This window comes from Streptomyces sp. NPDC006326, assembly GCF_040612915.1.
Classification (GTDB): Bacteria; Actinomycetota; Actinomycetes; order Streptomycetales; family Streptomycetaceae; genus Streptomyces.
On sequence record NZ_JBEXRC010000044.1, the window covers coordinates 1 to 54,208 of the forward strand.

Here is a 54,208-nt window from a genome sequence, read left to right on the forward strand (position 1 = left end):
CGGTTTTGGGTGACGTAGGGGGTGGGCGTGTGTCACCGCTCTGCGTCACCTGTGTCATCGGGTGACGCAGCCGTGGGCCGTCTACGTCACCCGTCCAGCGCGTAGGAGAAGGTGTACGCGACCGGGGTGTCCCCGTGCCGGTACGTGAAGGAGCCGGAGCCCGACAGCCCGGTCAGCTCACCCGTCCCCGAGCCGGGCACCACCTCGAAGGTGCACTGTGTGCCGGTGGCGTCGAAGGTGCCGCGCTCCTCCAGTACGAACGCCCCCTTGAGGCCGTCGACCGAGCCCGACAGCAGCTCCAGCCCCGTGAAGACGCCGACGCTTTCCCCGGTGTACGTGAACGTGTAGCCGCAGGTCGTCGCCTCGGCCTCGATCCCGCCGGTGAAGGCGTTGGTGACCGTGGAGCGGGCCAGCCGCGGCGTGGAGCCGGCCGGGCCGACCGGCTGCTCCTCCCAGTCGGCGAAGGTGAAACGGCCGGTGGTCGTGGTGCGGGCGGCGCGGGGGGTGCCGGCGGTGCTCGTGGACATGGGGATTCTCCTGGTTCCGGGCCGGGCGGCTCAAGGTGCCCGGCGCGATGACCAGCCTGTCCGGGATACCTGACACCCTCTGTCAGGTATCCCGGACAATGGCTCCATGCGCGCCGACCGGCTCCTCTCCCTGCTCCTGCTGCTGCAGAACCGCGGCCGCCTGACCGCGTCCGAACTCGCCGCCGAACTGGAGGTGTCGGTCCGCACCGTCCACCGCGACATCGAGGCCCTCGGCGCCGCCGGCGTCCCCGTCCGGGCCGACCGCGGACGCGCCGGCGGCTACCGCCTGATGGACGGCTACCGCACCCGGCTCACCGGCCTCACCGACGCCCAGGCCGGCTCGCTGTTCCTCGCGGGCGCGCCCGGCCCGGCCCGGGAGCTCGGGCTCGGCGCCGATCTGGCCGCCGCGCAGCTCAAGCTCCAGGCCGCACTGCCCGCCGAACTCGCCGCCCGGGGCCGCCGGCTCCAGGAACGCTTCCACCTGGACGCCCCGGCCTGGTTCCGCGACGCCGACCCCGTACCCCACCTCGCGCAGATCGCCCAGGCGGTCTGGGACCAGCGGGTCCTGCACGCCCGCTACCGGCGCTGGAGCGGCGAAGAACGCCCGGGCCGCGCGCTGCATCCGCTCGGCCTCGTCCTCAAGGGCGGCATCTGGTACCTCGTCGCCGGGGCCGGCGGCGAGCGGGTGCGCAGTTACCGCGTGGCCCGCTTCCTCGCCGTGGACACCGGGACGGAGTCCTTCGAACGCCCCTCCGGTTTCGACCTCGCCGCGTACTGGCAGGAGTCCACCCGGCGCCTGGAGGACGCCTTCCACCAGGAGACGGCCCGGCTCCTGCTGTCCCCGCGCGGCCGGCGGCTCCTGCCGATGCAGTTCGGCGCGGCAGGCGTACGCGCCCTCGCCGACGCGGAGCCGGCCGACCCCGCCGACCCGGACGGCTGGGTCGTGGTCCACCTCCCGGTGGAATCCCGCTCCGTCGCCGTCGGTGACCTGCTCCGCCTGGGCACCGAGGCCGAGGTGCTCGGCCCGCCCGGCCTGCGCCGGGCCCTCGCCGACACCGTCGCGGCCCTGGCCGACCGCTACGGGTGACCCCCGGCCGCACGCTCCCACCGGATCTCCCCGTCCACGCGCTCCGGGGTCGGGGCGAAGCCGCAGGCGGCCGCGACGGCCGCCGAGGCGTGGTGCTCGGGGTGGATGTGCGCGACCAGCCGGCCGACCGGGAGACCGGACAGCCAGCCGGTGAGCGCCCGGGCCGCCTCGACGGCCAGGCCCCGGCCCTGCCAGGGCGTACCGACCACCCAGGCCACCTCGGCGGTGTCCCGGGCGGGCGTGACCGTCGCCTGGACGGTGCCCACGAGACGGCCGTCCTCGCGCAGCCGCAGCACCCAGTTGCCCCACACGACCGAGGGGTCGGGCGAGCCCGCCGCCAGCCGGGCGCAGCGGGCCCGGAGGGCCTCGGGCGGCAGCGGGGCGCCGCCGGTGAAGACGTGCAGGGCCGGATCGGCCAGTGCGACGGCCAGCTCGTCGGCGTGTTCGGGGCGCAGCGGAAGCAGGTCGAGCCGGGCGGTGGCCGGCGGTACGGGAGGGGCCGCGGTCGGGCGGCCGCTGCGGACCTTCGCGGCGGCGCCCGGGCGGGGCACGCCCTCCACGGCCAGGCAGATGCCGAACACCCGCTCATGGCCGGTCCAGCCGTTGACACGGCCCCGGTTGTTGCTGATCTGCACCCGGCGGCGCGGCCCGTCCACCGCGGAGACCAGGTGCAGGTACACGGTGCCCGCGACGCGGGCCAGGACGATGTCACCGGCCTCGACCAGCGCCGGGTCGGCCGGTGCGACGCGGACCCGCTGCCTGCTGTGGATGAGCGGGACCATCGATGCGCCGGTCGGCCGGAACTCCACGGTCTCGCCCCCGCGGACGCGGTCCGCCAGTACGTCGAGCATGCCCATCGGGCCAGTCTGGCGGGTGGTTGCGCTCGCGCGGTACCGGTTTTCCGCGCCGGCGGTCAGCGCGGCGGCTCCACCTCCAGGAACCGGCGCCCGCGCGGGCCGCGGTACAGCAGGCACACCCAGCCGAGCGGTTCGAGCACCGCCGCGCAGGCCGCCAGCCGGTCCTGTTCCTCCCCGGCCGCACCGCTGCCCGGCGGACCGAGCCAGCTCACCACCGCCCGCTGCTCCCCGGCCGGTCCGGGAACGACCCGGTAGCCGGTCCGCGTACGCCGTCCCTCCGCGTCGACCGCCGACGGCACCAGGTCCGCCGCCTCCAGGGCCAACGCCACCGCCCGGGGCAGCTGCCGCAGCTCCCACGGGGCGGGAACGGCCACGCCCGCCCGGCCGTTCAGCATGCGGCGGATCTGCAGCAGCCCCTCGTACGCCGTGCGGACCTCCGCCGCCCGCGCCGCCGTGGCGGGCCGCTGCGGCCCGTCCCCGGTCGCCGGCTCGAAGCCCTGCCCGGATCCGGTCATCCCCCACCGCCCTCCCGGTCATCCCTGGTACGTCACGTGAGTACGCGGCTGAGTACCTCACGCCCGAGGACCTGAGTATCCGCCCGGATCCGCCGCCGGGCCGCAGCGGGTCGAATGGGAGCATGACTTCCGACGTCCCGCACCGCGCGCCCCGCCCGCGCATCCAGCACGTGACAACGGCCGGCGCAGCCCTGGCCGTGGCCCTGCTCCCGCTCGTCGTCGGCGTCCTGGTGGCCAAGGGAATGGCCGCGGACGCGCACGCTCCGGTCAACGCCCTGATCACCGGCGGCGGTCAGCGGGCCGGCCTGCCCCGGGCCGAGTGGCGCCGCCGCGGTCACAACACCCTGCACCGGCTGCGCCGGGCCCGCCGCACCTGCGCCTCCGCCTGCGGCCGCAGCCGCCCCACGGGCTCCCGGCTCTCCTGACCCGCCCATCCCTCCAGGCCCTCCGAAGGCCTGATCAGCGGCCGTACTGGCGCACGCACAGGTCCACGATCGACGGCGGAACCGTGCCTTCCGCCGCCGCGCACAGCTCGTCCGTGCCCGGGGCCGCTCCCGGGACGGGGGTCGAGTGGCGCCCGGTGCGGTGGGGGTCCGGCTTCGGCGTGCGGCCGTGCCGGGGTGCCGACGGCGGCTTGGCGCCCCGGGCGGCCGGCGGCCGGAGCGCCCTGGCCGGGGCCCGGTCCGGACCCGGTTCCCCGTCAAGGCCCTTCGCCCCGTCCGGATCCGGCTCCGGATCCGGCAGTGATCCCAGGGGGAGAGCACGGGACTGCGCCCCAGGTGCGAGGGGCGCCTCGCGGGCCCCCACCGGCGGCACGGGACCGCGCGCGGGAACCGCGGGCACGCCCGGGCCGACCGAGACGCAGCCCGCGCCGGCGAGCAGGGCGACGAAGGACAGGGGGACGGCCCGGCGCAACTGCATGGGACCACCATGCCGCACCCGAGCCCCGGCCCGGCCCGTGTGCTCACGCGGACGGGTGACGGGGGAGCCGATACCGCGACGATTGCCCCGGCCGGGATTTTCCGTACGCTGCCGGGGACGGGAACGACCGTGCGAGCGGCGGCGGGGGAGGCGCGACCCCCGGCGTCGGCGCCGGCCGGCCCCGGCCGCCGCCCGCCCCCGACGGACCGTACGGAGTACCGCTTCATGAGCACCGCTGACGCGCCCGGCGACCCTGCGCCGCACCCCGAGCCGACACCGCCGCCCTGGAAGGGCCGGGCTGCCGTCTTCGCCGTCGCCCTCGGGATCTTCTGCCTGATCACCTCCGAACTGCTCCCGGTCGGCCTGCTCACGCCCGTGGGCAGCGCGTTCGGCGTCTCCGACGGGACCGCCGGTCTCATGGTCACCGTCCCCGGGCTCGTCGCCGGTTTCTGCGCGCCGCTGGTCACCGTCGGCTCCGGCCGGCTCGACCGGCGGCCCGTGCTGTGCGGGCTGATCGCCCTGATGGCCGCCGCCAACCTCGCGGCCGCCCTCGCCCCGGACTTCGCCGTCGTCCTGGCGGCCCGGCTCCTGGTCGGGATCAGCGTCGGCGGCTTCTGGGCCGTCGCGGGCGGGATCACCGTCCGGCTCGTCCCCGACCGGCACGTCCCCCGGGCCACCGCGCTCGTCTTCGCCGGTGTCCCCACCGCCTCCGTGCTCGGCGTGCCCGCCGGTACCCTCCTCGGCGAACTCGGCGGCTGGCGCGCCGCCTTCGCTGCCGTCGGCGCGCTCGGCGTCCTCGCGCTGACCGCCCTTCTCCTGCTGCTGCCCCCGCTGCCGCCGGCCCGGGCCATCGCCTTCCGCGAACTGCCCGCCCTCCTGCGGGAGAACCCGGCCGTCCGGGCCGGGGTGATCGTCACCTCCCTCGTGGTCACCGGGCAGTTCGCCGCCTACACCTTCGTACGGCCCGTCCTCCAAGGCGTCTCCGGCATCGCCGCCGGCCAGGTCAGCGCCCTGCTCCTCGGCTACGGGGTGGCCGGGGTCGCCGGCAACTTCCTGGTCGGAGCGCGCGATGCGTACCGCACGCTGCTCGCGGTCAGCGCGGCTCTCGCCGTGGTCCTCACCCTGATCGCCCTCCTGCCGGGAGCGGCCGCCGGAACCGCACTGCTGCTGGCCTGGGGGCTGGCGTACGGCGGGGTGTCGGTCAGCCTCCAGCGCTGGATGCTGCACGCCGCCCCCGCCGCGGCGGAAGCCGCCACCTCGCTCATGGTGGCCGTGTTCAACCTGGCCATCGCCGCCGGTGCGCTGGTCGGCGGCCTCGCCGTCGACGGGCTCGGGGCGCCCGCCGCGCCGCTGACCGGGGCGGCCCTGATGTTCCTGTCCGCCGTCACGGTCGCCGTGACCGTCACCGCCCGGACCACGGCGGCCCCCGCGACCGACCGGTAGCCCGGATGGATGGGGCAGATCGGGCAGCGGGCTTGACCGGGGCCGTCCCGGGAGGAAAGAGTGCGCCGGTCAAGCACCAGGAACCACGCACGAGCCGTACTTCGGAGTCGCCCCCATGCCCAGACCGGTCTGCTCCCCGCTCGCCGCCGCCATGGCTCCGGCCGCCCGGCGGCGCAGGGCCTGACCGGCCGGGTGGGGGCCGGCACCGCACCGCCGCGCCGGCCCCCGCCCCTGCCGGTGACCACCGTGTCCCACGCCTCCGATGAGAGCGGGTCCGTCCCCGAGGGCCCCGACGCCCCCGACGACCGCCTGTCCGTCCGCCCGTACGCGGCCGCCCCTTCGGCGGGGCCGTCCCGCTCGACGGTGCCCGACTGGCCGCGGTCGGGGCCCGCAGCCGTCCCCGGCCGCGCCTGCGCTGCGACGCAGACCGCTGTGCCGGTCGCGGGCGCCCGGGCACGGCGCGGGCGGAGCCGCCGCCCGCTGCTCGTCCTCGGCGCCCTCGCCCTCGCCGCCGCCTGCGGCCTGGCGTGGCTGCTGAACACCCCCGATCCCGAGCCCGGGCGGACCGCGGCAGCGCCCGCGCTGCCGGTCCCCATGCTGCACCAGCGCAACCCCGGCGCGGGTGAGCCCGAAGCCGCCCCGGAGGCCGGCGCCTCCACGGGAGCCGCCGCGTCGGCGGGTGCGCCGTCGGCCTCACGTCCGGTGAGCGGGGCCCCGGGCTCGCCGCCCCCGCCGAGCCCCTCCACGACCCGTACGCCGAAGGCACGGACGTCCGGCACCCTGCGCCGGGGTGACACCGGGCCGGAGGTCCGCGCCCTGCAGGAGCGGCTCTACGGGCAGGGGTTCACGTACGTCTCCGTCACCGGCGTCTACGACGACCAGACCTGGCGAGGCGTCACCCAGCTCCAGCGTGACCGCGGCATCAAGGGCGACCCGCAGGGCGTCTACGGCCCGGCCACCCGAGCGGCCTTCGAGGGCTGACGCCCCGCTCCGGCCGGCCGCCCGCGCACGTACCGGGCGCCGCCGGCCACAAAGCCGGTCAGGCTAGCACCGCAATATCGGCTGGACCAGCGTGAATGGCAGGGCGGAGAGTGGGCCGCGTCCCCACGGAACCGCACCGTCACAGGAGTTGTGCGATGTCGACCCTGCGCGTCACCGCCGAAGAGCTGACCGTCCACGAGCACCCGAACGCCGACGCGCTGGAGCTGGCCCAGGTGGGCCTCTACCGCGCCGTCGTCGCCAAGGGCGCCTACCGGACGGGTGAGTTCGCCGTCTACATACCCGAGCAGTCCGTTCTGCCCGCCGGGCTGATCGAGGAGCTGGGCCTCACCGGCCGCCTCGCCGGAGGGTCCGCCGACCGCGTCAAGGCGGTCCGGCTGCGCGGCGAACTGTCACAGGGCCTGGTGTGCCGGCCCCGGGCCCTGGACGGTGTGGACCTGGCGCAGGCCGCCGAGGCGGGTACCGACTTCGCCGAGGTGCTCGGCATCACCAAGTGGGCGCCGCCCGTGCCCACGACGATGAACGGCGAGGTGGAGGCCGCTCCCGAGCTGCTGCCCTGGGTGGACATCGAGAACCTCCAGCGCTACCCGCACGTCTTCGAGCCCGGCGAGAGCGTCGTCCTCACCGAGAAACTGCACGGCACGGCCTGCCTGGTGACCTACCTCGCGCAGGAGGACCGCGTGCTGGTCTCCTCCAAGGGCTTCGGGTCCAGGGGACTGGCGCTGAAGGAGGACGACCGCAATCTGTACTGGCGCGCCGTGCGGGGCCACCAGGTCCCCGAGGCCGCCGCGAAACTCGCCGCCCGGCTGGGGGCGAGCCGGGTCGGCCTCTTCGGCGAGGTGTACGGGGCGGGTGTCCAGGACCTGGCGTACGGGACCGACGTCCGCTCGGGCGGCGGCGCCCCCGGCTACGCCGTCTTCGACGTGTCCGCGGAGATCGACGGCCAGGTGCGCTGGCTGGACCCGGCGGAGCTCTTCACCGACGGTGAACTGCCGCTCGTACCCAGGCTGTTCGAGGGGCCGTACGACCTCGATGTGGTGCTGGAGCTGGCGAGCGGCCGGGAAACCGTGTCCGGCCGTGCCCTGCACCTGCGCGAGGGAGTGGTCATCCGCCCGGCGACGGAACGCCACAGCCCGGTGCTCGGCGGCCGCGCCATCGCCAAGGCGGTCAGCCCCGCCTACCTCACCCGCAAGGGCGGCACCGAGTACGAGTGACCACCACCGCCGTGCCGGCTGCGGCCTCCGGGCGCGCCCCGTCCCGCGGCGCGCCCGGGCCGCCTCGCTTCCCGTGGTGGGCCCGGGCTCTCGTGGTGGGATGGTCGGGCTGACGGTTTCAGGTTCACTGCTCACGGTTCACGGAGAGGTCGGTAGATGTCCGAGGACACCATGCGGGCGATGGCGTACGAGAGGTACGGCGGGACGGAGGTGCTCTCCGAGACCCGGCTGCCGATGCCGAAGGTCGCCCCCGGCGAGGTGCTCGTCCGCGTCAAGTGCGCCGGCGTCAACCCCGTCGACTGGAAGATCATGGGAGGCGGCCTCGACGGCTTGATGGACGTCATGTACCCGGTGGTCCCCGGCTGGGACGTGGCCGGCACGGTCGAGCGGATCGGAATCGACGTCCCCGAGTTCGCCGTCGGCGACGAGGTGATCGCGTACGCCCGCAAGGACCATGTCCACGGCGGCACCTTCGCCGAATACGTGAGCGTGCCCGTACGCGCCCTCGCGCCCAAGCCGGTGTCGCTCAGCTGGCAGGAGGCGGCCGGGCTGCCGCTGGCCGGGCTCACCGCCTACCAGCTGCTCACCCGGCTCGCCACCGGCAAGGACGACATCGTCCTCGTCCACGGCGCCGCGGGCGGCGTGGGCTCCTTCGGGGTGCAGATCGCCCGGGCGCTGGGCGCCCGCGTCATCGGCACCGCCTCCTCCCGCAACCACGACCGGCTGCGCGCCTTCGGTGCCGAGCCGGTGGAGTACGGGGACGGGCTGGTCGACCGGATCCGCGCGATCGCCCCCGACGGGGTCACCGTCGCCGCGGACTTCGTCGGCGGGGTCCTCGACGTGACCCAGGCCGTCCTCTCCGAGGGCGGCCGGCACGCGTCGATCGCGGACCACTCCGTCCTGGGCGCGGGCGGCCAGTGGATGTGGGTCCGCCCCGTCGGCAGCGACCTGGCCGAGCTCGGCCGACTCGTCGACAGCGGACAGCTCACCGTCACCGTCGCCAAGACGTTCCCGCTGTCGGAACTGGCGGCCGCCTTCGCCCTCAACCAGGAGGGACACACGGCGGGCAAGATCGTCATCGAGGTCTGACGCCACCGGCTCCCGGCGGGGCCGCGGCGTGCCCCGTCCTGTGCGGCGGTCAGCGCAAGGTGGGGACCGCCCCGCATTCCGACCAGGTGACCTCGACCCCCGGGAGCTCCGCCGACCAGCGGCTCGCGAGGGCGGCCAGCCGGGCCGGGTCCGGCGGGGTGGCGCCCAGGCCGACCGCGTAGCGGGCCGAGACGGCGGAGCGGGCGAAGGGGCGCGGCCACGCGTGGGCGTCCTCGACGCCGGACTCCGCCAGCGCCGCCAGGAGCGCACGCATCCGGCCGCGCATCCGGCCGAGGCACTCCTCGAACCCACCCGGGTCGCCGGCCCGTACGCCGACCACCGCCCAGGCGGCGTGCCGACGGTGCAGCGGTGGGGCGGCTGGAAGTGCGGCAGATCCCGCGGGCGCGGCCTCCAGGTGCTCCCAGGCCGCGTACAGCTCCCGTACGAGCAGATCACGCAGGCCCGCGCCCACCTGGGCGGTGCAGCTGCGGACCGGGGCGGAGGGGGTCAGCACGGTGACGGGGCCGAGAGCGGGCGAAGGGTCCCCGGACGCCGGCTCCAGGGCGACCGGGTTCCGCCAGTCCCAGGCGGCCCAGGTCCCGAAGAACTCCCGGAGCAGGGCAGCGGGGGACAGGTCCGCGGCTTCGCGGACCGTCCGCGCCGCCAGTACCGCCCAGGCCAGGCCCGGCAGTCCGCCGAACGGGGCCGAGTCCAGGCCGCGGGCCCGGGCCCACGCCTTGACCTCCCGTGCCAGGCGGGCGAAGGCGGCGGTCCGCTCCGGCCCCGCCGAGCCCGTGAACGCGCGCACCGCATCGGCATCGCTCACCGCGCTCAGTGCGATCGCGGCGGCCTCGCCGAGCTCCGCCCGCCGCGCCACCGCCCGGGCCGGGTCCACCGCGCCGGTGGCGACCACGACCAGGTCCACGTCCAGCCCGCAGACGCTCAGGCGCAGCCCCGGCACCCGGGCACCCGTCACCTGCCGCAGCCGTCCGGCCCCGGGAAGCGCGGCCGCGATCCGTGTCCGTACCTCCTCGACGCAGGCCCCGCCGGGCAGCGCAGCGACCAGGTCCAGGTCCGCTCCCGGCAGGGCGCAGCCCATCCGCCGCGAGCCGACCAGGTGCACCACCCCCTCGCCGAGCGCCTCCGCGATCCGCGCGGCAACCGAGTCCGCGGGCAGCGCCGCCCCGGCCGCGGGCGCCGCCTCGGTCAGGTGCTCCTCCCCGGCAAGATGGTCCGACCCGGCAGCGGCCGCGGGCGCGGGCTCCGGCAGCCACCGCACCTCGCCCGTCCCCAGTTCCACCGTCGCCCGCACCTGCATCGGCTCGTCCCCGCGCCGCGACAGCACGGCCAGCTCCCCGACCCGTGCCGAGGTCCCGCCGCCGAGCCGCGCGGTGAACTCCGCCACCGCCCGCTGCGGATCGCGGCTGCGCCCCAGCGTCAGGTGCGGGGTGTAGCCGTCATCGCGTCCCCGGCAGCCGGGGAAACGCTCCACCAGTGCCCGCCGCAGCCGCTGCCAGGGCGCGTCACCGGCCGCCGCCGGGTCCAGCCAGACCGTGGCGTCCTCCCGCTGCCCGAAGCTGTGCACCCCCGCCAGGCGGGCCGGGAACGGCGGTGTCGCCGCGGCCACTTCGGCCACGAGCGGCAGCGCCTCCTCGAAGGAGGACTCCGGTACGAAGCCGAACAGCAGGTTCACGTGCGCGGGCCAGCGGCCGCTCCCCGGGTCGTGCTCGCGGCGCAGCGCCGCGACCCCCGGATCGTGCGGCGGCAGCCACGCCACCGCCGTCCGCGGGGTCGCCGGTACGCCGAGCGCCCCGGTCCCCTCGCTCCGCACCCCGAAGTCCAGCGCCGCCTCGACCCCGTAGTGGTCGGAGGCGAACAGCCCGTCCGGGGCGGGCGCGGTCCCGCGCAGGGCGCTCCCGAGCACCCGGGCGCCCGCCGACCGCAGCAGGATCCGGTCCAGGCGGGCCGCCCGGCCCGTCAGCGAGCCCACCGCGGCCAGCGGGTTGGCTCCCGGATCGAAGGTCGGAGTCCCGTCCTGCGCGCCGTGCACCTCGCTCCACGCGTCCCGCATGCCCAGCACCGCGGCCGGTCCCTCGGCCCCGGCCCGGCCGTCGTTGAAGTCGCCGAGCAGGACCACATCGGCCTCGATGCCGCTCAACCCCTCGGCCAGCCGGGCCAGTTCCGCCCGGCGGCGCTCGGCCCCGTTCTCGCTGTGGTCGCTGGACAGGTGCACCGCGGCGACGACGAGCGGGCCGGATCCGGTGTCCACCGTCACGGCGGCCACCGCCTTGTGCGGCCCCAGCAGGTGCTGCCCCGCCTCCCGCACCGGAAGCCTGCTCAGCACCAGCAGCCCGCTCGCGGCGACGTCCTTGCCGCGCGGGTCGGCGGCGACCGTGTACCCGGCCCGCACCCACGGCTCGGCCAGCAGCATGCCGAGCAGCTCGGGCTCGACCTCCTGGAGCGCGATGACGTCGGCATCGGCCGCCGCCAGGTCGGCCAGCAGCATCGGCCTGCGCCGTGCCGTGTCGATGTGCGCGGCGTCGTACCGGTCCCACAGCGTGTTCCAGGTCAGCAGCCGCACGGTCCGGGGGCCCGCACCGGCTGCGGCGGAGCCGGCCTCGGCGGGCCGCCAGACGCCGCCGCCCTCGCCGTCCGCCCACGCGTACGGGGTCCGGGCGGTGAAGAACGGGGCCCGCAGCAGCCGCGGGTCGCGGATGCGGCCCGCCTGCGTGGAGTCGAGCCGGTCCACACCGGTGGCCCGGTCCCACACGAGCTCGCCGTCCGCCTCGACGAACAGCACCCGGTGCCAGGGGATCTCGCCCCCGGGGACGAAGGAGGGCAGCGGGATCCGCTTCGGCGCCGCTCCGCGCTGGAGCAGTCCGAGGACGAACCGCGCCGGATCGAACCGGGGGTCCCAGCGGACCTGGTGGTAGAGCTGCTCGCTGGTACGCATCAGCCGGCCTCCCTGCCGCTGCCGGCGTCCGGGCCGGTGTCCGTGTCCTCGACGGTTCCGCTCGCGCCGATGTACCAGGTGCGGTGGGCGCCTTCCTGCCCGGGGTACGGCGGGCTGAACCGGTGCAGCTGGGTCGTGAGCACCTGCGGCGGTACCGGATCGGTGCGCACGGCGTTGCGCCGCAGCAGCTCCGCCTCCTCGACCAGCACCACGGCGTGGGTGAGCAGCGCATCCCGCCGCCGGGCGACCGCGCCGGCCAGCCCGCGCTGCTGTGGCGTGAGGGAGGTCGCGTCCCACACCACCGTCCCGCCGGTCCGCGCGGCCGAGGCCAGGGCGGCGTCCAGCCGGGCCAAGCCCTCCCGCAGCACCTCCCCGTTGGCCCGCTGGTCGGCTCGGGAGCCGCGGGCGGTGCGCAGGTCGTCGAGGCTGACGTACGCCTCCGCTCCCGGCAGGCTCCGGGCGAACGTGCTCTTGCCGCTGCCCGAGGGTCCGCACAGCTGCACCAGCCGTGGGAAGGCGCCGCCGCGCAGCCGCCAGGTCGCGGCCACCGCCTCCTCGGCCGTCGAGATCCCGCCCCGGGCGAACGCCTCGCGGGCCTCGGCCCAGCACCGGTCGGCGACCTCGGCGGGCAGCCCGCCCAGTGCTCCGCGCAGCCCGGCGCACAGGGGCCCCAGCGGGTCCGGGCCGAGCAGCCCCGCCTCTTCGGCGTACAGCGCGGACCACTCGGCGTACTCCCGCTCCCCGGGATCGCGCGTCGCCCCGGCCAGCGCGTGCAGGACGCCGAGGTCGGCCGCGGCGGCCATCCGGACCAGGCCGGCCCGGCGCTCGGCGTCCGGGTACGGCAGCCGCAGCAGCGGGTGGAGCCCTACCAGGTCGGCGACCCGCCGGGCGAGCGGCATCCCGAGGGGCCCCGCCGCGAGCCGCGCCGCGGTCCGGGCCCGTGGCGCCCGGTGCAGCAGCGCGGCCAGGACGCCGGACAGCCGGGCCTCGCCGGTCCGGCCGAGCGCGTCGAGCCGGCCCGTCACCTCCGCGAGCACCGGCTCGGCCGCGGCGGCGCCGGGGACGGGGTCCAGGCCGAGGGCGAGCGACAGCGCGGCCGGATCGGGCTCGGAGCCCGAGCGGACGGCCCACAGGGCGGCGGCCGGGCCGAGCCCGTTCGCCACCACCGGTGCGTACATCCAGTGCGTGTCGGTCTGCACGTGGCCGCCGCGCACCCACTTGGCCACGCACCGCCCGAAGTCCTCCCGCGCGAAGCCCGCGGCGGTCCGGACGACGTACCCCTCCTGCCGCGCGGTGTCGAGCCGCAGTCTGCGCAGGGCGCGCTCGTCGAAGGTGCCGCGCCACAGGACGCGCGGGGTGGGTATGCCGAGCCCGTGCAGGAACCGTACGGTCCGGTCCCAGTCCAGGCACTGGTCGCCGTCCCACACGGAGAACCCGTAGAACCAGCTGTCGAGGTCCTCGTACGGGAGCGAGTGACGGGCGTACAGGTTCTCGCCGCAGATCCTCCGGCCGGCGGGTATGCCGGCTCCGATCCGGCCCTGGAGGCCCTTGACCCAGGCCCGCGAGGGGTGGTGCGCAGAGTCGAGCGAACGGGCGTGCAGGCCGTCCGCGTAGAGGGTGGTGTTCTCCCCGTCGAGCTTCTCGGTCACCACCACTTCACGCCCGGCCAGCCCCGCCACTCCACCGGCCCGCACGTCGTCCGCAGCGGCCCCCGGCGACCAGGGCAGATGCGGGGTCCGCGGATAGTGCGTGCGCATGGGGACTCCTGCTGGGCGGGGCGGTACCCGATCACTCTAGGTATCGGAGGTCCGCGGCCTCCACCCAATAAACGTCCGCCCGGCAACCGCAGCTTCCCGGCGGCGGCCTGCGGCTCAGGCGCCGACGGTGAAACGGCGGCCTGCGTGGGCGTCCCGGTCGATCTCGTCGAGCAGCGCGACCGCGTAGTCCTCCGCCGAGATGCGGCTGCGGCCCGCTCCGTCCACCACCAGGTCGTCCAGGGCCAGCCGGTACGTGCCCGTGCGCTCGCCCGGTTCGATCTGCGCAGGCGGGCTCAGGCAGGTCCAGCGGACCTCCTCCAGGGGAACGGTCAGCAGGAAGTCCAGGGCGTCGGCGTGGGCGTGCATCACCGTCCTCATGGCCTCCGGGACGCCCGGGGCCTGCCAGAGCGGCGAACCGTCGGGCGCGCGCAGCGACCCCGACCCGCCCACCGTGATCAGCCGGGGACGGGAGGCGGCGGGGGCCAGCGTGCAGATCCCGCCGATCAGGGACTTCACGGCGGTCACGAGGACGGCCGGGTCGCCGGTCCCGGGGCCGATCGCGCTGACCACCACGTCCTGGCCGGCGGCCGCCCCGGCCACGGACACCGGATCGAGGACGTCGCCGCGCACCACCGCGGCACCCGGCCGGTCCGGGCACCGCGCGGGGTCGCGGACGACCGCCGTGACCCGGTGGCCGCGCCCGAGTGCTTCGCGCAGCACCCGGGCGCCGATGGTGCCGGTCGCGCCGTACAGGGCGATCTTCGCCATGGCGACTCCCTGGGGGTGGTGGGGGCCCGAGACCGGGCGTGCGGAGCCGGTCGGACTCCGCACCGCCCATCCAAGCGAACCCGCCGGCCGCCGCCCGGCAGCCTGGCCGGGCCACTCGGATGACGGCGCAGACGTCTGCGGATCAGTAGGGGCACAGGGCGACGATCGACGGGGCCACCGTGCCCTTGGCCGCCTCGCACAGCGCGCCCATGTCGTACGTACGCGGCGGTGCGGGCCGCGGTTTCTTCGCCGCGGGCGGCCGCTTGCGGGCCTTCGGCGCCGGGGCGGGGCCGGGGCGCGCCACGCGGACGGGCCGGCGCGGTGGGCCGTCGTGGCGGGACCGGGCGGCGGCGGGCGCGCGCTCCTCGGGTTCGGGCTCGGGCTCGGGCACCGGCTCCGCGGCGGCCTCCGGCGCCGACGGCGAGGCCGCCACCGGCAGGGGGGCCAGGGGCCAGGCCTCGGCCGCCGTGCCCGCAGCCGCCGCCGGGACCCGGGGCGGATCCGCGGGCCCGGCCGGCCGCACGGTCACGCACCCGGCGGTCAGCACCACCGCGGCAAGGGTCAGGGGCAGGGGCAGGGCTGCCCGGCGCAACTGCATCCGCCCAGCGTGCCGTACGGGAGGCGGCAGGAGCTACGTGCCGTCACGCGTACGAGTGAGCCCTCGGTCGGCCAATCCGGCCTGCCGGGGCTCCGGCCCGCAGCATGGGATCATGAGCGACAGCGCGATCACCTACACCCTCTACGTCCAGGCCGACCCCGCCCGCGTCTGGCAGGCCCTGACCGAGCCCGCCTTCACCCGCCGGTACTGGGGGCCGGTCTTCGAGACCGACTGGGCCGTCGGCTCGACGATGGACTGGGTGGAGCGCGGGGTCCGCACCAGTGACCCCGAGCAGGTCGTCCTGGACTGCGTCCCGCACCGCCTGCTCTCCTACACCTGGCACACCTTCACCCCGCAATGGGCCGCCTCGGTCGGAATCGGCGAGGAGCTGCGGGCCGAGCTGGCCGGGGAGCGGCGTACGAAGGTGACGTACGAGATCGAGCCGGTCGGTGACGCGCTCGCCCGGCTGACCATCCTCCACGAGGGTTTCGAACCCGGCGGCAGCCTCATCGGCATGTGCAGCCGCGCCTGGCCGATGATCGCGTCCAGCCTCAAGACGCTGCTGGAGACCGGCGCGCCGCTTCCCGAGCCGGAAGGCGAGAGCCCGGGGCACGGCGGGGGCTGAGCCGGGTCCCCTGACCGCCCGAACTGCCTTACGGCGGCCCTGAGATCATGTGCGGGAACCACGAATCAGGAGCGCCGCCATGACACTCGACCACCACCGCGTCGTCATCACCGGGACGGCGAACGGGTCCCGGACGCCGTCCGCCCTGGGCGCGATACTGGACGCGGCGGCGGCCGGCCGGTTCCCGCCGCCCGACGGCGGCACGACCGTCGTGCCGCAGCCGAGCCCGCGCGACGCGGGCGTCATCGCCTTCACCGCGCACTCCGTGGTGTTCACCGACGAGGACCCCGACTGGGTACGGTCCACGCTCGCGGCCGTCGACTGCGATGCACTCGCCGCCACCATGCACCCGCGCTTCCTCGGTGCCCTGCTCGACCGCACCGGCCGCACCACCGACACCGTCGACCTGCTCACCGTCGCCGGCCCGCTCCCCGGCGAACCCGCGCTGGAACTGCGCGAGATCGCCGACCCGGACCACCCCCGGGTGCGCCGGGCCCGGCGCCGCCGGTCCGAGGTCCGGGTCTGGGCGGCCGACGGGGGAGTGCTCGTCCTCGGCCGCGGCGTCGCGGACCGCTGGGAGGTGGCGGTCGAGGTGGACGAGGCCGTCCGGCACCGCGGCCTCGGCCGGGACCTGGCCCGCGCCGCCCGCCACCTGGTCCCCGGCGGGGAACCGGTCTGGTCCCAGCAGGCCGCCGGCAACGCGCGCAGCATCCGTGCCTTCCAGGCCGCCGGCTTCCGGCCGGTCGGCTCCGAGGCCCTGCTGTCGGCGCCGCACGGCGAGCCCGCGAAGGCCTGACGGCCCCCCTGGGCACCGGGCGCGCACGGGGGTCGTGTGGAATGGTGCGCATGGGGAGCAGTGAGAACCGGATACGTGAGGGGGGCATCCCGGCGCCCCGGACCGAGGACACGGCGGAGCCGGAGCGATGGCGGTACGCGCGCCACCTCGACGCCCTCGCGGCGGCGGCCGCGGCCGGAGCGGCGGCAGGGGCCGTCGCGGGGGCCGGGAGGCTGGAGCAGGCCGGGGCCGCTTACGCAGCGGGGGACACCGCGTACGCAGCGGCCGACACCGCCTACGCGGCCGAGGCAGCCGCGGTCTGCGCGGTCCTCGGGGACCCGGATCCGGTCATGGCCGAGAGCGCCGTGGTCACCCACCTCGACCGCCGCGCCGCACACCTGCCCGCCGGCGCGCGCTTCGCCGCCTGGGCCCGGGCCATGGCCGCGGTCCTCGACGGCCGTGCCTTCCCGGCCCGGCGGCTGCGCGAGTGGACCCTGCTCAAGGCGATCACCCAGGGCGATCCGTGGTCGGCGGCCGAACTCACCGCCGCCTCCGACTGGTGCCAGCGGACCGCCGCCCATGCGCTGACCTCGTACGAGGCCCTCAGCCTGCTCGCCACCGCGGCCCGCACCCACCGGGTGCGCAACACGGCGGCCCGGCGTCTGCGGCGGGCCGCGGCAGCCTGAAGAAACCCGTGTGACTGGTCACACACCCGTTCGGGGGTTTATGGTCTGCCTACCTGGCCGGGTATCAGCGTTGATCCGATGCCGCTCCACTGGAGGCTGCTCTCCGTGTCGCACGTTTCGCAAGCTCCCGTCACCACCCCCGACGGCGAGCCGGCCACGCCCGTCCCCACCGAATTCGGTCAGGTCGACGGCTGGTTCTCGGGCTATGACCAGGCGCTCTTCGACTGGTTCCTGACCCGCCAGAACGCAGAGGAAGGGCCGGGAGGCGACCTCCTCGAACTCGGCGCCTTCATGGGGAAGAGCGCCATCTTCCTCGGCGGATACCTCCGCGAGGGCGAGGAGTTCACGGTCTGCGACCTCTTCGACTCACCGGCGCCCGACGCGTCCAACCTCGCGGAGACGCAGGACTCGTACCCCACCCTGACCCGTCGCGGGTTCGAGACGAACTACCTGGCCTTCCACGAGGCGCTGCCGACGGTCATCCAGGCGCCCACCTCCGTGGTCGCCGACCGCGTGCGCCCGGCGAGCTGCCGGTTCGTCCACATCGACGCCTCGCACCTCTACGAGCACGTCGTCCAGGACATCGCCTCCTCGCGGGTCGTGGCGGCCCCGGGAGCGGTGGTCGTCTTCGACGACTACCGCTCCGAGCACTGCCCCGGCGTCGCCGCCGCCGTCTGGGCCGCCGTGGCCACCGGCGAGCTGCACCTGATCTGCGTCTCGGCGTCGAAGCTCTACGCGACCTGGGACGACGCGGCGCCGCACCAGGCCGCGCTCCTCTCCTGGCTGGAGGGACGTACGGACCTGTGGCACGGCGTGGACCTGGTCGCAGGCCAGTCGCTGGTCCGCATCGGGGACCAGGGGGTGGTCCCGCCCGAGCCGCCGCGGCCGCTGCGGCCCGCCCCCGAGCCGGCCCCCGCCCCGGCCGCACCGGCGGGCCGGGCCGGCCACCAGCCCGGTCCACGGCCCGGGGCCCGCTGGCGGAAGCTGGCCAAGGACCTGCTCCCGCCGGTCATCACCCGCGCCATCGTGGCCCGGCGCCGCCGACGCCGCTGAGCCCGCCCGCCTGCTCCGCACACACGGTGCCGGCCCCCGCAGCGGCGGGGGCCGGCACCGGCACGACGCATGACGGCGCCCGGCTCACGACCGCCTGGTCCGGAACACGGGCCCGTCTCTAGCCGCCCCGGCGCACCCGGGCGGCGCGGCGCGCCTCGGCGATCTGCCGGGCCTCGGCCGTCTTGCGGGACTCCTTGCCCTTGCCCGGCCGTCCCGGGCGGGTGCCGATCCCGCGGAAACCGAGGTCCGGGCCCGAGGGCCGGCCCTTCGCGTCGGTCGGTGCGGCGCCCGCCAGCGGCACGCCGGAGGGAGCCTGGGCGCCGGTGATCCGGCTCAGTGCGGCCTCGCCGGAGCGCACCTGGGTGGTGGTCGGCCGGATCCGCGCCTCGGACATCAGCCGGACCATGTCCCGTCGCTGGTTCGGGGTGACCAGGGTGACCACCTTGCCGGACTCGCCCGCCCGGGCGGTACGGCCGCCCCGGTGCAGGTAGTCCTTGTGGTCGGCGGGCGGGTCCACGTTCACGACGAGGTCCAGGTCGTCGATGTGGATGCCGCGCGCGGCCACGTTCGTGGCGACGAGGACCGTGATCTCCCCGCTCTTGAACTGCGCCAGCGTCCGGGTGCGCTGCGGCTGCGACTTCCCGCTGTGCAGGCCCTGTGCCCGTACGCCCATCGCCCGCAGGTGCTTCACGAACTGGTCCACCCCGTGCTTGGTGTCCAGGAACATCAGCACCCGGCCCTCGCGGGCGGCGATCTCGGTCGCCGCCGAGTACTTGTCGGCCGCGTGGATGTGCAGCACGTGGTGGTCCATCGTCGACACCGAGGCCGCCGAGGGGTCGACGGAGTGCGAGACGGGGTCCTTGAGGTAGGTCCGCACGAGCTGGTCGACATTGCGGTCGAGCGTGGCCGAGAACAGCATCCGCTGACCGGCGTGGTGCACCTGGTCCAGGATCTCGGTCACCTGCGGCATGAAGCCCATGTCACACATCTGGTCGGCCTCGTCGAGCACGGTGATCCGTACCCGCTCCAGGTGGACGTCGCGCCGTCCGACCAGGTCGCTGAGCCGCCCGGGGGTGGCCACGACCACCTCGGCGCCCCGGCGCAGCGCGCTGACCTGCTTGCCGATCGACAGGCCGCCCACCACGGCCGCCATGCGCAGGTTCAGGGCCTGGGCGTAGGGGTCCAGCGCCTCGGTCACCTGCTGGGCCAGCTCGCGGGTGGGTACGAGGACCAGCGCCAGCGGACGCTTCGGATCCGCGGTGCGCCCGGCCGTACGGGCCAGGAGGGCCAGGCCGAAGGCGAGGGTCTTGCCGGAGCCGGTCCGGCCGCGGCCGAGGATGTCCCGGCCGGCCAGGGAGTTGGGGAGCGTGGCCGCCTGGATGGGGAACGGCTGCGTCACCCCCAGCTCCGTCATCGTCTCCAGCAGCTCACGGGGCAGGCCGAGCTCGGCGAACGTCTCCACGGGCGCCAGCGCCGGGCTGATCGTCTCGGGCATCGCGAACTCGCCCTGGAGGGCGGTGGCCCGGGGGGCCTTGCCGGCGGTCTTCGCACCGCCCTTGGGGCCTGCCTTGGCACCGGGCTTGATACCGAAACGCCCATGAGCTGACGGGTTCTTCATGCAGAACCTTCCGTGAGACGCGAAAAGGGAGATTTTACCATCGGGCGCTGCGGCGCTACGGAGCCACCGGTCCCAGCTCACCGGCCCGCACCTGGGCCAGGTGTGCGCGCATCTCCTCCGCCGCGCGCCCGAACCAGTCGGCGATCACGGCGATCTCGTCGGGGGTGTACTCGGCGAACAGCGTGCCGAGCCGTGCGTAGAAGGGTTCGTACACCGCGACGACGCGGGCGGCGGCGTCCGGGTCGGCCACCACGCGGACCCGGCGGCGGTCGGCCGGATCGGGCGTGCGCCGGGCGTACCCGGCCCGTTCCAGGCGGTTGAGCACCCCGGTGACGGCGCCGGTGGTGAGGTGGGTCAGCTCCGCGAGGTCGCCGGCCGAGAGGGGGCTGTCCCCGGCGCCCAGGACGTGGCCCAGGCAGGTGAGGTCGGTGACGTTCAGCCCCAGCAGCTGCGCCACCTCCTGCTGGCCGATCAGGCCCAGCGCGACGTACTGGTCCATGCGCGAGATCGCCTCCCCGGCCGTGGCCGCGGGGCGCGGCTTGCCGTGCACCCAAAAACTCCTTAGCGTCTAAGTTACTTAGTCCGCGAGATGTTTATCTTGCGAGGTAAAACTTTTCTCTGCGTCGAGCCTACTGCCGACCCGTCCCACCAGGAGAATCATGAGCGCCCACGGAGACGTCGACCTCGGCCACACCGTCGCGGGATGGACCGGCACCGCCCTCGCCGTGCTGGGCTCCGCCCTCGCGGGCCTCGCCGTCTGCAGGGCCTGGGCCCCGGGCGTCTGGCTCGGCCTCGGCCTCGTGGGGGTGGCCGCGCTCGTCACCTGGCTCCTGCACCTGGCCGGCTGGGGCAAGCCCGGCGGTCCCCGGCCGGCGGCCGAGCGGGACTGGCGCCGGCGGGACGCCGCCGCCCGTACCGGGCACGGCGAGTGCCTGGGCTGCCGGCTCGGCGGCCCGCGCCGGGCCGCGGCGGCCGCGCCCCGGTCTCCGTCCGCCGCGTTGCCGGCCGCCGGCGACGGTGGTGCGTGAGTGCGAAGGTTCCCCGGTTGGCCCCGTTCCGGGTGTGGTCTGCGGGGCGGGTGGGAAGGATCGAAACGGCTGCACCCCACGTGCGGCCCGCGTGGAACGTTGTGAAGGATCTGCACGATGGCAACAGGCACTGTGAAGTGGTTCAACTCGGAGAAGGGGTTCGGCTTCATCCAGCAGGACGACGGTGGGCCCGACGTGTTCGTGCACTACTCGGCCATCCAGACCAGCGGCTACAAGTCCCTGGACGAGGGACAGAAGGTCGAGTACGCGGTCACCCAGGGCCCCAAGGGCCCCCAGGCGGAGAACGTGACGCCCGCCTACTAGCGTCGCTTCACGTGTCGAGAACCAGCTGAGCCCCGCCGTTCCGCCCGGCGGGGCTCACGGCTGTCGCCGGTGTGCGCCGTGCAGGGCGAGGAGCAGGGGCCAGAGGCGGTCCGCCAGTTCGGCCGCATCGCCGGGGACGAGCCCGTGCAGCCAGTCCGCGAGGACGCCGGTGAAGGCGGCGGCCACCGCCGAGGCGACCAGGCCGGCGTGCGGGGCGCCCACCGCCGTGCGCTCGGCGTGGGCGCGTGCGCGCAGCTCGCGGTGGAGCCGGTCGCCGAGCGGGCCGCCGCCGCCCGGCAGGAGCAGGGTGCGGTAGAGCGCTCCGTGCGCGGCGGCGTCGGCGAGGAATGCGGCCAGGGCGGCCGGGGGGCGGGCCGGGGCCCGGGCCCCCGGGTCCGTCTGCCAGGCGTGCAGGGCGTCGACCGCGGCGTGCACCACGTCGGCGCAGGCGTCCAGCGCGAGCGCGGTGAGGTCCTCGTAGTGCAGGTAGAACGTGGCCCGGCCGACGCCGGCCCGGCGGGCCACGGCCGAGACGCTGACCTCGCCGAGCGTGCGGTGCGCACACTCGGCGAGCAGGCTCTCCCGGAGCCGGGCCCGGGTACGGGCGGTCCGCGGGTCCTCGGTGCTCACGCGGCCGACAGTGCCGCGCCGAGGGCCAGGGCGGCGGGCAGGGCCTGGGCGAGGAGGATCCGCCGGTTGGCGGTCGCGGCGCCGTACACGCCGGCGACGATCACACAGACGAGGAAGAAGACCTGCGTGGCGAGGGTGCCCGTGACGAGCGACCAGACCAGCCCGGCGGCGAGGAAGCCGTTGTAGAGGCCCTGGTTGGCGGCGAGGGTGGCGGTGAGCCGCGCGGTTTCCGCGTCGAACCCGGACAGGGCCCGGCCGGGGGGCCGCTGCCACAGGAACATCTCCAGCACCAGGAAATAGGCGTGCAGCGCGGCGACGACGCCGATGAGCACCTGGGCAACGATCTGCACGACGACCTCCGCGGTCCCGACCCCAGCCCGGGCACGCCGGGCCACTTCCTGGACAACTGTACAGGAAGTGGCCCGGCGTCGGTGAGCGTTCCGCCCCGCCGGAGGGCGCGGCCGTCAGGGCGTGCGCACGGTGATGGCGGAGACCGGGCAGGCGCGGGCCGCCTCGTGGAGGAGGGGGCTGCCGTTGCCGTCCTCCCGCCCCGGGATGACCTGGCTGTAGCCGTCGTCGTCCTGGGTGAACACGTCGGGGGCGGTCAGCGCGCACTGGCCGGCGCCGATGCAGACGGTGGTGTCGATGTCGATCCGCGGACGCGGTGAGGCTGAGGCTGAGGACATGCGATCACCATGCCACGGGGAGTTCGATCATGCCCTGAATGGTGTCGCCGGGTTTGAAGGGAATCCGGTCGGGGTCCTCCGCCAGGCGGAGTCCGGGCAGCCGCTCGAACAGGGTGCCCAGGGCGATCTCCATCTCGGCCCGGGCCAGGTTCTGCCCCAGGCACTGGTGCACGCCGAAGCCGAAGCCGAGGTGGTGCCGGTCCGGGCGGTGCCAGTCCAGGACGTCGGGCTCGGCGAAGACGGCCTCGTCCCGGTTGATGACCGAGGTGGAGAAGACGATCCCGTCGTCCGCCCGGATCCGCTCCCCGCCGATCTCGATGTCCTCGGTGGCCACCCGCAGCATCCCGTCCGCGATCGACAGGAACCGCATCAGCTCCTCCACCGCCAACGGCATCAGTGACGGGTCCGCGCGCAGCTCGGCGAGCTGCTCCGGGTGCCGCAGCAGGGTGAAGGTGCCGAGGGAGATCATGTTCGCCGTGGTCTCGTGCCCCGCGATGAGCAGGATCGCCGCCAGGGACACCAGCTCCTCGACATCGGTCTCGCCGGTCTCCAGGCGCCGGGCGACGAGCTCGTCCAGCAGCCCGTCGCCCCGCTCCGTCCGCTTGCGCTCGATCAGATCGGCCAGATAGCCGTTGAGCTCCTCCCGGGCGGCCTCGACGTCCGCGGGCTCCGGCCCGCGCAGCAGCCGCCGTGACTGCGCCTCGAAGAACTCGTGGTCCGCGTACGGGACCCCGAGCAGGGCGCAGATCACCATCGAGGGCACCGGCAGGGCGAAAGCGCTCACCAGTTCCGCCCGCGGCCCCGCGGCCACCATCGCGTCGATCAGCCGGTCGACCGTCTCCTGGATCCGGGGCCGCAGCGCCGCGGTCCGCTTGAGCGTGAAGCTCGGGATCAGCATCCGGCGCTGGGCGTTGTGGACGGGGTCGTCGACGCCGAGCAGGGCCGTGCGCCGGTTCTGCAGCCCCTTGAACCGCCGGGTGGGGGTGGGGAAGGAGACGTTCTGCCGGTCGGCGGACAGCCGCCCGTCCCCGAGCAGGGCGCGCGCCTCGGCGTGGCCGGTGACCACCCAGACGGAGCGGCCGTCGAACAAGGTGACCCGGGAGAGCGGCCGGCTCTCGCGCAGGGGTGCGTAGGCGGTCGGCGGGTGGTAGGGGCAGGTGCGGTCCTGGGGGAAGGCAACGGTTTCTGACATGCGACACCTCATAGGCATGGAGGGCGTGGTTCCGTCTCGCCGGAGTCCATTACATGCCCTAGGCACCTATCTGATCCATGCCAGTTTCGGCCAGACAGCCCCTTTTCACCCGTGCGGGGAAACGGGGATCAGAGGTGGGCGTCGAGGAACTCCCGGAGCTCCGCCCGGGTCAGTACCCCGCTCCGACTGGCGGTGGCCGCACCGTCCTTGACGATGACGACGGTGGGTGCGCCCGTCACCCCGTAACGCCTGGTCGGCCCGGGGCAGCGGGTCATGTCGGTGCGTACGGCGGTCAGGCGCGGGCCGTACTCCTCGGCCGCTTCCGCCACGACGGGGTCCATGGCGCGGCACCCCTCCAGTGCCTTGGGCCAGGTTCCGGTGAAATAGGCGAGAACCGGCCCCCCGGCCATGCCGAGGATGAAGTCGAACTCCTCGTTCTCCAGTGGCTGGTGTACCCGACGTGCCATGGGTGGAGCTCCTCCTGAGTGGATCCGGACCGTGCGCTGCCACCTCATCATCGCCGCCGCGGGCTGCCCCGGTCGGACCGGCCCGTGGCCGGCGCCGCCCGTTGTCAGTGCCGCCTGTGAAGCTGGGCGGCATGGACGACAGGATGCTGCGGCGCCGGGTCTACGGCGCCGACCACGACGACCCCGACCCGGGCCCCCGCCCCGGACGCGCCTACGGCGAACTCGTGGGCGGCCCCCTCGACGGGCTCCTCCTCGACATCACGGGATGGAGCGCGGCGCAGCGCGCCGAGGAGGCACGGCTCCCCACGGAAATAGGGCGGTACGGAGCCGGCGGCCGCGCCCACTACCGGCGCCGGGCGAGCGATCCGGACCACTGGGACTGGACGGGCGACAGCCCGTGAGCACCCGGGCCGCAAGCCCGCCCCTCCCGGCCGGGCGGGTGAGCGGAAGGGGTGCGCCGGCGAAGGAGGGGGGCGAGCGCCCTCCCGGCGCGCCGGCACGGGCCCCGGCCGGCCCTTCTAAGGCTGCGCGCCGCGGCTCACCTTGCGGGCCCACAGGACCAGGGGGATCTGCAGCGGCAGCCGGCCCACCGCAACGGCCTGGACGGCGGGGGAGCGGCGCCGCGCGTCGACGGCCATCTTGATGTTGGCGGGGAACACGCCGACGAAGAACGCCGCGGCGGCCAGAGCCGCCACCCGGCGGGTCCGCGGATGGACGATGCCCGCGGCGAGCGCCAGCTCGGCCGCGCCGCTCGCGTACGTCCACTGGCGCGGGGTGCCGGGCAGGGAGCGGGGCACGATCGCGTCGAACTGCTCCGGCTTGACGGCGTGCGCCACGCCCGCCGTGGCCAGGAGGCCGGCGAGCAGCAGCGGGGAGGAGAGAGTGCGCGGCATGGGTTTCCTCTCGGAAGGACGGCCCGGGCCCCGTGATCCTACTCGCGGGTAGCCGCCTGGGTGCCGGTACGGGCCCCCGCGCCCGGGCCTCCTGTGCCGGACGCGCGCGCCGCCGCGCGCGGGGCTGCGCAGACGCCGGGTGGCCGTGCCGGAGGTTTCTCCGAAGAATTTCCCGGGAGCTGTCGATCCCGGCGCCTCCCGTTCGACACAAGGGTGAGCCGCGGGGAAAGGCCCCGCCCGCACGACCGAGGAGTCACCATGCCGCGCTTCCTTTCCCTGATCCGTATCGACGAGCAGAGCCTGCCCGCCGACACCGCCTTCCCGGAGGACTTCCAGCAGCGCATGGGCGCGCTCCTGGAGGAGATCACCAAGGCCGGGGTCATGCTGGACACCGCGGGGCTGCTCCCCACCTCCGAGGGCACCCGGGTGACCTGGTCCGGCGGCGAACTGAGCTACACCGACGGCCCGTTCACCGAGACCAAGGAGGTCGTCGGCGGCTACGCCATCCTCCAGGCCAAGGACAAGGCCGAGGCCCTGGAGTGGACGAAGCGGTTCCTGGAGATCCACCCCGAGCACTGGACGGTCGGCGCGGAGCTGCGCCAGATCGACGAAGGCTGACCACCGGGAGCCGGCCGCCCGAGCGGGCCGCCGGTCTGTTTGCCCGGATCCGTCACGGCTGGTCTGATGGGTGGCCGTGACGGAAGAACGTACGGCGCAGGCGGTCGAAGCGGTGTTCCGGATCGAGTCGGCGCGCATCATCGCCGTCGTCACGCGCATCGTGCGGGACGTCGGCATCGCCGAGGAGATCGCCCAGGACGCAGTGGTCGCCGCTCTGGAACAGTGGCCCGGGTCGGGTGTCCCGGACAAGCCGGGCGCCTGGCTCACGGCCACCGCCAAGCACCGCGCCGTCGACCTCGTGCGCCGCAAGGAGACCTACGCGCGCAAGCTCGCCGAAGTGGGCCGGACCCTTGAGGACGTGCCGCCGCCCGCCGAGCCCGCGGCCCCGGACGACATCGACGACGACCTGCTGCGGCTGGTCTTCACCGCCTGCCATCCCGTCCTGCGCACGGACGCCCGGATCGCGCTCACGCTGCGCCTGATGGGCGGTCTGACCACGCAGGAGATCGCCCGCGCCTTCCTGACCTCCGAACCGGCCGTCGCTCAGCGCATCGTGCGCGCGAAGCGGGCGCTGGCCAGGTCCGGAGTGCCGTTCGAGGTCCCGTACGGCGCCGACCGCGAGGAGCGGCTCGGCTCCGTCCTGGAAGTGATCTACCTGATCTTCAACGAGGGGTACGCGGCCACCGCGGGCGACGACCTCGTGCGTCCCGCCCTCTGTGAGGACGCGCTCAGGCTGGCCCGGCTCCTGGCCGCGCTGATGCCGAAGGAGCCCGAGGTGCACGGGCTCGCGGCGCTGCTGGAGTTCCAGGCCTCCCGGATCGCCGCCCGCACCGGCCCCGACGGCGCACCGGTGCTGCTCGCCGACCAGAACCGGACCCGGTGGAACCGGATGCTCATCCGCCGCGGAGTCGAGGCCCTGGCCCGCGCGGGCAGCGGTCCGTACTCCGTCCAGGCCGCGATCGCCGGCTGCCATGCGGCGGCCGTGCGCTACGAGGACACCGACTGGGCGGCGATCGCCACGCTCTACGGCCGCCTGGTCACCCTGCTCCCCTCGCCGGTGGTCGAGCTGAACCGGGCGGTCGCCGTCTCGATGGCCGAGGGGCCCGGAGCCGCGCTCCCGCTCGTCGAGGCCCTGGCCGACACGCCGGCCCTGCGCTCCTACCACCTGCTGCCGAGCGTACGCGGCGACCTGCTGGAGCGGCTGGGCCGCCCGGAGGAGGCCCGCGCGGAGTTCGAACGGGCCGCCTCGCTCACGCGCAACGCACAGGAGCAGGCGCTGCTGCTGCGGCGCGCGGACCGGCTGCGCACCGGTGAGGCGGCCCAGGGCCCCGGCCCGGAGTGACGGCCGGGGCAGCGCGCCACCGTTGCCGCTGCTTCCGCCTGCTCAGCGGAGGCGGACGGAAACGGCCGCGTCGAGCGGGCCGCGTACCGGCCGCCGCGGGGCCGTGAGCGCGACCGGCCGGCGGAAGGAGCCGTGCCGGGCGATCTCCCGGACGGTCTCCCGCAGCGCCTCCTGGAAGTCGTCCATGGTCCGGCGGGCGGCGGACGTGTCCACGTAGATGGAGTTCATGTGCAGCCCGTCCGCGTCCCGTTGGAACCAGGAACAGGCCCCGTTGGCCCGCGCCGACCACACGTGGGAGGTGGGCCGCCAGTCCTCGTGCCGCTCGGCGCCCGGGCTCTTGCGCATGTCGATGTACGAGAAGAAGTTCACCGGGTACGGCCAGGAACGGGCGGCGAACTCCCGCGGGGCCAGCAGCTCCCAGGCCCGCACGAACGGCACGTCGAGATGGCTGATCATCTCCCCGAACCCTGCCCGTACGGCGGCCATGACCTGACCGAAGTCACGACCGGGCGAGGCGTCGAACTCGATCGGCATGGTGTTGACGAACCAGCCCACCGAGTTGGCCCAGCCGGCCCGGCCGCGCTCGCTGACCGGCATGAATCCCCGGTACACGCCGGGGCCGCCGGCCTCGCGCAGGCACACGGCGACGGCGGCGAGCACGCCCATGAACGGCTTGCCGCCGGCCACGGTGCACGCCTTCTCGAACACCTCGGCCTCGGCGGCGTCCAGCAGCAGGGAGGCCTCGTTCACAATCGGGTACATCCGGTCCGGCTCCACCCCCAGTTCGAGCGGGAACCGGGGGAAGAACTCGCCGTTGCGGGCGATGAACGCCTTCCAGTAATCCAGCCGGCGGTCGGTGGCGTCGATGGAGAGGTAGCGCCGGCGCTGCTCGTCGGCGAAGTCGAGGTAGCTCGGCGCGGGGGGCAGGGCCGGGTCCTCGCCCCGGCACAGGGCCTCGTAGGCGCTCTGCACCTCGTGGACCACGATCGGCATCGACATGCCGTCGCAGACGATGTGGTCGAAGGCCAGGTACACGGTGGCGGAGTCCTCGCGCAGAACGGCGCCCATGGTGAACAGCGGCCAGGACAGCGTGTCGATGCTGCGCCGGAACCGCTCGGCGAGGAAGGCACCCAGCGCCTGCGAGGAGTCGAAGGCCGCCACCTCCGAGGCCTCCAGCAGCAGTTCGTCGGCAGCGATGGGCTCGCAGGCCAACTCTCCGGCGAGGCGCCTGAATTCGCACCGCAGCACCTCGTGCCGCCGTACGAAGGCCAGCAGGGCGAGGCTCAGGGCCTGCTCGTCCAGGGCCCCCGCGACCTCGAAGGTGACCGCGATCCAGGAGGCGACGGGGTCGTCGGCGCCACGGCTCTCCTCGGCGACGGTGAAGTGCTTGTCCTGGTTGAAGGACGCCGCCCGCCGGCCCTCCCCGTCCCCCTCCACCGACACGGGCCCCGCCGTGGACCGCAGGCGCCACTCGACGACCCTGCCGGGTGCCATGTGGTGCATCTCCAGAGGAAACTGCCGCATTCCGTCATCCCTTCGCCCCCAGAGTCAACCCCGAGCGCCTAACGACACCCGACCGCCGGAGGTGACGCGCCGATCAGTTCCTCCCTCCCCGGCCCCGACAACGGCAGCCGTTCCGCACCGGTCCCCGCGGGCGGATGACCCCTGCGGCATCCGGGCCGGTCAGGGCTCGGATCACATCCGGCCCGAGCGCCGGATTCAGGGCGACGGCGCGCAGGGCGTACAACTCCTCTGACGGGTCGGCGCGTTCCCGGCAAGCCGAGTGACTCCGGAGATCGACGAGAACACGGCAGCCGCGATCCCGGGCGGCCGAGCCGACCTGATCCGCCGGAACCTCCGGCGGATCCACCAGGGGGCGGCACCGGGCGCCGGCGAGTGTCCTCGTGGGTGGTCGAGGCCGCCACCCGCAGGCCTTCAGCCGAGGAGCTCCGCTTACGACCTGCCCTCGCGGGACGCGCACGCGCCGGTGCCCGGGGCGCGCGCCGCCGTGGGCCTCGCCGAGCGGCCCGTCCTCGTCGTGGTCGCGTCCCGGTGAGCGCACTCGGCGCCGTCCGTTCGACACGGACGGCACTCTGGTCGACACCGAGGTGCTGTGGTGGGCCACCGCCCGGGACGCGGCGGCCGGCCCGGGCCATGCGCTGACCGGCGCGGACGCCCCCGAGGTGGTCGGCCGTGCCGTCGAGGACACCGCCGCGCACCTCGTACGGGCACGGGTGGGGGAAACCCGTACGAGGTGGCGGCGGCCCTCACCGCGGACTTCTTCCGCCGGGTGGAGGCCGGGGCCCCGCTGCGGCCGGGCGCCCAGCGGCTGCTGACCGCATTCGAAGCGGAGGGCGTGCCCTTCGCCCTGGTCAGCGCCTCGCCGAGGGTGGTCGGCGCGGCCTCGACGGAGGCGGCCGGGTGAGCGGTCCTGGTGGTCCCCTCGCTCCTGGAGGTGCCCGCCTCGCCGTCCCGCACCTTCGCGCCGTCGCTGGAGTCGGTCACCCCGGCCGTCCTGGCCGCCTCCCCAAGACCGTGCGGGTCGAGTGCGCTACGGGAGGGGGCACGGCCTACGCGGCAAGTGCCGGTTCGATGCGGGCCAGTACTCCCGGCCAGCCGTGGCCCATGCCGTCGAAGGCGGCTTTACCCAGGGGGGAGTCGAGGTCGAAGCCGCTGTGTTCGAGGAAGAGCCGGGTGCCGGTTCCCTCCGCCTGAAGGCGCCAGGTGACCGTGGTGTCCAGAGTCCCCGGGGCGAAGCTGTAGCGCAGCAGCCGTTCCGGCTCCACGGCCAGCACCTCGCAGGCCTGGTGCCCCCACGGGCCCATGTCCAGGGTGAAGCGGTGGCCGACGACGGGCCGTACGTCGCCCGCGGCCCACCACTTGGCGTGCAGCTCCGGTTCGGTCAGCGCGCGCCAGACCCGCGCCGGCGGGTGGCCGATGAACTGGTCGCAGTGGATCGTGTCGGGGTGCTTCGGGTCGGGGCTGGTCACGGGTTCTCCTCGTCCAACAGGTCGCGCAGCGCCCCCATCCGGGCGCGCCAGTAGTGCTCGAAGGGGTGCAGCCACTCGCCGACTTCGGTGAGGGGCGCCGCCTCCAGGTGGTAGTAGCGATGGCGCCCGCGGGGTTCCTCGCGCACCAGGGCGGCCTTCTTGAGTACCGCCAGGTGCTCCGACACCGCGGGCCTGCTCAGCTCGAACTCGCCGGCGAGGTCGCCCGCCGCCCGGGGGCCGTGCCGCAGTGCCTCCAACAGCTTGCGCCGGGCCGGATTGGCCAGGGCGCTGAACACGTCGACTGCTGCCATGCGCCGACCATACGTCGGAGAATTCCGACGCGTCAACTTTTTCCGACGCTTTCCCGGGGCGACCCGGCCCCGCCGCCACGGTCGGCCGGGCCCCGCGCCGCCACGACCGCACGCGCCTGGCATACCCCGCACCTAGGCCGGCCGCACGGCTCGTGATCAAGGAGCAGTGCGGTGCGGATGGAGCGTCACCAGGTAGCCGAGGCGGTCTCTTCAGCGGCACGCGAGGACTTCGCGAACCGGATCGGGGGACGGGTCCGGTCCCTGTCGAAGGGCGGCCGGACGGCCACCGGGGGCCTCGGCGTCGTCCTCGTCGCGGGGGTCGTAGCCGAGGAAAGCGTCACGCCCGGCGAGTGGATCGACGCGTTCTGCCTCGCGATCCTCACGGACAAGACCGACTGGCACGGTGAGGCCTTCTACTTCGCCCGCCGCAAGTTCGAGGAGGAGGCACAGGGAAGCTCCGCCGGTGAACTCGCCACCGGGTTCAGCTGGACGCCGGCCCTGCGCACCGACTACCGCCCTACGCCCTCGTCACAGGCTTCGAGAGCCGGGGCCCGAGGGTCGGCGGCTTCGGCCGCGAGCGGCGTCATGTTCGAGCGGTACACCCGTGAGGCCTTCATCCCGGCGGACGGCCAACCCTCGTCGCCCGGCGACTCGTGAGCGGCATGCGTTACCAGGAGCTCCTCTTCACGTGGCGCGCCGCAGACTCGGCCGACGTCACGGACGCCCAGCTCGCCAACCTGCGGATGGCCTCCCGGCTCGGCGCGGCCCTGTTCCGCATCGCCCTCGCCGAGCCGGGCGCCGAGGCCGAGGTGACCATCGACGGCCGGACCCTGCGCTACCCGGCCACGCGGGACGACGGGGCGGCCGCCGGTAAAGACGGCTCCGGCTTCGCCGCCTACCGGGAGGCCCTCCACGCCTACCTGAGGGGCGTCGATCCCGGGCCGGCCGCCGAGCGGGCGCTGCAGGAGGAGGAGAGTTTCAACCCGGCCCTGGCCGACGCCCTCGAAGCCCACCGCGACCACCACCGGGTGGCCGACCGCGCCGACGACGCCCACGCCACCACCACGCCCGTCGGCGGGGCTGGAACATCCGGGTCGAGTCCGCGTACCTGCCCCGGCGGCTCCGCGGCCCGGCCCGGCGGCCTCAGGCGGCCGGGCCCAGGAGGCCCACGATGCCGTCCACGTAGGCGGCCGTGGCCGAGCCCGGGCTGGCGGCCCGCTCCCGGCGCAGCAGGGGCAGGCCCGCGCGGACGAACGCCGCGCACTGCCCGTACAGGCCGGCCTCGTACGAGCTTCCGTCGTCCTCCGACCCGAGCAGGGACACCAGGGTCCACAGCAGGGCCTCCCGGGTCGCCAGCCGGGGCGGGCCCGCCGACCACACGGCCATCAGCACCCCGCACACCGCGGGCGCGGGCGGCCGCAGGACACCCGACTGGAAAGCGTGCCCCTCCAGCGCGTGGAAGGCCGCCGGATGACCCTCGGCCGCATCCCACAACGTGTCCACCAGATGCCCCGCGGAGCGGCGGCAGCCGCACTCGACGCCATCCCAGTCGTGCCGCGCGATCTCCGCCGCGACGGTGTCGGGCACCATCGGGCTGGAGCGCGCCTTGTCCTTCCCTCTCATGGGAGAAGTATGGGATCAGGCCAACACGGCGGACCAGAGCCCCCCGCCCGCCGCGGCGCGGCCGGAACCGGATCACCGGAACCGGATCGTCCGGGCCGTCGTCTGTGCTCCCGTGTGGATGAAACGAAGAATCCTGGCCCTGTTGCTGGCCCTGCTCGCGACCCAGATCGGCTCCCTGGTCAGCCCGGCCTACGCCTGCGGCTGCGGGGCGATGATCCCCGACGGCACGTCCCGCATCGGGGTGGAGCGGGAGACCTCGGTCGTGCGCTGGGACGGGCACACCGAACAGATCGTCATGCGGTTCACCGTCCGCGGCGACGCCAAGCGTGCGGCCTGGATCATGCCGGTGCCCGGTCGGGCGACCGTGGAGCGGTCCGACGCCGCCCTCTTCACCGAACTGGGCGAACTGACCGGACCCGAGCACAGGACCCGTACGTACTTCTGGCCGCGCAACAAGGACTGGCCCTTCTCCTCGACCTCCGGCGACACCGCCGCAGCCCCGCCGCCGCGCGCCGCCGAAGCCCAGGTCGGCGTCGTCGGCCGCGAGCAGCTCGGCGACTTCGACGTGGCACGCCTGACCGCCACCGACCCCGCCGCACTGCGCAACTGGCTGGAGGACAACGGGTTCAAGCTGCCCGACGGGCTCGCCGCAGAACTGAAGCCGTACGTCGACCAGAAGTGGGAGTACGTCGCCGTACGACTCGCCCCCCGCGAGAAGGGCAGGTCCCTGCTGGGCAGCCTCGACCCGCTGCTGATCCGCTTCGACAGCGACCGGCTGGTCTACCCCATGCGGCTGTCCCGGCTCGCCAAGACGCCCCAGTCCCTGGGCCTCTACGTCCTCGCCGACCACCGGATGGAGCCTGCCTCCCGGATCGGCGGCGCGGCGCCCGAGGTCACCTTCGCGGGCACCGTCACCCCCTACGGCGCCCTGACCTCCCTCACCGGCGGCAAGCAGACCTTCCTCACCGCGATCGACCAGCGGTTCCCCCAGCCCGGGCTGATCGACGGCGACCACGTCCTGCGTGCCACGGCCGCCGACACGCCCTACCGCCGCTACGTCTACCACGACGAACTGAGCACCGTCGGCGGTGTCCCGACCTGGATCCTGACGGTCACCGGCGCCCTCCTCCTCGCCCTGGCCGCGCTCGGGGCCGTGCTGCTGCGCGCCCGACACCGGCGGGCGCGCAGCTGAGGCGGTGGCGGCGCCCCCCGTGCGGCGCCACCGGCGGACTCAGACCGGGCGCGGCGGCTGCGTCCGCCAGAACGCGCACTGGTGGTCGGCCGCGAAGGTGCCGCTCGGGCGCGTGTCCCGGGGATGCAGGATGAGGACCGTGCCGCCGCCGGCCGGACCGCTCCCGGCCGCCGGCCAGGCCGCCTGCCCCGGCGCTGCCGGGGCGCCCTGGCGGGCGAAGGCGCCCCAGTACCGCTTCATCCGGGTCGCGAGCGCCTCCTGCACGGGGGTCAGGGGACGCTCGCCCATCGTGAAGTCGTGCAGGTACGCCAGCTCGGCGCTGTGCGCGTTGGACTCGTCCAGGCCGGGCACCTGCGCCCCGGCCAGGGTCGGCGAGTCCGGGTCGTCGAACTCGTAGGCGTAGGTGGGCACCTGCGCCGCGAACAGCTGCGCCGTCCACGCCGTCTGGCAGGCGAAGGTCGAGTCGGTGAGGACCGCCGACAGCGCCAGGTATCCGGACCCGTAGGCCGCCACCGGATACCGGGCCAGCACCTCGGGCCCCGCCGCCCCGTATCCCGCCAGCACCTGCGCGGCGTACTGCTCCGGCGTCAGGTACGGCTGGGTCAGCGCGACGAAGAACCGCGACTCGGAGCGGGTGCTGCCGATCAGCACCGGCACCCTGTTCCAGGAGCCGCGCCCGATGGCGGTGGCCGGGTCCACCGGCAGCAGCCCGTCACCGGAGGCCGGCCCGGAGGTGGGCAGCGTACGGGCCGCCTCCACCAGGGCGGCTCCGGGAGCGGCCCGCAGGCACGCGAGGGCCGCGGCCGGATCCGCGCAGCCCGCGCTCACGGCGAAGGCCCGGGCCTCGGACTCGGCCCGCGCGGTGTCGGGCGGGCGGATCAGGGTGCACGGGCCGCTCTGCAGCACGGCCCGGTGGAACAGCCCGGCCGCCGAGGGCGCGGCCAGCAGCGCGCAGACGGAAGCACTGCCGGCGGACTGCCCGGAGACCGTCACGCTGGCGGGGTTGCCGCCGAACCCGGCGATGTTCCCGCGGATCCAGCGCAGCGCCGCGATCTGGTCCATCAGCCCGAACGAGCCGGAACGCTGCGGCTCCTGCGCGGTGAGCTCGGGAAGGCCCAGGTAACCCAGCTGCCCCAGGCGGTAGTTGATGCTGACCACCACGCTGCCGGTGACCTCGGCCATCGTCCGCCCGCCGAACTGGGTGCCCGTGCCCTGGCTGTACGCACCCCCGTGGATCCAGACGACCACGGGCAGCCGGGCTCCGGCGCGGGCGCCGCGCGGCCGGTACACGTCGAGGTAGAGGCAGTCCTCGCTGACGTCTCCCGGGTCGCGCAGTCCGTGCGGCGAGAACTGCAGGCAGGCCGGGGCCTGTCGGACCGCCTCGCGGACCCCTCCCCAGCGGGCCGGCTCCTGAGGGGCGCGCAACCGCGAGGCACCGACCGGCGGAGCGGCATAGGGGATGCCGAGGAACTCCTCGGCTCCGTCGTGGTCCTGGCCCCGCAGTACGCCCTGTGCCACCGCCGCGTGCGGGCGGGGCCCGCCCTCGGCTGCTGCGGTGGAGGGCAGCGACAGGGCGAGGAGGGCCGTCAGCGCGAATGCCGTGAGCCTGCGCGGCTTCACGGGCGCAGCCCGGCGACCAGGGCCGACACGGGGCCGAAGTCGGCCGGTCCCGTGTTCCAGTCGGCGTTCATCGGGCTGACGGCGATCCGGTCGGCGCTCACCGCCTCCACGTCACCGCCGCGTGCGGCGGGCCGGGGGCGCAGCCGGACACTGACCTTCCAAGTGCCGTCGCCGGCGTCGGTGAAGTCCGGCTGGAGCGGTGCCTGGGGGTCCTGGAAGGTCGAGGAGACCCCTGCGGCGGTGCCCTTGCCCTCGGGGCCGACGACGGGGTGGTTGACGTTCAGGCCGACTCCCTTCGGGAGCAGCGGGCCGGATCCCGCCCGCGCGTGCAGCCGGTCGATCAGCTTCACCGCGAAGTCCATGGTGGGTCCCATGGCGTTGACGGTGGCCGTCGGGTCCGGGACGGCGAGGCCGCCGGTGCTCAGGGCGATGGCGGGGACCCCGTATTCGAGGGCGGCCACGGCGCCGCCGACCGTACCGGAGTGGGTGGCGAGACCGGCGAGGTTCGGGCCGAAGTTGGTGCCGGAGACGACGAGGTCCGGGGCACGGCCCTCGAAGACCTCGGAGAGCCCGAAGACCACCGCGTCGCCGGGAGTGCCGTCGACGGCCCACACCTTCGGCTCGGGGTGCTTCACCGTGATCGAGGGGGCGCTCGTCATCTTCGTACCGGTGCCGCTCTGGTTGGTGAGCGGGGCGACCATGGTGACGTCGTACCCGGCGGCGGTGAGGCGTGCGAACGCCGTACGGATGCCGGGGGCCTCGTAGCCGTCGTCATTGGTGAGCAGGATCCGCAGGGGCGCCGCGGGCGCGGTCTGCGGTGAGGCGACGGCCGGCGGCATTCCGGCCAGGGCCGCGGTGCACAGCAGCAGAACCGCGGGCGGAAGTACGTACGTGCGTCGCACGGGGGCTCCTTCGAAGCAGGGACGGGCAACAGCGGGACACGGGGGACCGGTTGCGGGGAGAGGGGACCGGCGGGCGCATGACCCTCGGCATGCGCCCGCCGGAGTCCGGGGCCGGGCGGTGCACTTCGGCGGACCGCCCCGGCGGGTCAGCGCACGCCGCGGATCGGGAGGATGGCGAGCGCGCCGATCAGCGACAGCGCACCGCCGACGAGGAAGAGCGGGGTGTACCCGCCGAGCCCGGTGACCACCGCGGACGCGACGAACGGGGCGATGATCTGCGGACCCGCGTTCGCGATGTTGAGCACGCCCATGTCGCGGGCCGCGTCCTCGGCCCGCGGCAGGACCAGGGTCACGAGCGCCGTGTCGACGGCCATGAAGCAGCCGAACGCCAGGCCGTTGAGCGCGCTGAAGACCAGCATGCCGGTCCAGGTCGGGCTGACCACGGGGACCGCCATGACGAGCCCGGCGAGGGCGGCCGAGACGCCGACGAACACCTTGCGCCGGTTCCACCGGTCCGACAGCAGGCCGCCCACCAGGGTCGAGAGGGCCATCGCGACCATCGAGACGGGGGTGAGGACCGCGATGGCGGCGGGCGGGGTCAGACCGGCGGGCAGGGTGATGTGGTCGTCGAGGATGTACAGCTGGTAGCCGACGACAGAGAAGTAGCCGAGGACCATCAAGGCCCGGCCGATGAAGGCCCAGCGGAAGTCGTGATGTGACAACGAGGAGAGGAAGGCGCCCAGTTGGGCCCGCTTGGACACGCGGGCCGGCGCGGGGCCGGCACGGGGGACGTCCCGGCACAGCGCGGTGAGCAGCAGCGCCGCGCCCGCGACGATGGCGCCGAGGACGAGGTAGCCGGTGCGCAGGTGCTCCGCGGTCCGCGAGGCGACCAGCACGCCGACGGTGCCGCCGACCGGCAGCCCGAGGCCCACGAGGGCGGATGCCGTCCCCCGCCGGGCGGGGGGTACCCGGTCGGGCACGATCGCGGTGACCGCGGCCTGGTGCACGTTCATCGTCGCCTGCACCAGGCACCAGCCGATGCCGAGCAGCAGCGCGGTGGTCACGCTGCCCAGGAGCGCCAGGGCGGCGAGGGAGGTCAGCGCGCCTGCGAGGACCCACGGGTTGCGGCGGCCGCTGCGGTCCGAGAGGGCGCCGGCGATCGGGTTGAAGGCGGTCGCGAACACGGCGCTGACGCCGCCGATCACGCCGAGTACCGCGACCTTGTGGGCGGGGTCGATCGCCGCGACCTGGGTGGGCAGCAGGACCGAGCCGACGCCCATGTAGACGGCCATCATCGCGGAGTTGGCGAGGAGCAGGAGGGGCAGCAGGCCGCGTTGGCGGGGAGGTTCGGGATCCGCGGAGGCCGGCGGATCGATCAGTTCGTTCTGGGCCATGACGACTCCTCGGGGGACGGAGCGGGGAGGGCGCGCAGGCTCGGCGCGGGGGAGGGGCGCCACGCGTGCGGTGGCGGCCGGGGTGGTTCAGGCCGCGAAGAGGTGGTCCGCGGGCGGTGAGGAGGTGGTGTTACACGTGTCACCGCCGGGCTTGGAGACTGTGTAGCACTCGTTTGCGCTCCACCGCCAGGGTTTGGCGCAGGGGATGTTCGTATCGTGACCGAGGCAGGGCGGGCGGTGCTGCCATGACGTGTAACCGGCCAGTAGGGGCTTCTTGGGAGGCGGTGTCGGCCGAAATGCCTCTTGCCCTTGTGGCGGCCGTCACGCATCCGCAATACTCCGTGCGCGCACCGCTCGGCAGCATTCCCCCGGCGGGGTCCGCCCTCCGCCGTGCGCTCCCTGCCCGGTCGGCGCGGCCTCCTTGCGGGTCTGGTGTCGGGTGCCGCCGCCTCTGCTGTCCACCGGCGCATCCGCCTTCGGGCGGTCGTACGCACCCGCCCCTTCGGGCGGTCGTGCGCGTTTGCCCCTCCGGGCGGTCGTGCGCCCCGTCTTCGGGCGTCGGACACCCCGCCCTCACGGTCGTCCGCCGCGCCCCTGCCGAAGGCCGTCGGCCGTGGCTCCCCTCCCGCCGTACTCCGCCGCCGACCCTCCCCGCCTGCCTCAACCGCCTCGGCGGTCCCGTGAAAGGCCTGTCATGCCGCGTCCCCGCTCCGCCGCACCGCCGCCGCTGTCCGCGCACGCCCCCCGGCACCACCTCCCGGCGCCACCGCCGCGCCACGCGCTCCCCGTCGGAGTCCTCCTGCTGCTGCTGTCCCTGCTCATCGGTGTCTGCCTCATCGGCGGCGCCCCCCGCTTCCTGCGCGGGGTGGACGAGGGCTGGGCCGCGGCGGTGGACGGCTCCCGCGGCGGCGCGCTGACCGGACCCGCCACCGTCCTCGACCGGCTCGGCGGCCCGTTCGGCCTGGTGATCCCGCTCGGCCTGGCCGGCTGCCTCTGCGTGTACGGGCGGTGGCGCTCGGCCCTGTTCGCCCTCACCGCCGCCGTCGCCGCGAACGTGGTCGTCGTACTCCCGCTCAAGGCGCTGGTCGACCGGCCCCGCCCGCCGCACCCGTGGGTCCTGGTCAACGAGGGCTCGTACCCCTCCGGCCAGGTCTTCAGCGCCGTCACGCTGGTGATGGTGGTCGCGGCCCTGGTGTTCCCGCCCCGCGCCCGCCGCTGGTGGTGGCTCTTCGCGGCCGTGTACGTCCTCGCCATGATGGCCGGCCGGACCTGGCTGCACGCCCAGTGGCTCAGCGACACGGCGGCCGGCGCGCTCGCCGGCTCCGGGAGCTGTCTCCTGGTGTGGAGGGGGTTCGCGCCGCTGCTGCGGACGGAAGCGGAGCGCGCTGCGGCAGGGCGCCTGTGGGGCTGACGGCCGACGGCACCCCACTCCATATCGTGACTGATTGACGCTCGTTTCAAAACCGCCATAAGCTCTCCCCGGGGGGCCGGAGCACGCCAGGCCGCCCGCCGCGACGAAGGAAGCGCCCCATGCCGCCCACCGCACCCACCGCCTCCGCCGGACGCCCCAAGCCGTCCGCCCCGCTGGTCGACCTCCCCGAGGGGAGGCTGCGCGGAGCCCTCGAAGGCGGGCTCTGCGTCTTCCGGGCCGTGCCGTACGCCGCAGCCCCGGTCGGCGACCAGCGCTGGCGGCCCGCCCGCCCGCACCCGGGCTGGAGCGGCACCCGCGACGCCACCGCCGACGGGCCGAGCGCGCCGCAGATGTACCTGGAAGGCGGCGATCCCGTCCTCGGAGGGCACGGCGAGCCCCCGTTCGACGAGGACTGCCTCACCCTGAACGTCTGGACGCCCGCGCTCGACGATGCCCGGCGGCCGGTCCTCGTGTGGATCCACGGCGGCGGCTTCGTCTCGGGCTCCGGGTCCCTGCCGGGCTACTCGGGGGAGACCTTCGCCCGCGACGGCGACCTGGTCTTCGTGAGCATCAACTACCGCCTCGGGCCCCTCGGTTACCTGAACCCGGACGGGGACGAGGACGGTTCCAACCTCTGGCTCCGCGACCAGCTCGCCGCCCTGCACTGGGTGCAGGACAACATCGCCTCCTTCGGCGGCGATCCGGCCGCCGTCACCGTCGCCGGACAGTCGGGCGGCGCCGTGTCCACCGCGGCCCTCGCCGGGCACCCGCAGACCCGGGGGCTGATCCGCCGGGTGATCCTGCAGAGCCCGCCCTTCGGGCTGGACCTCCCCGACCCCGGGACCTACCGGGAGCGGACTGCCGCCTACGCGGAATCGGCCGGGGCCAAGACGCCCGGGGAGCTGCGCGCGCTGCCCTGGCCCGCGCTGATCGGCGCGGCCGGCGGGCTGTTCGCCCGTACGGCGCGGTGGGGCTACTGGCCGACCCCCTTCCTGCCGGTGGTCGACGGGGTGAGCCTGCCGCACCATCCGGCTCAGGCGCTGCTGCACGGGGCCGCGACCGGCATCGACGTGCTGATCGGCTGGACCCGCGAGGAGGCCGCCTTCGGGTTCGGCCTCGACGAGGGCTACGCCGCCGCCCCCCGGGAGCAGGTGACCGGGCGGATCGCCGAGACATTCGGCCCCGGTAAGGCTTCGGAGGTCTACGCCGCGTACGAGGGCGCCCGGCCCGGCGCCCGCCCGGCCGACGTCCTGATGGACCTGATCACGGACGAGCTGTTCCGCGTCCCCGCGGTGCGACTGGCGGAGGCCAGGGCGGCGGCGGGCCACCCCGTGTGGGCCTACCAGTTCGACTTCCCGACCCCCGCGTACGAGGGACGGCTCGGCGCCGCCCACTGTCTCGAACTCCCCTTCGTCTTCGCCAACTTCGACCGCTGGTCGCACGCGCCCTTCCTCGCCGGGCTGGCTCCCGCGGTCCGCGACGGGCTCGCCCGGACCATGCACCGCGCCTGGATCTCCTTCATCCGGACCGGCGACCCCAACCACCCCGGCATGCCGCAGTGGCAGCCGTACGAGGCCGGAACGCGGACCACGATGCGGTTCGACTCCGTCGTGACGGCCCTCGACGACCTCGCGGGCCCCTCGCGCCGGCTCCACGACCTGCGGTCTCGTCCGCTCCGGGCCACCTAACTCGTGTAACCTCGGAGGAGAGGACGGGTCGCGAGGACGCGTCTACCGAGGGAGCGCTGAGCGGCATGGCACCGGCATCGATCACCAGCGCGGACGTGGCACGGCTGGCCGGGGTGTCCCGCGCCACCGTCTCCTTCGTCCTGAACGACACGCCGGGCCACCGCGTCAGCGAAGCCACCCGTACGCGGGTGCTCGACGCCGCGCGGCAGCTCGGCTACGTCCCGCACGCCGCCGCCCGCTCCCTGCGGGCCGGCCGCAGCAACCTCGTCCTGATGCCGGTCTCCGTCTCCGCGATCGGGCGGCTCGTCAGCGACTGGGTGGACGAACTGCACAGCGAGCTCGACCACCGCGGCTACACCGCCGTCCTGCACGCGGGCCGCTTCCCCGACCCCGCCGACGCCGCCCGCGCCTGGGCCGAACTGCGCCCGGCGGCGGTCGTCGCCCTCGACGGCGACCGCTTCACCGCCCGGGCGGCCGAGCTGCTGCGCGGTGCGGGGGTGCGCGCGCTGCTCGCCTTCGCCGCCCGCCCGGTGGCCGGCGTCCACACCATCGGCTTCGACCACGCCCGGATCGGCGCCACCGCCGCCGAGCACCTGATCGCCCGGGGCCGCACCCGGATCGGCGTGGTCGTCCCCCGGGAGCGGGGCCTCGCCACCCTGGCCGCACCGCGCCTGGCGGGAGCCGAGTCGGTCGCCGCCCGGCATCCGGCCACGGTGACCCCGCTGGAGCTGGCGTACACCCGGGAGTCCGCGACCGCGCTCGCCCGGCGGTGGAGGAGCCTGGAACTGGACGCGGTGTTCGCCTACAACGACGAGTACGCCGCGCTGCTGCTGCACGCGCTGCAGGCGGAGGGCATCGCCGTACCGCAGGAGGTGGCGATCGTCGGATCCGACGACCTCGTCCTCTCCGCCCTTCAGCAGCCGGCCCTCACGACGGTCCGCCTGGACCTGCCGTCGGCGGCGCGGATCGCCGATGCCGTCCACGACCTCGTCGAAACGGGGACGGCCCCCGAGATCCCCCCGATCGAGGCCACCCTCGTCCCCCGCGAAACCACCTGACCACCAGACCACCTGACCACCTGACCCCGGGCCGCCAGGCCGCCAGGCCGCCGGGCCGCCCGGGTGCTCACGGGGACGGGGACTCGCGCGCCAGGGCCGGTCCGTGCAGCCACCACGCCAGCAGGGCCGCCCCCGCGCCGGCCGCTGCGCCGGCGAGTGTGTCGGTGAGCCAGTGGGCGTGGAGCCAGGTCCGGCTCCACATCATCGCCAGGGTGAACACCGTGCCCGCCGCCCACCAGAGCGCCCGCCGGGCCGCCGGGACCAGCAGCGCCCCGACCACCACCACGAGCAGCGCCGCCCCCGCGGCGTGGCCGGAGGGGAAGGAGCCGTGGTCCACCCGGACCAGCGGGTGCGCCGGCCGCGGGCGGTCCACCAGGTGCTTGAGCCCCTGGACCACCAGCAGATTGCCGAGCAGGTACACAACGAGCAGGAAGCCGGCCGCCGCCCATCGCCGGCGTACCAGCAGGTACGCGAGCAGGGCGAGCGGTACGACGACGCCCGGCGGGCCGCCGAACCAGTCGAGCGCGGCGGCCGCCACCGCGGGCGGTCCCCCGTGCGGGCCGCCCATCAGGTGCAGCCACCGGTCGTCCAGGCCCTGGAAGGGCGGCTCTGCGCTGTCGGCCCGGACGATCAGGGCCATCGCCAGGGCGATCCCGAGGAGCAGCGCCCCCAGGATCAGGCGGCCCGGCCGGCGCCGGTCCGCCAGGGGTCGGGACCGTACCGCCGGGACCGCAGGGGTTCGAGGGGGAGTGGCCGTTCTGCCGGGCATGGCTGCCTCTCGTGCGAAGCGGAAGGTGAGGTGATCGGCGTGCGGACAGGGGCGCGGACGGGGGCGCGGACGGACCGCGCCCCCGCTGCGGAACCGGCCGTTCAGGCTTGCGCGCTCAGCCGGTCCGCCAGGAACGCGACGCTTTCCGCGACGATCGCCGGGACGTCGGGGGCGCCCAGGAAGATGTGGTCGGCCCCGTCCACGGGCCGCAGCGTGACCTCGCCCCCGGCGCACGTGAGCGCCTCGGCCAGCGTCTCGCTCTGGCTGTAGGGGACCAGGCCGTCGCGGGTGCCGTGCACCAGCAGGAACGGCGGCGGGTCCGAGCCCTCGACGGCGTACGTCACCGGGCTCGCCGCCCGCGCGAGATCGGGCCGGTCCGCCACGGGGGCGCCGAGCAGGGCCTCGTACGGGTCGGGGAACTCCAGGCCGGACGGCATCGGCGGGAGGGGGTGCGCCGCCAGGGCGGTCAGGTCGGAGACGCCGTACCAGTCGACGACGGCCCGCACGGCGGTGTCGCCCGTGCCGACGCCGTGCGCGCCTTCGAGCGCGGCGGCGTCCGCGGTCGCGGGGCCGACGACCCCGGCGAGCGCGGCCAGGTGGCCGCCCGCGGACTCGCCCCAGACGCCGATCCGGTCCGGGTCGATGCCGAGAGGGCCGGCGAAGGTGCGGACGTAGCGGATCGCGGCCTTCACGTCGTGCAGCTGGGCGGGGAACGGCGCCTCAAGGCTGTGCCGGTAGTCGATCGAGACGAGCGCGAGCCCGGCGGCCGAGACCGTGTCGTGCAGGAGGGCCGCGGGCACGGTCGGCGGCGGGTAGCGGCGGTCGCCGTCGAGCCAGCCGCCGCCGTGGATCCAGACGACCGCGGGGAAGGGGCCCTCGCCCGCGGGGAGGCGGACGTCCAGGAGGCGGGGGCGGTAGCCGGGGGTGGTCGCGTACGTGAGCCCGTCGAAGCGGCGTACGCCGTCCGGGCCGGTCACGGGGGCGGAGGGCCTCAGGTACGGCGGGGGCGGCCAGGTCATGTCGGCGGGGGCTCCGACGAGGTGGTCGTCGTCGGCGGCGTCGAGCCCGCTCGGGGGAGATTGCGTCATTGCAGCCCTTCCAATTTGTCCGAAATGCTTGCGCCAGGCGCCCGGGCGGGCTTAGCGTGTTACACGTGTAATCAGAACACTAGCGACGCTCTTCCTTCAGCCACAAGCCCCTTGGTGATCCAGGGGCCGGAAGGGTTACACGAGCCATCTCGTGCACATCCGTACCGCGTCGCCCTCTCCCTCCGGGAGCGCCTCATGCTCAGCACCGCCCGCACCGCTGCCGTCCCCTCCCCGGCCGGCCCCCCCGCCGACCGAGGCCCCGCCGCCCGCCGGCTCCGCGCCCGCAGGCCCGGCGCCCGCAGGCCCGGCCGCCCCGTGCCGGAGCTTCGCCCGCTGGGCGGCGCGGCCCACCGCCGCCACCGTCCCGCTCGTCCGGGCCCGCGTCCGCGCCGTGCTCGAAGGCTGGGAGGTTGACGCGGAAGCGGCGGACCTGCTCCTGCTGGCCGTCAGCGAGCTCGTCTCCAACGTCGTGCAGCACGCCGCCGCCCCGGGGCGGATGTGCGTCGGCGTGACCCTCGGCGGGGGCTGGCTTCAGCTCAGGGTCGCCGACCGGGGCGCAGGCCTGCCCCGGCTGCCGCACCCTGCCGCCGAGATCGACCCGGATGCCGAAAGCGGGCGCGGACTGCTGATGCTGCGCCTGCTGGCCGTCGAAGCCGGGGGTGAACTCACCCTGGACAACTGCCGGTTCGGGGCCTCGGTGCGGCTGCGTATTCCGGTCGCCTGACCCGTCCCGGAGGTCTCGGCGGCGCGATTCTTATCGAGCAACATTGACGGCCGCAAAATTATCGAGATAGCTTGCTCCCGTCTCCCCCGCTGCTCCCTGATCGAGGTGCCGCCCCATGGAGCTCTCCCCTTCCGCACATGCCGACTCCTTCTGCAGGGACCGGCTGCCGCCCTTCCCCCTCTGGCCCGAACTCCACTTCGAACTACCGGAGTTGGCCTATCCCGACCGTCTCAACTGCGCCGGGCGCCTGCTCGACGAAGCCGTCGAGCGATGGGGCCCCGACCGGCCCTGCCTGCTCACCCCGACCGAGCGCTGGACGTACGGCGAACTGCAGCAGCGCGCCAACCAGGTCGCCCAGGTGCTCACCGAAGACTTCGGTCTCGTGCCCGGCAACCGCGTCCTGCTGCGCGCCCCCAACAACCCCTGGCTCGTGGCCGCGTGGTTCGGCGTCCTCAAGGCCGGCGGTGTCGCCGTCACCACCATGCCGCTCCTGCGGGCCGCCGAACTCGCCGAGCTCTGCGAGATCAGCCGCCCCACCCTCGCCATCTGCGACCACCGCTACGTCCACGCGCTGGACGAGGCGGCCCGGGCCGGGCTGCCCGTCCTCGTCCACGGCGGCGCCGGCGAGGCCGACCTCACCGCGCGCTGCGCCACCCGCAGCGGCTCCTTCGCCACCGTCGCCACCGCCGCCGACGACGTGGCGCTGATCGCCTTCACCTCCGGTACGACCGGCCGCCCGAAGGCCACCCTGCACTTCCACCGCGATGTGCTGGCCATCGCCGACACCTTCTCCCGGCACGTGCTGAAGCCGCTTCCCGACGACGTGTTCACCGGTACGCCGCCGCTGGCCTTCACCTTCGGCCTCGGCGGGCTCGTGGTCTTCCCCCTGCACGCCGGGGCCGCGACCCTGCTGATCGAGCAGGCGGGTCCCGAGGAACTGGCCGACCTCGTCGCCGCGCACGGGGTGACGGTGCTGTTCACCGCCCCGACCGCCTACCGCGCGATCATGGCGGCGGGGGCCACCGGCCGGCTGGCCGGCCTGCGCCGCTGCGTCTCCGCCGGGGAGGCACTGCCGGCGGCGGTCTCGGAACAGTTCCACGCCGCCACCGGGCTGCGCATCATCGACGGGATCGGTGCGACCGAGATGCTGCACGTCTTCATCTCCGCGGCCGACGAGGACGTCCGGCCCGGTGCCACCGGCCGGCCCGTGCCCGGCTACCGGGCCGCGATCGTCGACGAGAAGGGCGACCCCGTCCCCGACGGGCAGCCCGGGCTGCTCGCGGTCACCGGCCCCACCGGCTGCCGCTACCTCGACGACCCGCGCCAGACCACGTACGTCAGGGACGGCTGGAACATCACCGGCGACACCTACGTCCGCGACGCCGACGGCTGGTTCTGGTACGTGGCCCGCAGCGACGACATGATCGTCTCCTCCGGCTACAACATCGCGGGCCCCGAGGTGGAAAAGGCCCTCGCCACCCACCCCCACGTCGCGGAGTGCGGGGTCGTCGGAGCCCCCGACGAACGGCGCGGCATGCTGGTGAAGGCGTACGTCGTGCTGTCCGACGGGGTCCCGGCGGACGAGGCGACCGTCCGGGAGCTCCAGTCCCACGTGAAGCAGGCCATCGCCCCGTACAAGTACCCGCGCTCCGTCGCCTTCGTCCCGGAACTCCCGCGCACCGGCAACGGCAAGCTCCAGCGGGGCGAACTGCGCCGCCGGGCCGAAGCGGAAGCCGAAGCCGGGGGGAGCGCCCCCGCCGGGACCGCGCCGCCGGCCGGGCTGCCCCGCGTGGTCATCGAGCGGCACGTCGAGTGGCCCGACACCGACGCCGCCGGCCACTACCACCACTCCACCGTCATGCGCTGGGTCGAGGCGGCCGAGGCCGTGCTGCTGCGCCGCCTGGGCCTCGCCCACCTGTTCGGCAGCACACCGCGCGTGCACTTCGAGGCCGACTACCGGGCGCGCCTGTGGTTCGGCGAGGCCGTGCGCGTCGAACTGGGCGTCGCCGAGGTCGGCACCAGTTCCCTGCACTACGCGTTCACGGTCCACGGCGAGGACGGCGTGGAGGCCGCCGCCGGACGGATGGTGGTCGCCCACGCGGCCGCCCGGGCGACCGGTACCACCCCCTGGCCCGCCGAGGTCCGCGCCGCGCTGACCCAGGCGGGCCCGCAATCCCCCGAACGACGAGGAGACACCCCGTGCGTGTAGCAGTCATCGGAGGAGGCCCCGGCGGGCTGTACTTCGCGGCCCTGGCCAAGCAGCTCTCCCCCGGGTGGGAGGTCACCGTCTGGGAACGCAACGCCCCCGACGACACCTTCGGCTTCGGGGTGGTCTTCTCCGACGAGACCCTCGACGGCATCGCCCAGGCCGACCCCGAGGTCCACGCCGCCATGTCGGCGCAGTTCGCGCGCTGGAGCGACATCGACGTCCACTACCGGGGCCGCACCCTCACCTCCGGCGGCCACGGTTTCGCCGCCCTCGGCCGGCGCCGGCTGCTGCGGATCCTCCAGGAGCGGTGCGCCGCCCTCGCGGTGGACGTCCGCTACCGCACCCAGGCCCCGCCCGCGGCGGAACTCGCCGCCGCCTACGACCTCGTCGTCGCCTGCGACGGCGTACGGTCCGCCACCCGTTCCGCCTTCGCGGACACCTTCCGGCCCGAGCTCGACGAGCGCCCCGGCCGCTACATGTGGCTCGGCACCGACAAGGTCTTCGAGGCCTTCACCTTCCTCGTCGAGGAGCGAGAGTTCGGCACCTTCCAGGTGCACGCCTACCCCTACGACTCCACCCGCTCCACCGTCATCGTGGAGATCGGCGAGGAGGCGTGGCGGCGCGCCGGGTTCGCGGGGTCCGCCGCCCTCGAACTTCCGCCCGGCGCCAGCGACGAGGCCGGGATCCGCCGGTGCGAGGAGCTCCTCGCCGGCCATCTCGACGGCCACCGGCTCCTGCCGAACAACTCCCGGTGGCTGCGCTTCACCACCGTGCGCAACGCGACCTGGCGGCACGCCAACGTCGTCCTCCTCGGCGACGCCGCGCACACCGCGCACTTCTCCATCGGCTCCGGCACCAAGCTGGCCATGGAGGACGCCCTCGCGCTCGCGGCCTGTCTGCACGAGCACCCGGACGTGCCCGGCGCGCTGGCCGCCTACGAGGCCGAGCGCCGGCCGGTGGTGGAATCGACGCAGCGGGCGGCCCAGGCCAGCCTCGAATGGTTCGAGCACATCGACCGCTACACCGGCCAGGAGCCGCACCAGTTCGCCTTCAACCTGCTGACCCGGAGCCGCCGCGTCACCTACGACGGGCTGCGCGCACGGGACGAGCACTTCACCACCGCGGTCACCACCGCAGCCACCTCTGCCACCGCCGGTACGGCCGCCGACGCCGCCCCGCCCGTCCCCCCGATGTTCCGTCCCTTCCCGCTCGGAGGCCTGCTGCTGCGCAACCGGGTCGTCGTCCCGCCGACCGCCCTCCACACCGCCAAGGACGGCGTCCCCGGCGACTTCGACCTCGTCCACCTGAGCACCCTGGCCCTCGGCGGCGCCGGACTGGTCCTCGCCGGGATGACCTCCGTCAGCGCCGACGGGCATGCCGCTCCCGGCTGCCCCGGGCTCCACACCGACGCACAGGAGGCCGCCTGGCGGCGGATCACCGCCTTCGTCCACGGCCAGTCCGACACCTGCCTCGGCATCCAGCTCACCCACGCCGGCCGCCGCGCCGCCCCGGGCCAGGCCCCGCCGCTCGCCGCGTCGCCCCTGCCCTGGGACGAGCGCAGCCCCGTCCCGCGCGAGGTCACCCGCGCCGACATGGACCTCCTCGTACGCGACTTCGCCCGCGCCGCCGAGCGCGCCGACCGGGCGGGCTTCGACGCGCTGGAGCTCCAGTACGGGCACGGCCACCTGATCTCCGGGTTCCTGTCACCGCTGACCAACCTGCGGACCGACGCGTACGGCGGCAGCCTGGCCGGCCGGCTCCGCTTCCCGCTCGAAGTGCTGCGCGCCGTACGGAAGGCCTGGCCGAAGGGCAAGGCGCTGCTCGTGCGGATCTCCGCGACCGACTGGGCCGAGGGCGGCCTCGGCGAGGACGACGCCGTCGGTGTCGCGCGGGCCCTGGCCGAGGCAGGCGCCGACGGGATCGACGTCTCCACCGGCGAGGTGGTGGCCCACGAGCGCCCCCGCTACGGGCGCAGCTACCAGACCCCCTTCGCCGACCTGATCCGCAACGCCACGGGCGTCCCCACCCTCGCCGTCGGCGCGATCTCCACGTACGACGACGTCAACTCCATCATCCTGGCCGGCCGCGCCGACCTCTGCGGCATCGGGCGCGCCCACCTGCACGATCCCCTGTGGACGCTGCACGCCGCCGCCGCGCAGGGCTACCACGGGCCCGCCGCACCCTGGGCGCCCTCCTGGCGGGCGGGCAGCACGCGACCGCCCGCGGGCCGCACCGACCGGGTCCCGCCGCGCCTGCACCTCCTGCGCCGGCCCGCAGCGCCCGTGCACCAGCGGTGGACGCCCCGCCCCACCGCCTCCCCGGCCCGCTGAGCGGAGACCCGTATGCCCACCCTGCCCCCGGGGAGCCTTCCCCGCTTCACCGCCGCGGCCGTGCAGGCCGCGCCCGTCTACCTCGACCCCGCCGCCACCGTCGACAAGGCGGTCGCCCTGATCGCACAGGCGGCGGCCGCCGGCGCAGAACTCGTCGTCTTCCCCGAGGCGTTCGTCCCCGGCTACCCCTACTGGAACTGGACGATGAACCCGGTCCAGGGCTCGCCCTGGTTCGAGCGCCTCCACCGCGCCTCCGTCGACGTCCCCGGACCGTACGTCGACGCCCTGCGCGCCGCGGCCCGCCGGCACGGGGTCGTCCTCGTGATCGGGGTCAACGAGCGCGCCCCGCACAGCCTCGGCGTCCTCTACAACACCCTGCTCACCATCGGCGCCGACGGCGAACTCCTCGGCGTGCACCGCAAGCTGGTCCCCACCTGGGCGGAGAAGCTCACCTGGACCGGCGGCGACGGCAGCTCCCTGCGCGTGCACCGCACCCCCGTCGGGCCGCTCGGCGCCCTCGCCTGCGGCGAGAACACCAACACCCTGGCCCGCTTCGCCCTGCTCGCCCAGGGCGAACTGGTCCACGCCTCCTGCTACATCGCCCTGCCCGTGGCCCCCGCGGACTACGACATGGCCGACGCCATCGCCGTCCGTACCGCCGCCCACAGCTTCGAGGGCAAGGTGTTCTCCGTCGTGGCCTGTTCCACCATCTCCCCGGAGATCACCGACACCCTCGCCGGGGACGACGAGGAGCTGCGCGCCCTGTTCGACCGGCCGCGCAGCGCCCTGTCCGGGATCTTCGGCCCCGACGGCCGCCCCGTCACCGAACCCCTCGTCGACGACGAGGGCATCGTCTACGGCGAGATCGACCTCGGCCGGTGCATCCAGCCCAAGCAGATGCACGACATCACCGGCCACTACAACCGCTTCGACGTCTTCCGCCTCGAAGTCGACAACCGCCCCCGCCCGCCGGTGACCTTCACCGCGCCGCCCGCAGGCCCCCCGGCCACCACCCCTGAGGAGGACGTATGACCACCGAGCAGGACGACACCGCCCTCGGCCGCGCCCGGGTGTCCGACACCCCCGAACTCTCGGCGTACTACGCCGAACTCGGCGCCCTCGACGCCGGCGCGCTGTGGACCGTCGCCAACGAGATCGAACCCTGGTACCCGCAGCCCCGTTCCGTCCCCGTGCTGTGGCGCTACGAGGAGCTGCGGCCCCTGGTCCACAAGGCCCTCGGCCTCGTCAAGGCCGACGACGCGGGCCGCCGCGTGGTCATGCTCGTCAACCCCGGCCGCAAGGACGTCAGCGCCGCCGCCGGCCTGCTCTACACCGGCCTGCAGATCATGGGCCCGGGGGAGGCCATGACCGCCCACCGCCACCAGGCCGCGGCCCTGCGCTTCGTCCACGAAGGCACCGGCGCCTGGACGATCGTCGACGGCCAGAAGCTCAAGGTCGGCCCGCGTGACTTCGCGATCACCCCGAACGGCACCTGGCACGAACACGGCAACGACGCCGACGACGCTCCGGTCATCTGGCAGGACGGACTCGACATCCCCCTGGTCAACGCCCTGGACGCGGGCTTCTACGAGGTCCACCCCGAGCTGTACCAGACCCCCGGGAAGGTCATCAACTCCTCCGTCCTGACCTACGGGGCCCACCTGCTCCCGTACGGCTCGGAGCGGTGGACCCGGCCGTACTCGCCGCTGCTCGCCTACCCGTGGGAGCCCACCTACCAGGCCCTGCTGGACCTCGCGAAGACGACCGGGGGCTCCCCGTACGACGGGGTCATCGCCGAGTACGCCAACCCGCTCACCGGCGGCTCCGTCATGCCCACCATGGGAGCCCACATGCAGCTGCTGCGCCCCGGCCAGGCCACCCTGGCCCACCGGCACACCGGATCGGTGATCTACACGGCGGCCAAGGGCCGGGGAGTCTCCGTCATCGCCGGACGGCGGTTCGAGTGGCGCCGGGGCGACGTCTTCTGCGTCCCGTCCTGGGCCTGGCACGAACACCACAACCTCGATCCCGCCGAGGACGCCTGCCTGTTCTCCTTCAACGACTTCCCCGTCATGCGCTCCCTCGGCTTCCACCGCGAAGAGGCGTACGCGGAGCACGGCGGCCACCAGCCCGTCACCGCCTGACCCGACCCCCACCGGAGGAGCCCCACCATGCGCCTGCTCACCTACACCACCGCCGCCCGCCCCACCGCCGGACGCCTGGGCGCGGAGACCGACGGCCACGTCGTCGACCTCGCCGCCCTGGCCGACCACGCCGGCCTGCCCTTCCCGCAGGACCTGCTCTCCCTCGTCCGGGCGGGGGACGCCGCCCGCGAGACCGCCCGGCGGCTGCTGCGCGGGGCGCGGCCGGCCCATGCGGTCCACCCGCTGGACGAGGTCACCCTGTGCGCACCGCTGCGCCCGGGAAAGATCATCGGAGTCGGCCTCAACTACGTGGAGCACGTGGAGGAGTCCAGCCGCAGCCTGGACACCGACGAGGAACTGCCGCCCCGCCCGGTCCTGTTCGGCAAGCCCTCCACCGCGGTCACCGGCCCCGGCGCGCCCATCCTGCACAACGGGAACCTCACCGCGCAGCTGGACTGGGAGTGCGAACTCGCCGTCGTCATCGGCCGCACCGCGTCCCGGGTGACCGAGGAGGACGCGTACGACCACGTCTTCGGCTTCAGCATCGTCAACGACATCAGCGCCCGCGACCAGCGCCGCTCCGGCCAGTGGTTCTTCTCCAAGGGGCAGGACTCGTACGCGCCCTTCGGCCCGGTCGTCGTCACGGCGGACGCGATCCCCGACCCCATGAACCTGGACCTGTCGCTGCGCGTCAACGGGGTCACCAAGCAGAAGTCGAACACCCGGCACATGCTCTTCCCCATCGCCCGGCTCATCGCCGACATCAGCTCCGGCATGACCCTGGAGCCCGGCGACGTCATCGCGACGGGATCACCCTCCGGGGTGGGCGCCGGCATGGTGCCGCCGCAGTTCCTGCTCCCCGGTGACACGGTCGAGGCGACCGTCGAGGGAATCGGCACCCTCGCCAACCCCGTCGTCGACGCCCGCTGAACCGCCCCGCCGACCCCGCCCACCCCAGGAGTGCCCGTGCCGCCCCGCACCTACCGCATCGGCCAGATCGTGCCGAGTTCCAACGTCACCATGGAGACGGAGATCCCCGCCATCCTGCGCGCCCGCCAAGCCGTCGCCCCCGAAGAGCGGTTCACCTTCCACTCCAGCCGGATGCGCATGACCCACGTGACGCCCGAACAGCTCAAAGCGATGGACGCCGACTCCGACCGCTGCGCGCAGGAGCTGTCCGACGCCCGGGTCGACGTCCTCGGCTACGCCTGCCTCGTCGCCATCATGAGCATGGGCCTGGGCTACCACCGGGTCTCCCAGGAGCGGTTGCACGCCCGTACGGCGGAGAACGGCGCCCCCGCCCCGGTCGTGACCAGCGCGGGGGCCCTGGTGCACGGACTGCACACGATCGGCGCCCGGAAGATCGCCCTGCTCGCGCCGTACATGCGGCCCCTGACCCGGACCGTGGTGGACTACCTGACCCACGAGGGCATCGAGGTCCTCGACTACGAGGCCCTGGAGATCCCCGACAACCTGGACGTGGCCGCGCACGACCCGGCCCGTCTGCCCGCCCTCGCGCGGGCCCTGGACCACGCCGACGCCGACGCGGTCGTGCTCTCCGCGTGCGTGCAGATGCCCTCGCTCGGTGCCATCGAGGAAGCCGAACAGCTGCTGGGCAAGCCGGTGGTGTCCGCGGCCGTGTGCACCGCCCACCAGATGCTGCGGGCCCTGGACCTGCCGGCCTTCGCGCCGGGCGCGGGACACCTGCTCTCCGGCGCCTACGCCGAGGCACCCCTGCCCTCGTAGGGGGCGGGAGCCGCAGCCGGAGGGCTCCCGGGCCAAGGGCCGCCAGGGGCCAAGGGCCTCAGGGGGCGGCGCGCCGATATGATCGCGACCGCGTACAACGGAAGGCGATCATGTCGGACAGCCCCCTCAGGCCCAGCTCGTTGATCAACACGGTCTACGGAGCGTTCCTGCGCCGCCTCGGCTGCTGGATCTCCATCGCCGACCTGATCACCCTGATGGCGGAGCTGGACGTCGACGGCCCGGCGGTGCGCTCGGCGATCTCGCGGCTCAAGAAGCGCGGGGTCCTCGAACCGGAGCGCCGGGGCGCCACCGGCTACCGCCTCAGCCCGGCCGTCCACGCCGTCTTCGACGAGGGCGACCGCCGGATCTTCACCAGCCTCGAACCCGCCGACCTCGCCGACGGCTGGGCCATGGCCGTCTTCTCCGTACCGGAGTCCGAGCGCTCCCACCGCTACCAGTTGCGCACCCGGCTGACCTGGCTCGGCTTCGGCAACATCGCCCCGGGCGTGTGGCTGGCCCCCGGACGGCTCCTCGACGACGCCCGCAGCATGCTCGTCCGGCTCGGCCTCAGCGGGTACGTGCACCTGTTCGCCGCCGAGTACGCCGCCTTCAGCGACCTGCCGGAGACGGTCGGTTCCTGGTGGGACTTCCCCGCCATCCAGACGCAGTACGCCGCCTTCACCGACACCTACGCGCCGGTGGCGGCGCGGCTGGCGGCCGAGGGGGAGCCCGCCGCGGCCGAGGCGTTCCGCCACTACGTTCCGCTGCTCACCCAGTGGCGCCGCCTGCCCTACCTCGACCCCGGACTGCCGAGCGAGCTGCTGCCGGCCGACTGGAACGCGGTGGCGGCCCGCCGGCTCTTCCAGGAGCTCCACGCCGTCCTGCTCGGCCCCAGCCTGCGCCACGTCCGCGAGGTCACGGGCCTGCGCGAGGCCTGACCGGCCGTACGCCCCGCGCCGGTCCTACGGCAGGGGCGGCACCGTGTACGTCGGGATCGAGGGGTCGTTCAGGTCCGGCTTCCACGGCGTCCAGTCCGGCGTCGGGGTGTGCGGCGGCGCCGGGGGCGGGTTGGGGCCGCGGTAGGGGTTCTGCGGGACCTGCGCCGTGCGGGGGGCGGTGGAGGTCTTCGGGCGCGCGCCGGGGGTGGCCCCCGGAGCCGGCGTCTCGTCCGGCTCGGCCGGGGAAGCGGTCGCAGCCGCCGTGGGCGTCGTCGCGGAAGGGGACGCCGTCGCGCTCGCACTCGGGCTCGGGCTCGGGCTCGTGCTCGGCGGGCCCGGCTTGTCCGCGGTCGGGGCCTTGCTCCCGGAGCACCCGGCGAGCAGCAGACTGCCTGCGAGCACCCCGCCCACCAGCACACCGCGTACGCACAGCGCGGTCATGGACACCGGCACTCTGCCGTGAGGGCTGACGCCCACCGGCCACCTCCTGGAAAGTCATCTGATCAGTGCGCGGTGATCGTAGCCCAGGCCCGGGCAGCCGCCCCGCGCAGGCCGCCCCGGGGCGACCGCCCATGACCGGGCACCGGGACGTCAGGGCGCGCCCTCGCCCGCCCGTGCCAGGGCCAGGACCCCCGCGCAGATCAGGGCGATCCCCAGCACCTGGAGCAGCACCCACCACCCCGACCGCAGGTGCTCCTCGTACAGCACGACCCCGAGCATCACGCTGACGCTCGCGTCGCCCAGCGTCAGCGCGGGCTGCGAGGCCACCAGCGGGCCGCCCTGCATGGCGTGTTCGAGCAGCAGCAGGGCGCAGATGCCGGTCGCTCCGAAGGCGTACGTCTGCCAGGCGGTCAGGAACGCGCCGACACCGCCCTCGCCGAGCAGGGGCACGGAGTCCTTCATCAGGGCGGCCGTCAGGGCGTAGCAGATGGCGGTCGCCGCGCCCAGGCAGCCGGCCCGGGCCCGTCCCGGCGGTCGCCGCAGCCCGGCCGCCGCCAGCGCCACCACCGCGCCCGCGCAGGCCCCGAGCGCAGGGAACCACCGGTCGAGCGGTACGTGGGTGCGGTTCCCTTCGGGCGAGGCCGCGACCAGCGCCACCCCCAGCCCGACGACCACCGCCGCCACGGACAGCCACAGCGCGCCCCGCAGCCGCTGCCGCGCCGCGAGCGAGGCGATCATCAGCGCGAGCGGCAATTCCAGTACGAACAGCGGCTGTACGAGGACCAGCGGGCCCGTGGCCAGGGCCGCGGCCTGGCCCACTCCGGCCGCGATCACGGCCAGGATCCCGAAGAGCCAGCCGGGCCGTTTCAGCAGGTCGAGGACGAGTCCGAGGCGGAAGCCCTTGCTCTGCGGCACGGTCAGCGCGGCCCGGCGCTGGAGCACGGTGGCCAGCGCGTTGCTGAAGG

The 54,208-nt window shown here is 74.8% G+C and carries 55 protein-coding genes and 2 pseudogenes (1 of these 57 cut by a window edge); 30 read left to right on the forward strand and 27 right to left on the reverse strand.

What is annotated here, in order from left to right; all coding sequences use genetic code 11:
• Positions 1-86: 86 nt before the first annotated feature.
• Positions 87-527 carry a DUF3224 domain-containing protein gene (locus tag ABZ128_RS27880; RefSeq protein ID WP_356851698.1) on the reverse strand — a complete coding sequence of 147 codons (441 nt, stop codon included), beginning with the start codon at positions 525-527 and terminating at the stop codon, positions 87-89.
• 106 nt (positions 528-633) lie between these two features.
• On the opposite strand from ABZ128_RS27880, the gene ABZ128_RS27885 reads away from it, so the two are divergent.
• A complete protein-coding gene (locus ABZ128_RS27885) occupies positions 634-1,614 on the forward strand; it encodes a WYL domain-containing protein (RefSeq protein WP_356851700.1) in 981 nt (326 codons plus the stop codon).
• On the opposite strand, the gene ABZ128_RS27890 is transcribed toward ABZ128_RS27885, so the two are convergent.
• Together ABZ128_RS27890 and ABZ128_RS27895 are read right to left on the reverse strand one after the other, a co-directional pair.
• Positions 1,605-2,078 (reverse strand): GNAT family N-acetyltransferase, encoded by a 474-nt coding sequence (locus ABZ128_RS27890; protein ID WP_356851788.1) that lies wholly within the window; start codon positions 2,076-2,078, stop codon positions 1,605-1,607. The two genes, ABZ128_RS27885 and ABZ128_RS27890, sit on opposite strands and share 10 nt — an antisense overlap.
• Positions 2,079-2,527: 449 nt before the next feature.
• Positions 2,528-2,986 carry a hypothetical protein gene (locus ABZ128_RS27895; RefSeq protein WP_356851701.1) on the reverse strand — a complete coding sequence of 153 codons (459 nt, stop codon included), beginning with the start codon at positions 2,984-2,986 and terminating at the stop codon, positions 2,528-2,530.
• A 122-nt stretch (positions 2,987-3,108) separates the two neighbouring features.
• Here ABZ128_RS27895 and ABZ128_RS27900 point away from each other — a divergent pair, with 122 nt between their 5' ends.
• Positions 3,109-3,411 (forward strand): hypothetical protein, encoded by a 303-nt coding sequence (locus tag ABZ128_RS27900; RefSeq protein ID WP_356851702.1) that lies wholly within the window; start codon positions 3,109-3,111, stop codon positions 3,409-3,411.
• 34 nt (positions 3,412-3,445) lie between these two features.
• Here ABZ128_RS27900 and ABZ128_RS27905 read toward each other — a convergent pair whose 3' ends face one another.
• A complete protein-coding gene (locus ABZ128_RS27905) occupies positions 3,446-3,907 on the reverse strand; it encodes a hypothetical protein (protein ID WP_356851703.1) in 462 nt (153 codons plus the stop codon).
• Between the two features lie 225 nt (positions 3,908-4,132).
• Between ABZ128_RS27905 and ABZ128_RS27910 the strand changes: the two genes are divergently transcribed.
• The 4 genes from ABZ128_RS27910 to ABZ128_RS27925 all read left to right on the forward strand — a co-directional run bounded on the left by ABZ128_RS27910 (position 4,133) and on the right by ABZ128_RS27925 (position 8,652).
• Positions 4,133-5,350: an MFS transporter gene (locus tag ABZ128_RS27910; RefSeq protein ID WP_356851704.1), complete on the forward strand. Its 1,218-nt coding sequence runs from the start codon at positions 4,133-4,135 to the stop codon at positions 5,348-5,350.
• A gap of 246 nt (positions 5,351-5,596) precedes the next feature.
• The gene (locus ABZ128_RS27915; protein ID WP_356851706.1) at positions 5,597-6,331 is read left to right on the forward strand and encodes a peptidoglycan-binding domain-containing protein; all 735 of its coding nucleotides are present in this window, start codon (positions 5,597-5,599) and stop codon (positions 6,329-6,331) included.
• 155 nt (positions 6,332-6,486) lie between these two features.
• Complete coding sequence (locus ABZ128_RS27920) at positions 6,487-7,563, forward strand: RNA ligase (ATP) (RefSeq protein WP_356851708.1); 1,077 nt, start codon at positions 6,487-6,489, stop codon at positions 7,561-7,563.
• Between the two features lie 171 nt (positions 7,564-7,734).
• Positions 7,735-8,652, forward strand: coding sequence for an NADP-dependent oxidoreductase (locus tag ABZ128_RS27925; RefSeq protein ID WP_356851790.1), 918 nt, complete (start codon positions 7,735-7,737; stop codon positions 8,650-8,652).
• Between the two features lie 49 nt (positions 8,653-8,701).
• On the opposite strand, the gene ABZ128_RS27930 is transcribed toward ABZ128_RS27925, so the two are convergent.
• The 4 genes from ABZ128_RS27930 to ABZ128_RS27945 form a co-directional block, all read right to left on the reverse strand.
• Entirely contained in the window at positions 8,702-11,605 is a 2,904-nt protein-coding gene (locus ABZ128_RS27930; protein ID WP_356851709.1) for a poly(A) polymerase, read from the reverse strand.
• On the reverse strand, positions 11,605-13,362 hold the full coding sequence (locus ABZ128_RS27935) for an RNA ligase family protein (protein WP_356851710.1): 1,758 nt from the start codon (positions 13,360-13,362) through the stop codon (positions 11,605-11,607). Before ABZ128_RS27935 ends, ABZ128_RS27930 begins: the two co-directional genes overlap by 1 nt.
• A gap of 114 nt (positions 13,363-13,476) precedes the next feature.
• Positions 13,477-14,130 carry an NAD(P)H-binding protein gene (locus ABZ128_RS27940; RefSeq protein ID WP_356851712.1) on the reverse strand — a complete coding sequence of 218 codons (654 nt, stop codon included), beginning with the start codon at positions 14,128-14,130 and terminating at the stop codon, positions 13,477-13,479.
• A 142-nt stretch (positions 14,131-14,272) separates the two neighbouring features.
• Complete coding sequence (locus ABZ128_RS27945; protein WP_356851714.1) at positions 14,273-14,728, reverse strand: hypothetical protein; 456 nt, start codon at positions 14,726-14,728, stop codon at positions 14,273-14,275.
• Between the two features lie 112 nt (positions 14,729-14,840).
• Here ABZ128_RS27945 and ABZ128_RS27950 point away from each other — a divergent pair, with 112 nt between their 5' ends.
• The 4 genes from ABZ128_RS27950 (at position 14,841) to ABZ128_RS27965 (ending at position 17,867) form a co-directional block, all read left to right on the forward strand.
• Positions 14,841-15,353: an SRPBCC family protein gene (locus ABZ128_RS27950; protein WP_356851715.1), complete on the forward strand. Its 513-nt coding sequence runs from the start codon at positions 14,841-14,843 to the stop codon at positions 15,351-15,353.
• Positions 15,354-15,432: 79 nt separating this feature from the next.
• Positions 15,433-16,149: a GNAT family N-acetyltransferase gene (locus ABZ128_RS27955; protein ID WP_356851716.1), complete on the forward strand. Its 717-nt coding sequence runs from the start codon at positions 15,433-15,435 to the stop codon at positions 16,147-16,149.
• 50 nt (positions 16,150-16,199) lie between these two features.
• A complete protein-coding gene (locus ABZ128_RS27960) occupies positions 16,200-16,814 on the forward strand; it encodes a hypothetical protein (protein WP_356851717.1) in 615 nt (204 codons plus the stop codon).
• Between the two features lie 231 nt (positions 16,815-17,045).
• Complete coding sequence (locus ABZ128_RS27965; protein WP_356851792.1) at positions 17,046-17,867, forward strand: class I SAM-dependent methyltransferase; 822 nt, start codon at positions 17,046-17,048, stop codon at positions 17,865-17,867.
• Between the two features lie 118 nt (positions 17,868-17,985).
• On the opposite strand, the gene ABZ128_RS27970 is transcribed toward ABZ128_RS27965, so the two are convergent.
• On the reverse strand, positions 17,986-19,362 hold the full coding sequence (locus ABZ128_RS27970) for a DEAD/DEAH box helicase (protein ID WP_356851794.1): 1,377 nt from the start codon (positions 19,360-19,362) through the stop codon (positions 17,986-17,988).
• Between the two features lie 178 nt (positions 19,363-19,540).
• Entirely contained in the window at positions 19,541-20,035 is a 495-nt protein-coding gene (locus ABZ128_RS27975) for a MarR family transcriptional regulator (protein ID WP_356851719.1), read from the reverse strand.
• Between the two features lie 109 nt (positions 20,036-20,144).
• Between ABZ128_RS27975 and ABZ128_RS27980 the strand changes: the two genes are divergently transcribed.
• Positions 20,145-20,513, forward strand: a complete 369-nt coding sequence (locus tag ABZ128_RS27980) for an HGxxPAAW family protein (protein WP_356851720.1) — start codon at positions 20,145-20,147, stop codon at positions 20,511-20,513.
• Positions 20,514-20,630: 117 nt separating this feature from the next.
• Positions 20,631-20,837 carry a cold-shock protein gene (locus ABZ128_RS27985; RefSeq protein WP_356851721.1) on the forward strand — a complete coding sequence of 69 codons (207 nt, stop codon included), beginning with the start codon at positions 20,631-20,633 and terminating at the stop codon, positions 20,835-20,837.
• 54 nt (positions 20,838-20,891) lie between these two features.
• On the opposite strand, the gene ABZ128_RS27990 is transcribed toward ABZ128_RS27985, so the two are convergent.
• The 5 genes from ABZ128_RS27990 to ABZ128_RS28010 form a co-directional block, all read right to left on the reverse strand.
• Positions 20,892-21,467 (reverse strand): TetR family transcriptional regulator, encoded by a 576-nt coding sequence (locus ABZ128_RS27990; RefSeq protein WP_356851722.1) that lies wholly within the window; start codon positions 21,465-21,467, stop codon positions 20,892-20,894.
• On the reverse strand, positions 21,464-21,817 hold the full coding sequence (locus tag ABZ128_RS27995) for a DUF1304 domain-containing protein (RefSeq protein ID WP_356851724.1): 354 nt from the start codon (positions 21,815-21,817) through the stop codon (positions 21,464-21,466). Before ABZ128_RS27995 ends, ABZ128_RS27990 begins: the two co-directional genes overlap by 4 nt.
• 114 nt (positions 21,818-21,931) lie before the next feature.
• Positions 21,932-22,153: a ferredoxin gene (locus tag ABZ128_RS28000; RefSeq protein ID WP_356851726.1), complete on the reverse strand. Its 222-nt coding sequence runs from the start codon at positions 22,151-22,153 to the stop codon at positions 21,932-21,934.
• Positions 22,154-22,157: 4 nt separating this feature from the next.
• Positions 22,158-23,345, reverse strand: a complete 1,188-nt coding sequence (locus ABZ128_RS28005) for a cytochrome P450 (RefSeq protein WP_356851728.1) — start codon at positions 23,343-23,345, stop codon at positions 22,158-22,160.
• 128 nt (positions 23,346-23,473) lie between these two features.
• The gene (locus ABZ128_RS28010) at positions 23,474-23,812 is read right to left on the reverse strand and encodes a thioredoxin domain-containing protein (RefSeq protein WP_356851730.1); all 339 of its coding nucleotides are present in this window, start codon (positions 23,810-23,812) and stop codon (positions 23,474-23,476) included.
• 131 nt (positions 23,813-23,943) lie between these two features.
• On the opposite strand from ABZ128_RS28010, the gene ABZ128_RS28015 reads away from it, so the two are divergent.
• A complete protein-coding gene (locus tag ABZ128_RS28015) occupies positions 23,944-24,213 on the forward strand; it encodes a hypothetical protein (RefSeq protein WP_356851732.1) in 270 nt (89 codons plus the stop codon).
• A gap of 117 nt (positions 24,214-24,330) precedes the next feature.
• On the opposite strand, the gene ABZ128_RS28020 is transcribed toward ABZ128_RS28015, so the two are convergent.
• On the reverse strand, positions 24,331-24,705 hold the full coding sequence (locus ABZ128_RS28020; protein WP_356851734.1) for a DoxX family protein: 375 nt from the start codon (positions 24,703-24,705) through the stop codon (positions 24,331-24,333).
• 258 nt (positions 24,706-24,963) lie between these two features.
• Here ABZ128_RS28020 and ABZ128_RS28025 point away from each other — a divergent pair, with 258 nt between their 5' ends.
• Together ABZ128_RS28025 and ABZ128_RS28030 are read left to right on the forward strand one after the other, a co-directional pair.
• Positions 24,964-25,323 carry a YciI family protein gene (locus ABZ128_RS28025; RefSeq protein ID WP_356851736.1) on the forward strand — a complete coding sequence of 120 codons (360 nt, stop codon included), beginning with the start codon at positions 24,964-24,966 and terminating at the stop codon, positions 25,321-25,323.
• Between the two features lie 76 nt (positions 25,324-25,399).
• Positions 25,400-26,665, forward strand: coding sequence for a DUF6596 domain-containing protein (locus ABZ128_RS28030; protein ID WP_356851737.1), 1,266 nt, complete (start codon positions 25,400-25,402; stop codon positions 26,663-26,665).
• A gap of 42 nt (positions 26,666-26,707) precedes the next feature.
• Here ABZ128_RS28030 and ABZ128_RS28035 read toward each other — a convergent pair whose 3' ends face one another.
• On the reverse strand, positions 26,708-28,189 hold the full coding sequence (locus tag ABZ128_RS28035; RefSeq protein WP_356851739.1) for a condensation domain-containing protein: 1,482 nt from the start codon (positions 28,187-28,189) through the stop codon (positions 26,708-26,710).
• 730 nt (positions 28,190-28,919) lie between these two features.
• On the opposite strand from ABZ128_RS28035, the gene ABZ128_RS28040 reads away from it, so the two are divergent.
• Positions 28,920-29,090, forward strand: a complete 171-nt coding sequence (locus tag ABZ128_RS28040; RefSeq protein ID WP_356851741.1) for a hypothetical protein — start codon at positions 28,920-28,922, stop codon at positions 29,088-29,090.
• 145 nt (positions 29,091-29,235) lie between these two features.
• Here the strand turns inward: ABZ128_RS28040 and ABZ128_RS28045 are convergent, their stop codons facing one another.
• Positions 29,236-29,655: an SRPBCC domain-containing protein gene (locus ABZ128_RS28045; RefSeq protein ID WP_356851742.1), complete on the reverse strand. Its 420-nt coding sequence runs from the start codon at positions 29,653-29,655 to the stop codon at positions 29,236-29,238.
• Positions 29,652-29,966, reverse strand: coding sequence for a metalloregulator ArsR/SmtB family transcription factor (locus ABZ128_RS28050; protein WP_356851744.1), 315 nt, complete (start codon positions 29,964-29,966; stop codon positions 29,652-29,654). The genes ABZ128_RS28045 and ABZ128_RS28050 overlap by 4 nt, the downstream gene beginning before the upstream one ends.
• A gap of 177 nt (positions 29,967-30,143) precedes the next feature.
• Here ABZ128_RS28050 and ABZ128_RS28055 point away from each other — a divergent pair, with 177 nt between their 5' ends.
• Positions 30,144-30,623, forward strand: a complete 480-nt coding sequence (locus ABZ128_RS28055; RefSeq protein WP_356851746.1) for a hypothetical protein — start codon at positions 30,144-30,146, stop codon at positions 30,621-30,623.
• A 486-nt stretch (positions 30,624-31,109) separates the two neighbouring features.
• Here the strand turns inward: ABZ128_RS28055 and ABZ128_RS28060 are convergent, their stop codons facing one another.
• Positions 31,110-31,589 (reverse strand): hypothetical protein, encoded by a 480-nt coding sequence (locus ABZ128_RS28060; protein ID WP_356851747.1) that lies wholly within the window; start codon positions 31,587-31,589, stop codon positions 31,110-31,112.
• 118 nt (positions 31,590-31,707) lie between these two features.
• Between ABZ128_RS28060 and ABZ128_RS28065 the strand changes: the two genes are divergently transcribed.
• Positions 31,708-32,781, forward strand: coding sequence for a DUF2330 domain-containing protein (locus ABZ128_RS28065; RefSeq protein WP_356851748.1), 1,074 nt, complete (start codon positions 31,708-31,710; stop codon positions 32,779-32,781).
• Positions 32,782-32,820: 39 nt separating this feature from the next.
• Here ABZ128_RS28065 and ABZ128_RS28070 read toward each other — a convergent pair whose 3' ends face one another.
• From ABZ128_RS28070 to ABZ128_RS28080, 3 genes are all read right to left on the reverse strand, one after another.
• Positions 32,821-34,401, reverse strand: a complete 1,581-nt coding sequence (locus tag ABZ128_RS28070; protein ID WP_356851749.1) for a carboxylesterase family protein — start codon at positions 34,399-34,401, stop codon at positions 32,821-32,823.
• Complete coding sequence (gene surE / locus ABZ128_RS28075; RefSeq protein ID WP_356851751.1) at positions 34,398-35,303, reverse strand: 5'/3'-nucleotidase SurE; 906 nt, start codon at positions 35,301-35,303, stop codon at positions 34,398-34,400. The genes ABZ128_RS28070 and surE overlap by 4 nt, the downstream gene beginning before the upstream one ends.
• Before the next feature lie 146 nt (positions 35,304-35,449).
• Positions 35,450-36,697: an MFS transporter gene (locus ABZ128_RS28080; protein WP_356851753.1), complete on the reverse strand. Its 1,248-nt coding sequence runs from the start codon at positions 36,695-36,697 to the stop codon at positions 35,450-35,452.
• 694 nt (positions 36,698-37,391) lie between these two features.
• Between ABZ128_RS28080 and ABZ128_RS28085 the strand changes: the two genes are divergently transcribed.
• The 3 genes from ABZ128_RS28085 (at position 37,392) to ABZ128_RS28095 (ending at position 40,854) form a co-directional block, all read left to right on the forward strand.
• Positions 37,392-38,108 (forward strand): phosphatase PAP2 family protein, encoded by a 717-nt coding sequence (locus ABZ128_RS28085; protein WP_356851754.1) that lies wholly within the window; start codon positions 37,392-37,394, stop codon positions 38,106-38,108.
• Between the two features lie 119 nt (positions 38,109-38,227).
• Complete coding sequence (locus tag ABZ128_RS28090; RefSeq protein ID WP_356851756.1) at positions 38,228-39,796, forward strand: carboxylesterase family protein; 1,569 nt, start codon at positions 38,228-38,230, stop codon at positions 39,794-39,796.
• 65 nt (positions 39,797-39,861) lie between these two features.
• On the forward strand, positions 39,862-40,854 hold the full coding sequence (locus ABZ128_RS28095) for a LacI family DNA-binding transcriptional regulator (RefSeq protein ID WP_356851758.1): 993 nt from the start codon (positions 39,862-39,864) through the stop codon (positions 40,852-40,854).
• A 67-nt stretch (positions 40,855-40,921) separates the two neighbouring features.
• Here the strand turns inward: ABZ128_RS28095 and ABZ128_RS28100 are convergent, their stop codons facing one another.
• Positions 40,922-41,623: a phosphatase PAP2 family protein gene (locus tag ABZ128_RS28100; RefSeq protein WP_356851760.1), complete on the reverse strand. Its 702-nt coding sequence runs from the start codon at positions 41,621-41,623 to the stop codon at positions 40,922-40,924.
• 101 nt (positions 41,624-41,724) lie between these two features.
• Positions 41,725-42,711 (reverse strand): alpha/beta hydrolase, encoded by a 987-nt coding sequence (locus ABZ128_RS28105; RefSeq protein ID WP_356851762.1) that lies wholly within the window; start codon positions 42,709-42,711, stop codon positions 41,725-41,727.
• A 151-nt stretch (positions 42,712-42,862) separates the two neighbouring features.
• Between ABZ128_RS28105 and ABZ128_RS28110 the strand changes: the two genes are divergently transcribed.
• The 9 genes and pseudogenes from ABZ128_RS28110 to ABZ128_RS28150 all read left to right on the forward strand — a co-directional run bounded on the left by ABZ128_RS28110 (position 42,863) and on the right by ABZ128_RS28150 (position 52,802).
• Complete coding sequence (locus tag ABZ128_RS28110) at positions 42,863-43,435, forward strand: ATP-binding protein (protein ID WP_356851763.1); 573 nt, start codon at positions 42,863-42,865, stop codon at positions 43,433-43,435.
• A gap of 115 nt (positions 43,436-43,550) precedes the next feature.
• Positions 43,551-45,149 (forward strand): annotated as a pseudogene (locus tag ABZ128_RS28115) (AMP-binding protein); the annotation flags it as partial.
• A 132-nt stretch (positions 45,150-45,281) separates the two neighbouring features.
• Positions 45,282-45,644: pseudogene (locus ABZ128_RS28120) on the forward strand (thioesterase family protein); the annotation flags it as partial.
• The gene (locus ABZ128_RS28125; RefSeq protein ID WP_356851765.1) at positions 45,635-47,974 is read left to right on the forward strand and encodes an FAD-dependent monooxygenase; all 2,340 of its coding nucleotides are present in this window, start codon (positions 45,635-45,637) and stop codon (positions 47,972-47,974) included. The pseudogene ABZ128_RS28120 and the gene ABZ128_RS28125, both read left to right, overlap by 10 nt.
• 12 nt (positions 47,975-47,986) lie before the next feature.
• Entirely contained in the window at positions 47,987-49,006 is a 1,020-nt protein-coding gene (locus tag ABZ128_RS28130; RefSeq protein WP_356851766.1) for a carbon-nitrogen hydrolase family protein, read from the forward strand.
• Complete coding sequence (locus ABZ128_RS28135; protein WP_356851768.1) at positions 49,003-50,118, forward strand: cupin domain-containing protein; 1,116 nt, start codon at positions 49,003-49,005, stop codon at positions 50,116-50,118. Before ABZ128_RS28130 ends, ABZ128_RS28135 begins: the two co-directional genes overlap by 4 nt.
• Before the next feature lie 27 nt (positions 50,119-50,145).
• Positions 50,146-51,048 (forward strand): fumarylacetoacetate hydrolase family protein, encoded by a 903-nt coding sequence (locus ABZ128_RS28140; RefSeq protein ID WP_356851770.1) that lies wholly within the window; start codon positions 50,146-50,148, stop codon positions 51,046-51,048.
• Positions 51,049-51,138: 90 nt separating this feature from the next.
• Positions 51,139-51,864 carry an Asp/Glu racemase gene (locus ABZ128_RS28145; RefSeq protein ID WP_356851796.1) on the forward strand — a complete coding sequence of 242 codons (726 nt, stop codon included), beginning with the start codon at positions 51,139-51,141 and terminating at the stop codon, positions 51,862-51,864.
• Between the two features lie 110 nt (positions 51,865-51,974).
• Entirely contained in the window at positions 51,975-52,802 is an 828-nt protein-coding gene (locus ABZ128_RS28150; protein WP_356851772.1) for a PaaX family transcriptional regulator C-terminal domain-containing protein, read from the forward strand.
• Positions 52,803-52,826: 24 nt separating this feature from the next.
• Here ABZ128_RS28150 and ABZ128_RS28155 read toward each other — a convergent pair whose 3' ends face one another.
• Positions 52,827-53,279 carry a hypothetical protein gene (locus ABZ128_RS28155; protein ID WP_356851773.1) on the reverse strand — a complete coding sequence of 151 codons (453 nt, stop codon included), beginning with the start codon at positions 53,277-53,279 and terminating at the stop codon, positions 52,827-52,829.
• Between the two features lie 114 nt (positions 53,280-53,393).
• Positions 53,394-54,208, reverse strand: the 3' portion of a protein-coding gene (locus ABZ128_RS28160; RefSeq protein WP_356851775.1) for a DMT family transporter. Its footprint extends 40 nt past the window's final position; only the last 815 of its 855 coding nucleotides appear in the window; the start codon falls outside the window, past its right edge; it ends in the stop codon at positions 53,394-53,396.

Bases quoted from the DNA above. Each gene is read 5' to 3' on its own strand.
- ABZ128_RS28150 (WP_356851772.1), top strand. From the start codon at position 51,975: ATGTCGGACAGCCCCCTCAGGCCCAGCTCGTTGATCAACACGGTCTAC.
- ABZ128_RS27900 (WP_356851702.1), top strand. From the start codon at position 3,109: ATGACTTCCGACGTCCCGCACCGCGCGCCCCGCCCGCGCATCCAGCAC.
- ABZ128_RS27935 (WP_356851710.1), bottom strand. From the start codon at position 13,362: ATGCGCACGCACTATCCGCGGACCCCGCATCTGCCCTGGTCGCCGGGG.
- ABZ128_RS28090 (WP_356851756.1), top strand. From the start codon at position 38,228: ATGCCGCCCACCGCACCCACCGCCTCCGCCGGACGCCCCAAGCCGTCC.
- ABZ128_RS27970 (WP_356851794.1), bottom strand. From the start codon at position 19,362: ATGCCCGAGACGATCAGCCCGGCGCTGGCGCCCGTGGAGACGTTCGCC.
- ABZ128_RS28035 (WP_356851739.1), bottom strand. From the start codon at position 28,189: ATGCGGCAGTTTCCTCTGGAGATGCACCACATGGCACCCGGCAGGGTC.
- ABZ128_RS28055 (WP_356851746.1), top strand. From the start codon at position 30,144: ATGGAGCGTCACCAGGTAGCCGAGGCGGTCTCTTCAGCGGCACGCGAG.
- ABZ128_RS28085 (WP_356851754.1), top strand. From the start codon at position 37,392: ATGCCGCGTCCCCGCTCCGCCGCACCGCCGCCGCTGTCCGCGCACGCC.
- ABZ128_RS27960 (WP_356851717.1), top strand. From the start codon at position 16,200: ATGGGGAGCAGTGAGAACCGGATACGTGAGGGGGGCATCCCGGCGCCC.
- ABZ128_RS28000 (WP_356851726.1), bottom strand. From the start codon at position 22,153: ATGTCCTCAGCCTCAGCCTCACCGCGTCCGCGGATCGACATCGACACC.
- ABZ128_RS28130 (WP_356851766.1), top strand. From the start codon at position 47,987: ATGCCCACCCTGCCCCCGGGGAGCCTTCCCCGCTTCACCGCCGCGGCC.
- ABZ128_RS28060 (WP_356851747.1), bottom strand. From the start codon at position 31,589: ATGAGAGGGAAGGACAAGGCGCGCTCCAGCCCGATGGTGCCCGACACC.
- ABZ128_RS27895 (WP_356851701.1), bottom strand. From the start codon at position 2,986: ATGACCGGATCCGGGCAGGGCTTCGAGCCGGCGACCGGGGACGGGCCG.
- ABZ128_RS28140 (WP_356851770.1), top strand. From the start codon at position 50,146: ATGCGCCTGCTCACCTACACCACCGCCGCCCGCCCCACCGCCGGACGC.
- ABZ128_RS28010 (WP_356851730.1), bottom strand. From the start codon at position 23,812: ATGGCACGTCGGGTACACCAGCCACTGGAGAACGAGGAGTTCGACTTC.
- ABZ128_RS27940 (WP_356851712.1), bottom strand. From the start codon at position 14,130: ATGGCGAAGATCGCCCTGTACGGCGCGACCGGCACCATCGGCGCCCGG.
- ABZ128_RS28025 (WP_356851736.1), top strand. From the start codon at position 24,964: ATGCCGCGCTTCCTTTCCCTGATCCGTATCGACGAGCAGAGCCTGCCC.
- ABZ128_RS27925 (WP_356851790.1), top strand. From the start codon at position 7,735: ATGCGGGCGATGGCGTACGAGAGGTACGGCGGGACGGAGGTGCTCTCC.
- ABZ128_RS28100 (WP_356851760.1), bottom strand. From the start codon at position 41,623: ATGCCCGGCAGAACGGCCACTCCCCCTCGAACCCCTGCGGTCCCGGCG.
- ABZ128_RS27885 (WP_356851700.1), top strand. From the start codon at position 634: ATGCGCGCCGACCGGCTCCTCTCCCTGCTCCTGCTGCTGCAGAACCGC.
- ABZ128_RS28065 (WP_356851748.1), top strand. From the start codon at position 31,708: ATGAAACGAAGAATCCTGGCCCTGTTGCTGGCCCTGCTCGCGACCCAG.
- ABZ128_RS28015 (WP_356851732.1), top strand. From the start codon at position 23,944: ATGGACGACAGGATGCTGCGGCGCCGGGTCTACGGCGCCGACCACGAC.
- ABZ128_RS28095 (WP_356851758.1), top strand. From the start codon at position 39,862: ATGGCACCGGCATCGATCACCAGCGCGGACGTGGCACGGCTGGCCGGG.
- ABZ128_RS28050 (WP_356851744.1), bottom strand. From the start codon at position 29,966: ATGGCAGCAGTCGACGTGTTCAGCGCCCTGGCCAATCCGGCCCGGCGC.
- ABZ128_RS28145 (WP_356851796.1), top strand. From the start codon at position 51,139: ATGGAGACGGAGATCCCCGCCATCCTGCGCGCCCGCCAAGCCGTCGCC.
- ABZ128_RS28005 (WP_356851728.1), bottom strand. From the start codon at position 23,345: ATGTCAGAAACCGTTGCCTTCCCCCAGGACCGCACCTGCCCCTACCAC.
- ABZ128_RS28135 (WP_356851768.1), top strand. From the start codon at position 49,003: ATGACCACCGAGCAGGACGACACCGCCCTCGGCCGCGCCCGGGTGTCC.
- ABZ128_RS27955 (WP_356851716.1), top strand. From the start codon at position 15,433: ATGACACTCGACCACCACCGCGTCGTCATCACCGGGACGGCGAACGGG.
- ABZ128_RS27930 (WP_356851709.1), bottom strand. From the start codon at position 11,605: ATGCGTACCAGCGAGCAGCTCTACCACCAGGTCCGCTGGGACCCCCGG.
- ABZ128_RS27950 (WP_356851715.1), top strand. From the start codon at position 14,841: ATGAGCGACAGCGCGATCACCTACACCCTCTACGTCCAGGCCGACCCC.
- ABZ128_RS27945 (WP_356851714.1), bottom strand. From the start codon at position 14,728: ATGCAGTTGCGCCGGGCAGCCCTGCCCCTGCCCCTGACCCTTGCCGCG.
- ABZ128_RS28105 (WP_356851762.1), bottom strand. From the start codon at position 42,711: ATGACGCAATCTCCCCCGAGCGGGCTCGACGCCGCCGACGACGACCAC.
- ABZ128_RS27980 (WP_356851720.1), top strand. From the start codon at position 20,145: ATGAGCGCCCACGGAGACGTCGACCTCGGCCACACCGTCGCGGGATGG.
- ABZ128_RS27880 (WP_356851698.1), bottom strand. From the start codon at position 527: ATGTCCACGAGCACCGCCGGCACCCCCCGCGCCGCCCGCACCACGACC.
- ABZ128_RS27920 (WP_356851708.1), top strand. From the start codon at position 6,487: ATGTCGACCCTGCGCGTCACCGCCGAAGAGCTGACCGTCCACGAGCAC.
- ABZ128_RS27905 (WP_356851703.1), bottom strand. From the start codon at position 3,907: ATGCAGTTGCGCCGGGCCGTCCCCCTGTCCTTCGTCGCCCTGCTCGCC.
- ABZ128_RS27985 (WP_356851721.1), top strand. From the start codon at position 20,631: ATGGCAACAGGCACTGTGAAGTGGTTCAACTCGGAGAAGGGGTTCGGC.
- ABZ128_RS28020 (WP_356851734.1), bottom strand. From the start codon at position 24,705: ATGCCGCGCACTCTCTCCTCCCCGCTGCTGCTCGCCGGCCTCCTGGCC.
- ABZ128_RS27910 (WP_356851704.1), top strand. From the start codon at position 4,133: ATGAGCACCGCTGACGCGCCCGGCGACCCTGCGCCGCACCCCGAGCCG.
- ABZ128_RS28080 (WP_356851753.1), bottom strand. From the start codon at position 36,697: ATGGCCCAGAACGAACTGATCGATCCGCCGGCCTCCGCGGATCCCGAA.